Annotated in this window: 48 protein-coding genes (1 of these 48 running past the window's edge); 29 read left to right on the forward strand and 19 right to left on the reverse strand. The window is 67.7% G+C overall.

Features of this window, described 5'->3' with window-relative positions:
- Window positions 1-397 precede the first annotated feature (397 nt).
- From AC5JLE_RS09520 to AC5JLE_RS09545, 6 genes are all read left to right on the forward strand, one after another.
- Window positions 398-2863: a GH92 family glycosyl hydrolase gene (locus AC5JLE_RS09520; protein ID WP_049418917.1), complete on the forward strand. Its 2466-nt coding sequence runs from the start codon at window positions 398-400 to the stop codon at window positions 2861-2863.
- Between the two features lie 96 nt (window positions 2864-2959).
- The gene (locus tag AC5JLE_RS09525; RefSeq protein WP_014646964.1) at window positions 2960-4009 is read left to right on the forward strand and encodes a LacI family DNA-binding transcriptional regulator; all 1050 of its coding nucleotides are present in this window, start codon (window positions 2960-2962) and stop codon (window positions 4007-4009) included.
- A 60-nt stretch (window positions 4010-4069) separates the two neighbouring features.
- Complete coding sequence (gene fucP, locus AC5JLE_RS09530) at window positions 4070-5383, forward strand: L-fucose:H+ symporter permease (RefSeq protein ID WP_014646965.1); 1314 nt, start codon at window positions 4070-4072, stop codon at window positions 5381-5383.
- 7 nt (window positions 5384-5390) lie between these two features.
- Window positions 5391-6386, forward strand: a complete 996-nt coding sequence (locus AC5JLE_RS09535; protein ID WP_049418919.1) for a carbohydrate kinase family protein — start codon at window positions 5391-5393, stop codon at window positions 6384-6386.
- A complete protein-coding gene (locus AC5JLE_RS09540; protein ID WP_049408762.1) occupies window positions 6383-7609 on the forward strand; it encodes an AGE family epimerase/isomerase in 1227 nt (408 codons plus the stop codon). Before AC5JLE_RS09535 ends, AC5JLE_RS09540 begins: the two co-directional genes overlap by 4 nt.
- Window positions 7610-7686: 77 nt before the next feature.
- Window positions 7687-10305, forward strand: a complete 2619-nt coding sequence (locus AC5JLE_RS09545) for a beta-mannosidase (RefSeq protein WP_099476084.1) — start codon at window positions 7687-7689, stop codon at window positions 10303-10305.
- 81 nt (window positions 10306-10386) lie between these two features.
- On the opposite strand, the gene mtnC is transcribed toward AC5JLE_RS09545, so the two are convergent.
- From mtnC to AC5JLE_RS09570, 5 genes are all read right to left on the reverse strand, one after another.
- Window positions 10387-11082 (reverse strand): acireductone synthase, encoded by a 696-nt coding sequence (mtnC, locus tag AC5JLE_RS09550; protein ID WP_049408764.1) that lies wholly within the window; start codon window positions 11080-11082, stop codon window positions 10387-10389.
- A 3-nt stretch (window positions 11083-11085) separates the two neighbouring features.
- Complete coding sequence (locus AC5JLE_RS09555; RefSeq protein ID WP_005409451.1) at window positions 11086-11643, reverse strand: 1,2-dihydroxy-3-keto-5-methylthiopentene dioxygenase; 558 nt, start codon at window positions 11641-11643, stop codon at window positions 11086-11088.
- Between the two features lie 92 nt (window positions 11644-11735).
- The gene (locus AC5JLE_RS09560; RefSeq protein WP_041863375.1) at window positions 11736-12377 is read right to left on the reverse strand and encodes a methylthioribulose 1-phosphate dehydratase; all 642 of its coding nucleotides are present in this window, start codon (window positions 12375-12377) and stop codon (window positions 11736-11738) included.
- A 204-nt stretch (window positions 12378-12581) separates the two neighbouring features.
- A complete protein-coding gene (locus AC5JLE_RS09565) occupies window positions 12582-14009 on the reverse strand; it encodes an amino acid permease (RefSeq protein ID WP_032957969.1) in 1428 nt (475 codons plus the stop codon).
- Between the two features lie 81 nt (window positions 14010-14090).
- Window positions 14091-15566 carry an amino acid permease gene (locus tag AC5JLE_RS09570; RefSeq protein ID WP_014646972.1) on the reverse strand — a complete coding sequence of 492 codons (1476 nt, stop codon included), beginning with the start codon at window positions 15564-15566 and terminating at the stop codon, window positions 14091-14093.
- A 132-nt stretch (window positions 15567-15698) separates the two neighbouring features.
- Here AC5JLE_RS09570 and AC5JLE_RS09575 point away from each other — a divergent pair, with 132 nt between their 5' ends.
- Window positions 15699-16313 (forward strand): NUDIX hydrolase, encoded by a 615-nt coding sequence (locus tag AC5JLE_RS09575; protein WP_080354567.1) that lies wholly within the window; start codon window positions 15699-15701, stop codon window positions 16311-16313.
- A 68-nt stretch (window positions 16314-16381) separates the two neighbouring features.
- Here the strand turns inward: AC5JLE_RS09575 and serA are convergent, their stop codons facing one another.
- Window positions 16382-17623, reverse strand: a complete 1242-nt coding sequence (gene serA / locus AC5JLE_RS09580; RefSeq protein WP_005416356.1) for a phosphoglycerate dehydrogenase — start codon at window positions 17621-17623, stop codon at window positions 16382-16384.
- 168 nt (window positions 17624-17791) lie between these two features.
- Here serA and AC5JLE_RS09585 point away from each other — a divergent pair, with 168 nt between their 5' ends.
- From AC5JLE_RS09585 to AC5JLE_RS09595, 3 genes are all read left to right on the forward strand, one after another.
- A complete protein-coding gene (locus AC5JLE_RS09585; RefSeq protein WP_164167367.1) occupies window positions 17792-19180 on the forward strand; it encodes a D-2-hydroxyglutarate dehydrogenase in 1389 nt (462 codons plus the stop codon).
- Window positions 19181-19242: 62 nt separating this feature from the next.
- Window positions 19243-19542 carry a DUF2388 domain-containing protein gene (locus tag AC5JLE_RS09590; RefSeq protein ID WP_049408767.1) on the forward strand — a complete coding sequence of 100 codons (300 nt, stop codon included), beginning with the start codon at window positions 19243-19245 and terminating at the stop codon, window positions 19540-19542.
- Window positions 19543-19552: 10 nt separating this feature from the next.
- Window positions 19553-21448: a DUF7844 domain-containing protein gene (locus AC5JLE_RS09595; RefSeq protein WP_440579850.1), complete on the forward strand. Its 1896-nt coding sequence runs from the start codon at window positions 19553-19555 to the stop codon at window positions 21446-21448.
- Here the strand turns inward: AC5JLE_RS09595 and AC5JLE_RS09600 are convergent.
- On the reverse strand, window positions 21426-22502 hold the full coding sequence (locus AC5JLE_RS09600) for an ATP-binding protein (protein ID WP_014646977.1): 1077 nt from the start codon (window positions 22500-22502) through the stop codon (window positions 21426-21428). The two genes, AC5JLE_RS09595 and AC5JLE_RS09600, sit on opposite strands and share 23 nt — an antisense overlap.
- Window positions 22502-23218: a response regulator gene (locus tag AC5JLE_RS09605; protein ID WP_014646978.1), complete on the reverse strand. Its 717-nt coding sequence runs from the start codon at window positions 23216-23218 to the stop codon at window positions 22502-22504. Before AC5JLE_RS09605 ends, AC5JLE_RS09600 begins: the two co-directional genes overlap by 1 nt.
- A 129-nt stretch (window positions 23219-23347) precedes the next feature.
- Here AC5JLE_RS09605 and AC5JLE_RS09610 point away from each other — a divergent pair, with 129 nt between their 5' ends.
- From AC5JLE_RS09610 to AC5JLE_RS09625, 4 genes are all read left to right on the forward strand, one after another.
- Window positions 23348-24496, forward strand: coding sequence for an efflux RND transporter periplasmic adaptor subunit (locus AC5JLE_RS09610; protein ID WP_032959482.1), 1149 nt, complete (start codon window positions 23348-23350; stop codon window positions 24494-24496).
- Between the two features lie 36 nt (window positions 24497-24532).
- A complete protein-coding gene (locus AC5JLE_RS09615; protein WP_197557043.1) occupies window positions 24533-27682 on the forward strand; it encodes a multidrug efflux RND transporter permease subunit in 3150 nt (1049 codons plus the stop codon).
- Entirely contained in the window at window positions 27663-28055 is a 393-nt protein-coding gene (locus tag AC5JLE_RS09620; protein ID WP_049408771.1) for a nuclear transport factor 2 family protein, read from the forward strand. The genes AC5JLE_RS09615 and AC5JLE_RS09620 overlap by 20 nt, the downstream gene beginning before the upstream one ends.
- A 94-nt stretch (window positions 28056-28149) precedes the next feature.
- Window positions 28150-28851 carry a COG3650 family protein gene (locus AC5JLE_RS09625; RefSeq protein ID WP_481453726.1) on the forward strand — a complete coding sequence of 234 codons (702 nt, stop codon included), beginning with the start codon at window positions 28150-28152 and terminating at the stop codon, window positions 28849-28851.
- Window positions 28852-28970: 119 nt separating this feature from the next.
- Here the strand turns inward: AC5JLE_RS09625 and yeiP are convergent, their stop codons facing one another.
- The 5 genes from yeiP to AC5JLE_RS09650 all read right to left on the reverse strand — a co-directional run bounded on the left by yeiP (window position 28971) and on the right by AC5JLE_RS09650 (window position 32544).
- A complete protein-coding gene (gene yeiP, locus AC5JLE_RS09630) occupies window positions 28971-29537 on the reverse strand; it encodes an elongation factor P-like protein YeiP (RefSeq protein WP_005409468.1) in 567 nt (188 codons plus the stop codon).
- Window positions 29538-29586: 49 nt separating this feature from the next.
- The gene (locus AC5JLE_RS09635) at window positions 29587-30357 is read right to left on the reverse strand and encodes an SDR family NAD(P)-dependent oxidoreductase (protein ID WP_496065246.1); all 771 of its coding nucleotides are present in this window, start codon (window positions 30355-30357) and stop codon (window positions 29587-29589) included.
- 101 nt (window positions 30358-30458) lie between these two features.
- Window positions 30459-31355, reverse strand: a complete 897-nt coding sequence (locus AC5JLE_RS09640) for a hydroxymethylglutaryl-CoA lyase (RefSeq protein ID WP_496065247.1) — start codon at window positions 31353-31355, stop codon at window positions 30459-30461.
- A complete protein-coding gene (locus AC5JLE_RS09645; RefSeq protein WP_496065248.1) occupies window positions 31352-31753 on the reverse strand; it encodes a VOC family protein in 402 nt (133 codons plus the stop codon). Before AC5JLE_RS09645 ends, AC5JLE_RS09640 begins: the two co-directional genes overlap by 4 nt.
- 2 nt (window positions 31754-31755) lie before the next feature.
- A complete protein-coding gene (locus AC5JLE_RS09650; protein ID WP_014037048.1) occupies window positions 31756-32544 on the reverse strand; it encodes an enoyl-CoA hydratase/isomerase family protein in 789 nt (262 codons plus the stop codon).
- Between the two features lie 119 nt (window positions 32545-32663).
- Here AC5JLE_RS09650 and AC5JLE_RS09655 point away from each other — a divergent pair, with 119 nt between their 5' ends.
- Genes AC5JLE_RS09655 through AC5JLE_RS09665 form a run of 3 tightly spaced genes read left to right on the forward strand, consistent with a single transcriptional unit; the run spans window position 32664 to window position 35025 of the window.
- Window positions 32664-32918, forward strand: coding sequence for a FeoA family protein (locus AC5JLE_RS09655; RefSeq protein WP_496065249.1), 255 nt, complete (start codon window positions 32664-32666; stop codon window positions 32916-32918).
- Complete coding sequence (gene feoB, locus AC5JLE_RS09660; RefSeq protein ID WP_496065250.1) at window positions 32915-34780, forward strand: ferrous iron transporter B; 1866 nt, start codon at window positions 32915-32917, stop codon at window positions 34778-34780. The genes AC5JLE_RS09655 and feoB overlap by 4 nt, the downstream gene beginning before the upstream one ends.
- Window positions 34780-35025 (forward strand): DUF6587 family protein, encoded by a 246-nt coding sequence (locus tag AC5JLE_RS09665; protein WP_049440085.1) that lies wholly within the window; start codon window positions 34780-34782, stop codon window positions 35023-35025. Before feoB ends, AC5JLE_RS09665 begins: the two co-directional genes overlap by 1 nt.
- A 132-nt stretch (window positions 35026-35157) precedes the next feature.
- Here the strand turns inward: AC5JLE_RS09665 and AC5JLE_RS09670 are convergent, their stop codons facing one another.
- The 4 genes from AC5JLE_RS09670 to AC5JLE_RS09685 form a co-directional block, all read right to left on the reverse strand.
- Window positions 35158-35619, reverse strand: a complete 462-nt coding sequence (locus AC5JLE_RS09670) for a DUF4304 domain-containing protein (RefSeq protein WP_241883827.1) — start codon at window positions 35617-35619, stop codon at window positions 35158-35160.
- A 147-nt stretch (window positions 35620-35766) separates the two neighbouring features.
- Window positions 35767-36348: an NAD(P)H-dependent oxidoreductase gene (locus AC5JLE_RS09675; RefSeq protein ID WP_241883828.1), complete on the reverse strand. Its 582-nt coding sequence runs from the start codon at window positions 36346-36348 to the stop codon at window positions 35767-35769.
- Between the two features lie 55 nt (window positions 36349-36403).
- Window positions 36404-36799 carry a MerR family transcriptional regulator gene (locus AC5JLE_RS09680; RefSeq protein ID WP_014646990.1) on the reverse strand — a complete coding sequence of 132 codons (396 nt, stop codon included), beginning with the start codon at window positions 36797-36799 and terminating at the stop codon, window positions 36404-36406.
- Between the two features lie 4 nt (window positions 36800-36803).
- On the reverse strand, window positions 36804-37565 hold the full coding sequence (locus AC5JLE_RS09685; RefSeq protein ID WP_496065251.1) for a 3-oxoacyl-ACP reductase: 762 nt from the start codon (window positions 37563-37565) through the stop codon (window positions 36804-36806).
- A gap of 90 nt (window positions 37566-37655) precedes the next feature.
- On the opposite strand from AC5JLE_RS09685, the gene dapB reads away from it, so the two are divergent.
- The 5 genes from dapB to AC5JLE_RS09710 all read left to right on the forward strand — a co-directional run bounded on the left by dapB (window position 37656) and on the right by AC5JLE_RS09710 (window position 44625).
- Window positions 37656-38375, forward strand: a complete 720-nt coding sequence (dapB, locus tag AC5JLE_RS09690; protein ID WP_414614089.1) for a 4-hydroxy-tetrahydrodipicolinate reductase — start codon at window positions 37656-37658, stop codon at window positions 38373-38375.
- A 335-nt stretch (window positions 38376-38710) separates the two neighbouring features.
- Window positions 38711-39838 carry a glutamine-hydrolyzing carbamoyl-phosphate synthase small subunit gene (carA, locus tag AC5JLE_RS09695; protein WP_014646993.1) on the forward strand — a complete coding sequence of 376 codons (1128 nt, stop codon included), beginning with the start codon at window positions 38711-38713 and terminating at the stop codon, window positions 39836-39838.
- 149 nt (window positions 39839-39987) lie between these two features.
- Window positions 39988-43230, forward strand: a complete 3243-nt coding sequence (carB, locus tag AC5JLE_RS09700; protein WP_496065252.1) for a carbamoyl-phosphate synthase large subunit — start codon at window positions 39988-39990, stop codon at window positions 43228-43230.
- An 8-nt stretch (window positions 43231-43238) separates the two neighbouring features.
- A complete protein-coding gene (greA, locus tag AC5JLE_RS09705; RefSeq protein WP_026347191.1) occupies window positions 43239-43703 on the forward strand; it encodes a transcription elongation factor GreA in 465 nt (154 codons plus the stop codon).
- Window positions 43704-43707: 4 nt separating this feature from the next.
- Window positions 43708-44625 carry a Regulatory protein, RpfE type gene (locus AC5JLE_RS09710; RefSeq protein ID WP_014646995.1) on the forward strand — a complete coding sequence of 306 codons (918 nt, stop codon included), beginning with the start codon at window positions 43708-43710 and terminating at the stop codon, window positions 44623-44625.
- 112 nt (window positions 44626-44737) lie between these two features.
- On the opposite strand, the gene AC5JLE_RS09715 is transcribed toward AC5JLE_RS09710, so the two are convergent.
- Complete coding sequence (locus AC5JLE_RS09715) at window positions 44738-45778, reverse strand: DUF1176 domain-containing protein (protein WP_134966490.1); 1041 nt, start codon at window positions 45776-45778, stop codon at window positions 44738-44740.
- Between the two features lie 147 nt (window positions 45779-45925).
- On the opposite strand from AC5JLE_RS09715, the gene recJ reads away from it, so the two are divergent.
- A complete protein-coding gene (recJ, locus tag AC5JLE_RS09720; protein ID WP_496065253.1) occupies window positions 45926-47683 on the forward strand; it encodes a single-stranded-DNA-specific exonuclease RecJ in 1758 nt (585 codons plus the stop codon).
- Between the two features lie 142 nt (window positions 47684-47825).
- Window positions 47826-50738: a DUF2135 domain-containing protein gene (locus tag AC5JLE_RS09725; RefSeq protein WP_496065254.1), complete on the forward strand. Its 2913-nt coding sequence runs from the start codon at window positions 47826-47828 to the stop codon at window positions 50736-50738.
- A gap of 102 nt (window positions 50739-50840) precedes the next feature.
- Here the strand turns inward: AC5JLE_RS09725 and AC5JLE_RS09730 are convergent, their stop codons facing one another.
- Window positions 50841-52040, reverse strand: a complete 1200-nt coding sequence (locus AC5JLE_RS09730; RefSeq protein WP_496065255.1) for an acyltransferase family protein — start codon at window positions 52038-52040, stop codon at window positions 50841-50843.
- Window positions 52041-52215: 175 nt separating this feature from the next.
- On the opposite strand from AC5JLE_RS09730, the gene AC5JLE_RS09735 reads away from it, so the two are divergent.
- The 5 genes from AC5JLE_RS09735 to AC5JLE_RS09755 form a co-directional block, all read left to right on the forward strand.
- Window positions 52216-53076, forward strand: coding sequence for a LytTR family DNA-binding domain-containing protein (locus AC5JLE_RS09735; RefSeq protein WP_032959458.1), 861 nt, complete (start codon window positions 52216-52218; stop codon window positions 53074-53076).
- A 70-nt stretch (window positions 53077-53146) separates the two neighbouring features.
- Window positions 53147-54272, forward strand: a protein-coding gene (gene prfB / locus AC5JLE_RS09740) for a peptide chain release factor 2 (RefSeq protein WP_099479803.1) whose coding sequence is annotated in 2 segments (ribosomal slippage) — window positions 53147-53221 and window positions 53223-54272 — 1125 coding nt in all. Because the reading frame shifts where the segments join, the coding sequence is not laid out codon by codon here.
- A 156-nt stretch (window positions 54273-54428) separates the two neighbouring features.
- Window positions 54429-55211, forward strand: coding sequence for a helix-turn-helix transcriptional regulator (locus AC5JLE_RS09745; protein WP_032959457.1), 783 nt, complete (start codon window positions 54429-54431; stop codon window positions 55209-55211).
- 674 nt (window positions 55212-55885) lie between these two features.
- Window positions 55886-57271, forward strand: a complete 1386-nt coding sequence (locus AC5JLE_RS09750; RefSeq protein WP_049407398.1) for an NAD-dependent succinate-semialdehyde dehydrogenase — start codon at window positions 55886-55888, stop codon at window positions 57269-57271.
- Between the two features lie 62 nt (window positions 57272-57333).
- Window positions 57334-57671 carry the 5' end (the start) of an acetolactate synthase large subunit gene (locus AC5JLE_RS09755; RefSeq protein WP_014647004.1) on the forward strand. Its footprint extends 1303 nt past the window's final position, so only the first 338 of its 1641 coding nucleotides appear in the window; its start codon is at window positions 57334-57336; its stop codon lies off the right edge, out of view.

Raw genomic sequence — 57671 nt, forward strand, 5'->3', positions numbered from 1 at the left:
GGGGGTGGGCGGGGTTGGGGGGGTGTCGGGGGCTTGTAGGCGGCTCCCACCCCCCAATGGTGGGTTTTCGGGCGTCCCTCGCACCCGTACCCACCCCGCCATTCCACGGATCGCCGGCTTTTGCTGTTGCTTTGGCTGTTGCGTCTGAGGTTGCCGGCCAGCGGCCGGCACTACCCGCGGGTGCAGGGCGCAGCCCTGCCGAATACCCCCTCATGCTGCGCCGCAGAATGCATTCGGCTGAACCTGCATGCTCTACTTGAATCGATCTAAATCCACGGTCACGTGGGTCGGGCGTCATTCCAGGGGGAGCCTTCTGCCGGTCCAGGCAGAGCTCAGCGGAAGGGTGCCGGAAGGCCCGGGCCGTCTGTCTCTGCGTCATCGACTACAGGAACCCGACATGCGTCCAGTGCCGTCCGCTCCCGCCGTCCCATCATCCTCGCGCCCGCTGGTGCGCCTGGCCTGCCTGATCGCGCTGTCGGCGGTGCCGATGCTGCTGCAGGCCGCACCGGCAGCGCTGGAGCGGGAGGTCAATACCTTCATCGGCAGCAAGGACGACGGCAACACGTTCCCGGGTGCGTCGGCACCGTTCGGCCTGATCCAGGTCAGCCCGATCGGCAGCCACTATTCGGGTTGGCGCTATGACGACGAGAAGATCCGTGGCTTCGGCCACTCCTTCATCTCCGGTGCCGGCTGCTGGGAGCAGGGCGGCCAGGTGTCGGTGCTGCCGGTGACGGGCTCGATCGGTCCGGGCGGCGATTTCGATACCGGCAACGCCAAGCAGTTCGACCACAAGGCCTACGCTGCGTCCTACACCCACGATGGCGAGGTCGGCCAGGCCGGCTACTACAAGGTGCGGCTGACCAGCTACGGCGGCATCGATGCCGAGGCGACCGCGCGTACCCGTGCCGCGGCCGAGCGCTACACCTTCAGCCAGCGCAGTGGCGATGGCCACGTGCTGGTCAATGTCGGCCAGGCCAACGAGCGCCATTCGGTGATCGGCAGCGTGGTCGATGTGGTCGGCGACCGCGTGGTCGAGGGCAAGCTGGTTACCAAGAGTTTCTGCGGCGGCCATCAGTACACCACCTGGTTCCGCATCGAGTTCGACCGTCCGTTCAAGGCGCATGGCACCTGGGGTGAGGGCGGCGGCCTGCCGGGCGCGCGCCACAGCATGGAAGGCGAGCAGAAGCCGAACGGTGCCTGGCTCAGCTTCGACCTGGCCAAGGGCCAGTCGGTGACGGCGGTCAGCGCGATCTCGCACGTGGATGCCGAAGGCGCGCGCACCAACCTGCGTGCCGAGGGCATGCAGGGTGGGTCGCTGCTCGGTTTCGACCGCATGCGCGCGCTGTCGCAGCAGGCCTGGCGTGAGCAGCTGGGCCGTGTACGCGTGCAGGGCGGCACCGCCGATGACCGCACCGTGTTCTACAGCGCGGTCTACCACGCGCTGCTGCAGCCGATGACCGGCAACGATGCCGATGGCCGCTACCGCGGCTATGACGATGGCATCCACCGTGCCGATGGCTGGACCTATTACGAGTACTTCTCGCTGTGGGATACCTATCGCGCGCAGAACCAGTGGCTGGCACTGACCCGTCCGGACGTGGCGCGCGACATCGGCCGCACCCTGCTGGCGATCGATGAGCAGGGCGGTTGGCTGCCGCGCTGGGGCTATGCCAACTTCGAAACCAACATCATGACCGGCGATCCGGTCACCCCGTTCATGGTCGACCTGTGGCGCTTCGGTGCACTCAAGGGCCGTGAATCGCAGGCCTGGGATGCGCTGCGCCGCAATGCCTTCGGCACGCCGCCGCTGAACTCGCGCATGGCCGGCCGCTCCGGCAACCCGACCTACCTGGACAAGGGCTACGTGGTCTACGACCGCGCGTTCCCGTCCAAGGGCATGGACGTCGATCCGCACCACGGTGGTTCGGCCACGCTGGAGTACGCGCTGGCCGACTGCGCGCTCTCGCAGATGGCCGACGGCCTGGGCCATGCCCAGGATGCGGCGACGCTGCGCGAGCGCGGCCGCAACTGGCGCAAGGTGTGGGACCCGCAGGTGCGCGACGCCGAGACCGGCTTCACCGGGTTCCCGCGCCCGCGTACCGAGGACGGCCAGTGGTACACCCCGTCCGACGGCCATTACAGCCCGCGTTCGCACCACGGTTTCCACGAGGGCACGGCGTGGCAGTACCAGTGGCTGGCGCAGCAGGACGTGCCGGGCCTGGTCGAAGCGATGGACGGCCGCGAGCAGGCGGGCCGCCGCCTCGATGCGTTCTTCGCGATGGACGCGCTGCAGGCCGATCCGCTCAATGCCGCCCGCAAGGCGTGGGTGGTCGGGCCGTACAGCTACTACAACCAGTTCCGCTACAACCCGAACAACGAGCCGGACCTGCACTCGCCGTGGCTGTACACGCTGATCGGCCAGCCGTGGAAGACCGCGGCCGTGGTGCGTGCGGCGCAGCAGCTGTTCACCAATGCCCCCAACGGTGTGACCGGCAACGATGACCTCGGCACGATGTCGGCCTGGTACCTGTTCAGTGCCATCGGCGTGTACCCGGCGGTGCCGGGCAGCGGCCAGTTCCTGCTGCACACCCCGCGCTTCAGCAAGGTGGAAGTGGACATGGGCAATGGCCGCACCCTGCGCATCGACGCGCCGGGCGCCGATGGCCGCCGCCTGCAGTATGTGCAGGGCGTGCAGGTCGATGGCCAGGCGCATGCACCGGTGTGGCTGGACTGGAACCGCCTGCAGCAGGGCCCACGCGTGCGCTTTGCGCTGGATGCGAAGGTGCCGGAGCAGGGCTGGGGCACGGCGGTGAAGGACCTGCCGGTATCCTGGTGCGCGGCACCGGGCAGCCAGCTGCGCTGAGCCGGACTGTGCCGTTCGCGGTGACCCAGCGAACGGCACGGCACGACACGGCCCTGATCCATTAGGCTTGAGCCTCCAGCGGAGTCCGGGAAGACGATGAACGACAACGGCAGCAGTCCCAGCAAGCGCGCCGGCAAGGCGGTGACGGTGACCGACATCGCGCGTGCGATCGGCGTGTCACGGGCAACCGTGTCGCTGGTGCTGCGCGGCAGCCCGCTGGTCAATGTCGATACCCGCGCCAAGGTCGAGGCCGAGCTGCGCCGCCAGCGCTATGTCTACAACCGCGCGGCGGCCAACCTGCGCCGGCGCACCTCGTCGAGCATCGCGCTGGTGATCAACGACCTGTCCAACCCGTTCTTCGCCGAATTCGCGTCCGGCGTGGACGAGGCACTGGGCGGGCGCGGTTACGTGACGTTGCTGGGCAGCACCGGGGAATCGCCGGAGCGCCAGCAGGCCGTGCTGTCCACGCTGATGGAGCACACCCCGGCCGGCCTGATCCTGTCGCCGGCCGAGGGCAGCGACACCGCGCAGTTGCGGCAGGCGCTGGGCGCCAATGCCAACGTGCTGCTGTTCAACCGTGAACTGGCCGGGGCTGACTGGGACTTCCTGACCCTGGACAACCAGCACGGCGCCTATCTGGCCACGCGCCACCTGATCGAGCGCGGCCATCGCCAGATCGCCTTCTTCGGCGGCCACGCCGCATCCAGTTCCTGCCACCAGCGCCGCGCCGGTTTCCAGCAGGCGCTGGCCGAGGCCGGGCTGTCGCTGCCGCCGGGTTGGATGATCGAGTCGGCGCCGAACCGCCTGGAAGCAGCAGCGCGCACCGATGAACTGTTTGCCGATGGCCATCGTCCGAGTGCGGCGGTCTGCTACAACGACACCGTCGCGCTGGGCCTGATGCTGGGCTTGAACTCGCGTGGCATCCGTCCCGGTGGCGACTTTGCCGTTACTGGTTTCGACGACATTTCCGAGGCTGCGGTGGCGGTGCCACCGTTGACCACGCTCACTGCCGACCCGCGCGAGCGTGGCCGGCAAGCGGCCGCGCTGCTGCTGCAACGGCTGGACGAACCGGATGCGCCGCCACGGCGCACGGTCGCGCCGGTGCAGCTGCGCATCCGCGAAAGCAGTGCTGCGCGACCGAACTGATTCCTTTCATACACCCCTTCCACGCAACAACGACCTTCCGCGCATCGAGGCGCGTACCGCATGCCGATCTCCGCAACGCCCCGTCCATCGGGTTCCTCGGGCAACGCACCCGCCGTCACCAACGGCAAGGCGTTGGCTGTCGTCACCACGATCTTCTTCATGTGGGGCTTCCTGACCTGCCTCAATGACATCCTGATCCCGCACCTGAAGGCGGTGTTCGAACTGAACTACGCCAAGGCGATGCTGGTGCAGTTCACCTTCTTCGGCACCTATTTCCTGATGTCGCTGCCGGCGGGGCGGTTGGTGGCGGCGCTGGGCTACAAGAAAGGCATCGTCGCCGGCCTGGTGATCGCCGGCATCGGCGCGCTGGGCTTCTGGCCGGCGGCCGAACTGCGCGTCTATGGCGCCTTCCTCGGCGCACTGTTCGTGCTGGCCACCGGCATTACCGTGCTGCAGGTGGCCGCCAACCCCTATGTCGCGCTGCTGGGCCCGGAGCAGACCAGCTCCAGCCGCCTGACCCTGGCGCAGGCGCTGAACTCGCTGGGCACGGCCATCGCCCCGATCTTCGGCGGCATGCTGATCCTGTCCAACACGGTCAAGAGCGCTGACGACATCGCGGCGCTGCCGGCCGCCGAGCAGCTGGCCTACCGTGCCGCCGAGGCGCAGGCTGTGCAGGGTCCGTACGTGGGCCTGGCGGTGGCGTTGGTGCTGCTGGCGCTGTTCGTATTCCTGTTCCGCCTTCCGGCGCTGAGCGACGCCACCGAGCAGGCCGACCAGGGCCACCACCACAGCTACCTGGATGCGCTGCGCAAGCGCCACCTGCTGCTGGGCGTGCTGGGCATCTTCTTCTACGTCGGCGCCGAAGTGTCGATTGGCAGCTTCCTGGTCAACTACCTGTCGATGCCGAACATCGGTGGCTTCAGCGAGCAGCAGGCCACGCATTACGTGTCTGCCTACTGGACGATGGCGATGATCGGCCGCTTCGCCGGTTCGGCGCTGCTGGCGCGCTTCTCGCCCAGCCGTCTGCTGGCGATCTTCGCGCTGGTCAACGTGGCGCTGCTGGTCACCACCATGCTGACCTCCGGCAACGTCGCGCTGTACTCGGTGGTGGCCATCGGCCTGTTCAACTCGATCATGTTCCCGACCATCTTCGCGCTGAGCATCGAGCGCCTCGGCCCGCTGACCAACAAGGGGTCCAGCCTGCTGATCATGGCCATCGTCGGCGGTGCCGTGGTGCCGTACCTGCAGGGCGTGCTGGCCGACCACATCGGCGTGCAGGCCAGCTTCATCCTGCCGCTGCTGTGCTACGGCTACATCATTTTCTACGGACTGGTCGGCGCGCGTACGCCGGCCTCCGCAACGCAGGGAGGCTGAGTCCGGAATGGGTGCCATCGTTTGCTTCGGCGAAATTTTGATCGATCTACTAGCACAGCCGCCGGCCTCGGCCGACACCCCGCGTGCGTTCCTGCAGTACGCCGGTGGGGCGCCGGCCAACGTCGCGGTGGCGGCTGCGCGGCTGGGTGCGAAGACCCAGTTCGTCGGCATGCTGGGCCGCGACATGTTCGGTGACTTCCTGGCCGACAGCCTGGTCGAGCATGGCGTGGGTACCGACTACATCGTGCGTACCGACGCGGCCAAGACTGCACTGGCCTTCGTGGCCCTGGATGCCAATGGCGAGCGCAGCTTCAGTTTCTACCGCCCGCCGGCGGCTGACCTGCTGTTCCGTGACAGCGACTTCCAGGCGGCGTGCCTCGACAGCGCGCAATGCTTCCACGTCTGTTCCAACAGCCTGACCGAGCCGGCCATCGCCGAGGCGACCTTTGCCGGCATGGACCGTGCCCGCGCTGCTGGTGCGGTGGTCAGCCTGGACCTCAACCTGCGTCCTGCCCTGTGGCCGGCGAACGAGGACCCGACGCCGCGCCTGTGGCAGGCGCTGGAACGCGCCGACCTGGTCAAGCTGTCGCGCGAGGAGCTGGACTACCTGGCCGCGCCGCTGGGCGCCGATGGCGAGGCGGCGGTGCTGCGGCGCCTGCTGGCCGCGCGGGCGCGCTGGGTGATCGTCACCGATGGTGCAGCCACGCTGCACTGGTACACCCGCGACAACCACGGCACCGTCACCAGCTTCCGCGTGGCCACGGTCGACACCACGGCGGCCGGTGATGCCTTCGTCGGTGGCGTGCTGGTCGGCCTGCTGGAGCGCGGCGGGGCCGGTGCCGGTTTTACCGCCTTCTGCCAGGACCCCGAGGCGATCACCGCCACGCTGCGCTTCGGCGCTGCGGTCGGCGCGCTGGCTGTTACCCGCAAGGGCGCGTTCGCCGCGATGCCCTCGCTCGATGAAGTGCAGCAGCTGCTGCAGGCACAGGACATTACCGCATGAGCACCTCGCCCGATTTCCGTTCGCCCGCGTTCCTGCGCGCCCACATCGCCGATACCATGGCGTTCTACCACCCGCGCTGCATCGATCCCAACGGTGGCTTCTTCCACTACTTCCGTGATGACGGCAGCATCTACGATGCCAGCCATCGCCACCTGGTGAGCAGCACCCGTTTCGTCTTCAACTACGCGATGGCCTACCGCGAGTTCGGCAATGCCGAGTACCGCGACGCGGTCGAGCACGGTGTGCGCTACCTGCGCGAGGTGCACCGCAACCCGGCCACCGGTGGCTACGCCTGGACCCTGCGTGATGGCAAGGTCGAGGACGACATGAACCACTGCTACGGCGTGGCCTTCGTGCTGCTGGCCTACAGCTGCGCGCTGAAGGCAGGCATCGAGCAGGCCCGCGCGTGGATGGACGAGACTTGGCAGCTGCTGGAAGCGCGCTTCTGGGAGCCGCAGCACGGGCTCTACAAGGATGAAGCGGACGGCCAGTGGAACTTCACCGGCTACCGTGGACAGAACGCCAACATGCACATGTGCGAGGCGATGCTGGCCGCGTTCGAGGCCAGTGGCGAGCAGCGCTATGTGGAGCGCGCGCTGCAGCTGGCCGACAACATGACCCGCCGCCAAGCGGCCAAGGCCGGCGGGCTGGTCTGGGAACACTACGATGAGAACTGGGAGATCGACTGGGACTACAACCTGGACGACCCCAAGCACCTGTTCCGCCCGTGGGGCTTCCAACCGGGGCACCAGACCGAGTGGGCCAAGCTGCTGCTGATCCTCGATCGCCACGTGCAGGCCGACTGGCTGGTGCCGACCGCGCAGCACCTGTTCGACGTGGCCGTGGCGCGCAGCTGGGACGACGCGCGAGGCGGCCTGTACTACGGCTTCGCACCCGAATCGCGCCGGCAGCCGGGCATGGATGGCGCGCCGATTGGCGGCGACAGCTTCGTCTGCGACGACGACAAGTACTTCTGGGTGCAGGCCGAAACGCTGGCTACTGCCGCGCTGATGGCCAAGCGCACCGGTGATGACCGCTACTGGCAGTGGTACGAGCGCATCTGGGCGTACGCGTGGGAGCACTTCGTCGACCATCAGTTCGGCGCCTGGTTCCGCATCCTCGATGCCGACAACCGCAAGTACAGCGACGAGAAGAGCCCGGCCGGCAAGGTGGATTACCACACCATGGGCGCGTGCTACGAAGTGTTGAACGTGGTGCGTTGAGGCGCGTGTCGCCATACGCATGATGAATCGGAATCAGTAGCGCCGGGCCACGCCCGGCGGAAGAACAGGAGCTCCGCGTGCATCGTCTTTCCCTCGTTGTCCGTCTGCTCCTGCTGCTGGTCGCAACGTCGGCCTTCCCGGCAACTGCAGCGCCCCTGCAGGCACAGTGGGAGTTCCGCATGCTGCCCGGCGACGCGCAGGGCGCAGCTCATCCAGGCCTGCAGCAATGGCGTGCGGCGACGGTGCCGGGCAGCGTGCACACCGACCTGCTGGCGCATGCGCTGATCCGCGACCCGTACGTGGGTGCGCCCGAAGCGGAGCTGCAATGGATCGGCCTGGCGGCCTGGGAGTACCGCGCGCGCTTCGACGTGGACGCGGCGATGCTGGCCAAGCCCAATGCCGAACTGCGCTTCGACGGGCTGGACACTTATGCCGAAGTCAGCCTCAACGGCAAGCCGCTGCTGCGCGCGGACAACGCGCACCGGACCTGGCGCGCGCGCGTGGAAGGGCATCTGCGCGCCAGGGGCAATGAACTGCAGATCGTGTTCCGTTCGCCAATCCGCAGCCTGTTGCCGGGCGTGGAGGCAATGCCACACAAGATCGCTGGCAACTATCCTTCGCCCTATGGGGACGAGCCGAAGGACGCGATGGTCGGAAACTTCGCGCGCAAGCCGGCCTACCACTTCGGCTGGGACTGGGGCCCGCGTTATGTCACCGCCGGGGTCTGGCGCGGGGTCGACCTGCAGGCCTGGGATACGCACCGCCTGACCAGTCTTGCCGTGCGCACCGATGCATTGAGCGCGGAGCAGGCGAAGCTGGCGGTGCTGCTGCAGGTGGAGCAGGGCGCAGCGGCCGGCTCCGCGGTGGTGAACGTGGATGTGCGCGATCCGCAGGGCCGCAACGTGGCCCAGGTACAGCGCACGGTGCTGCTGAAGCCCGGCCAGAACACGGTTGAACTACCGATTGAACTGGCGGAACCGAAGCGGTGGTGGCCGGTCGGCCATGGTGCGCAGGATCGCTATACCGTGCAGGCGCGCCTGGATGGCGGTGCCGACGCAACGCTGGTGCGCGAGCAGCGCATCGGCCTGCGCACGGTCGAACTGCGCCGCGAAGAGGACGGCAAGGGCGGGCAGGGCTTCGCCTTCGTCATCAATGGCGTGCCGATCTTCGCCAAGGGCGCCAACGTCATTCCGTTCGATGCCTTCCCCGCACGCGTCGACGCAGCACGTCTGCGCCAGGTGCTGACCGCCGCGCGCGACGCCAACATGAACATGCTGCGCAACTGGGGCGGTGGCTACTACGAGGACGACGCTTTCTTCGACATCGCCGACGAACTGGGCCTGCTGGTCTGGCAGGACTTCATGTTCGGCGGCGGCATGCAGCCGGGCTACGATCCGGCCTTCCGTGCCAGCGTGGTGGCCGAGGCGCGCGACAACGTGCGCCGGCTGCGCCATCACCCCAGCATCGTGCTGTGGTGTGGCAACAACGAGGAAGAAACCGCCTGGAAGGACTGGGGTCACGGCCGTGACCTGAAGGCGGCCGACCCGGCATTTGCGGTGAAGGTCTGGCAGGGCTATGTCGACCTGTTCGGCAACGACCTGCGCCAGGTAGTGGGCGAGGAAGGACTGGGCGTACCGTACTGGTCCAGTTCGCCCAGCAACGATCTGGACGAGAAGGCCAACGATTCCACCCGCGGCGACAAGCACTACTGGCAGGTCTGGGGCAATCCGGCGCTGCCGGTGCAGGCCTACCTGCGTGAGACGCCGCGCTTCATGTCCGAGTACGGGCTGCAGGCGTGGCCGTCGGTGGCGACGGTGGACCAGATCGCCACCCGCGCCGAACAGCGCATCGACAGCCCGGTGATCCGCGCGCACCAGAAATTCATGGCCGGCGAGGGCAACAGCCGCCTGCTGCACTACATCGAACTGGGTTACGGCACGCCGAAGGACTTCGAGGACTTCGTCTACCTCAGCCAGGTCATGCAGGCCGATGGCATCGCACTGGCGGCGCTGCATCATCGCGCCTCCCGGCCATACACGATGGGTTCGCTGTACTGGCAGCTCAACGATGTCTGGCCGGGCGCCTCGTGGTCCAGCGTGGATTATTTCGGCCGCTGGAAGGCGCTGCACTTCGCCGCGCGGCGTTTCTTCGCGCCGGTCACGGTAGCCGCGCTGCGCGATGAGGGCAGCACGCGGGTGCGCCTGATCAATGACGGTGCGGCGCTGGATGCACGTTGGCGGCTGCGGGTGATCGACATGGACGGCAAGGTGCTGCGTCGTCGCGAGGACGCGGTGACGTTGACGGCGGAGGGCGTCACCTCGATCGGTGATTTTCGCGATGCCGAGTTGCTGGCCGGTGCCGATCCGAAGCGCACGGTGGCGGTGTTTGAGCTGCTGCAGAACGGGGCGGTGAGCGCACGGCAGGTGGTCGGATTCGTCGAAGCCAAGGACCAGGTATTGCCGCGGCAGAAGCTCAAGGCCACCTTGTCCATCGAAGGCGACCACTATCGACTGCGGCTGGAAAGCGCGGCGTACGTGCGCGCGGCGTGGATCGACTTCGGCGCGCTGGACGTGCAGGTCGAAGACAACCTGCTGGACCTGTTGCCGGGCGAAACCCGCGATATCGCGGTGCGCGGCCCGGTGGATCTGGTTACCCTGCGCGAGGCGCTGAGGGTGAAGACCCTCAACGACCGTTGAGGGATATCCCGCTTTGGTAGGTGCCAACCTTGGTTGGCACACCAGGAGCCTGCCAACCAAGGTTGGCCTCTACCATTTTGCTTACAGCTGGATCTGCTGGAAGTTCTCGACCCGCTCGTGGCCGTTGGCGGCCTGGCCGGTACGCGGCATCGGGTAGTCATCCAGGCGGTCGATCAGCCGGGTCTGCAGGCCGGCTTCGCGGGCAGCATCCAGTTCTTCGACCACATCGGACAGGAACAGGATCTCGCCGGCCGGCACGCCGATGGCCTGCACGATGCGGCGGTAGCTGTCGGCCTCACGCTTGCCACCCATCTCGGTATCGAACCAGCCCGACACCAGCGGGCTGAGGTCACCGGCATCGCTGAAGCCGAAGAACAGCTTCTGCGCCGGCACCGAGCCGGAGGAGTACACGTACAGCGGCAGGCCGGAGGCATGCCAGCCCTTCAGCACCGGTGCCACTTCCGGGTAGAAGTGCGCGGTGTAGTCGCCGCGACGGTAGCCCTCATCCCAGATCAGGCCCTGCAGCGCCTTCAGTGCGGTGTGCTTGCGGTCCTGGTCAATCCAGCCCTGCAGCGTCTCGGCCACCAGGCTGTCCTGGCAGGCGCCGCCGATCTCGGTAGCCACCGCGTCCAGCCAGCGGCGGACCTCCGGCTGCTGGCCATGTTCGGCGACGAACGCGGGCAAGGCCTTGCGGGCATAGGGGAACAGCACGTTCTTGACGAACGAGATGCTGCTGGTGGTGCCTTCGATGTCGGTCAGGATGACGCGGGGCTGCATGGATCAGGACGCCTGGGTAGGTACGTAACGGGGGAACTTCTGCGCGATGTCGGTGCCGGTGAAATGACCCACCCAGCCGTCCGGCTCGGTGAAGAAGCGGATCGCCACGAAGCTCGGTTCATCGCCCATATCGAACCAGTGGGTGGTGCCATCGGGCACGGCGATCAGGTCGTCCTTCACGCACTCGATCTCATAGACCTTGTCACCCACGTGCAGGGTGAACAGGCCCGAGCCTGCGACGAAGAAGCGCACCTCGTCTTCCTTGTGGAAGTGCTCGTCGAGGAACTTCTTGCGCAGCTCGGCGCGGTTCGGGTTGTCCGGGGCGATCGAGGCCACGTCCACGCTCTTGAAGCCGCGCTCGGCGACCAGGCGGTCGATGTCCGCACGGTAGGCGGCGAACACTTCCTCCTGGCTGGCGCCCGGCGCGACTGGCGCGGTGGCCTGCCAGCGCTCGAAGGTGACGCCGATCTTCTGCAGCTCGGCAGCGATGACCGCGCCGTCCTGGGTGTCCAGCAGCGGCGATTCGGGGCGGGTGTCGTCGTAGATGCGCAGTCGGCTCATGGCGGCAGCTTGAACGTCTCGGGGGGAAGACAGGGTAGCAGGGTGGGGGCGAGGCGCAGATTCCGGATCGGCATCTGCACCTGCGCGCAGGCTCAGCCGCGCAGCTTGCGCAGCTCGAGCTCGCAGTGGAACAGGAATTCGAAGGCTTCCAGGTGGCGGCGCGCCTCGGCCATGTCACGGCCCCAGGCATACAGACCGTGGCCGTCGATCAGGTAACCCCACAGGTTCTGCCGGTCGAGCAGGTCGTCGACCTGCGCCGAGAGCACGTTCATGTCCTGGGTGTTGGCGAACACCGGTACGTCGATGGCCATTTCATGGGTGCTGTTGCCGGCGAAGGCCTTCAGCAGCTCGTAGCCTTCCAGGCGGATATGACCCTGCGGCGCGTACAGGCGCGAAGCGATGGTCTGCACCGGCGAATGCGTATGCAGCACACAGCCGATTTCCGGGAAGCGGCGGTACAGCTGGGTGTGCAGCAGGGTCTCGGCGGACGGGCGCAGCGGGCGACCGACGGCCAGGCCGTCGAAGTCCACCACCATGATGTCGTCCTCGATCAGCCGGCCCTTGTCCTTGCCGGACACGGTGATCGCGGCGTGGCGGTCATCCAGGCGGTGGGAGAAATTGCTGCTGGTGGCCGGGGTCCAGCCGGCGTGCGCCAGTTCGCGGACGTTGTCGATCAGCAGCTGGGCCAGTTCGCTCAGGCGCGCGGTGTCGTACGGGAAGGTGGGGGCGTTCATGCCGGCGATTTTACTGGATTCGGCCAGCGGCTGAGCCCCTCGTGGCGGGTCGTGTAGAGCGGTTCATGGGCGGGGCGGGGCGGGTGGGCCGTGCAGCGCCCCCCGCAATCTCGCCCCTTCCCGCCAAACCCTCAGACCCGCTGTTGCCGTTGCCGTTGCTCCGGCTTCAAAGCCGGGTGCAGGGCCGCAGGCCCTGCAATCCCTTTATTTCGCGCGCAGGCGGCTGTGCCGGAACCCGTAGCAGAAATAGATCACGAAGCCGACGAACGTCCATACCCCCATCAGCATCCAGTTGTGCATCGTCATCGCCGACAGCAGCGCCAGGCAGCTCAGCACGCCCAGGCTGCAGATCAGCCACGCCATCGGCATGCGGAACGGGCGCGGCAGGTCCGGCTGGGTGCGGCGCAGGATCAGCACGCCGGCGCAGACTGCGGCGAACGCGATCAGCGTGCCCATCGAGGTCAGCTCGCCGAGGATGTCCAGCGGGAACAGCGCCGCCAGCAGCGCGATGCCAATGCCGGTGATCACGGTGTTGATGTGCGGCGTGCGGTACTTCGGGTGGATCCTGGTGAACACCGGTGGCAGCAGGCCGTCGCGGCCCATGATCATGAAGATGCGCGGCTGGCCGATGATCATCACCAGCACTACCGATGACAGGCCGACCAGCGCGCCGACCTCGACCACCCAGCGCAGCCAGCCCAGCTGCGGGTGCGCGGCCACGGCAGTCACCACCGGCTCGTCGGTGCCCAGCAGCTGGAACGGCACCAGGCCGGTCATCACTGCCGCCATCGCGATGTACAGCACGGTGCAGATCACCAGCGACAGCATCATGCCGATCGGCATGTCACGCTGCGGGTTCTTCGATTCCTGCGCCGCCACCGATACCGCCTCGAAACCGATGTAGGCGAAGAACACCATCGCCGCGCCACGCAGCACGCCTTCCATGCCGTACTTGCCGGGGCCTTCGTTGGCCGGGATGAACGGGGTCCAGTTGCTGGTGTCCACGTATTTCCAACCGACCACGATGACCAGCACGATCAGGCCGGTCTTGAGCACGACCATCGCCATGTTCATCGCCGAGGACTTGCTGATGCCGACGTAGCACAGCCAGGTCAGCAGCAGCACCAGTGCGGCGGCGGGCAGGTTGGCGATCGCGCCGGTGGGGCGCAGCTGCGCGTCCAGTGGCGCGCTGACCAGTGCCGCCGGTAGATGGATGTCGAACTGGCTGAGCAGGCTGAGGAAATAACCGGTCCAGCTGACCGCCACCGCCGAGGCGGAGACGCCGTACTCGAGCACCAGCATCCAGCCGATGAACCAGGCCGAGAGCTCGCCGAAGGTGGCGTAGGTGTAGGTGTAGGCGCTGCCGGAGACCGGCACCATCGAGGCGAATTCGGCGTAGGCCAGCGCGCAGAAGGCGCAGCAGATGGCGGCCAGCACGAAGGACAGCATGATCGCCGGGCCGGCGTGGTTGGCGGCGGCCTGGCCGGTGATGACGAAGATGCCGCCGCCGATCACCGCGCCGATGCCCAGGGCGGTCAGCCCCCAGGGGCCAAGGTGGCGACGCAGGCTCAGGCCGTTGGCGTCTTCATGGGCGGCATGCGGATGCTTGGTGGCCCACAGTTGCTTGAACATGTGTGGTGGTCTTGTCGAAGCGCGCCATGGGCGGCGCGCGGGAAAACGGACGGGCCGGCGCGAGGCCGGCCCGAAGGCGGATCAGGGCGACTTGGCCAGCTTGCTGTTGCGGATGCCGTAGCCCAGGTAGATCAGCAGGCCCAGCAGCGTCCAGCCAACGAACAGGTGCCAATGCACCACGAACGCCTGCCAGAACAGGAACAGGCAGGTGGCCGCACCGAGCGGGCAGATGATCCACACCATCGGCACGCGGAACGGGCGGTGCAGGTCCGGCTTGGAATAGCGCAGTACCAGCACGCCGATGCAGACCGTGGCAAACGCCAGCAGGGTGCCCATCGAGACCAGCTCGCCCAGCACGTTCAGCGGCACCAGGCCGGCCAGCGCGGCGGCGATCACGCCGACCACGATGGTGGCGACGTACGGGGTGCGGAAACGGGCATGGACCTTGCCGAAGAACTTCGGCAGCAGGCCGTCGCGGGAGATGGTATAGGCGATGCGGGTCTGGCCCATCATCATCACCAGCACCACCGAGGACAGGCCGGCGATGGCGCCGACTTCCACGAACGTCTTCAGCCAGGACAGGGTCGGGTAGGGCTCCAGGGCGGTGGCCACCGGCTTGTCGGTGCCCAGCAGGTGGTACGGCATCATGCCGGTCAGCACCGCACAGACGATGATGTAGACGATCGTGCACACGGCCAGCGAGCCGAGCAGGCCGATCGGCATGTTGCGTTGCGGGTCCTTGGTCTCGCCAGCAGCGGTGGAGACCGCATCGAAGCCGATGTACGCGAAGAACACGATGGTGGCGGCGCGGAAGATGCCGCTCCAGCCGAACTCACCCGGCACGCCGGTGTTTTCCGGAATAAACGGGTGCCAGTTGGCCGGGTCAATGTGGGCCGCGCCGATGCCGATGAACAGGCAGATGACAGTGACCTTGATCGCCACGATGATGGCGTTGACGAACGCCGACTGGGTCACGCCCACGTACAGCAGGCCGGACACCGCCGCCACGATCAGCACCGCCGGCAGGTTGAACAGCTTGCCGGAGGAGACGAACTCGCTGCCGGTCCAGGCGATGGGCGCGGCGCTGAGCATGTCCGGGAAGGGCATGTGCAGCGTGGTGGTGATGAAGCTGATCAGGTAGGCCGACCAGCCCACCGCGACCGAGGCCGAGGCGAACAGGTACTCCAGCACCAGGCACCAGCCGATGAACCAGGCCATGCCTTCGCCGAGGGTGGCGTAGGAATAGGAGTAGGCACTGCCGGAGACCGGCATCATCGCCGCGAACTCGGCATAGCACAGGCCTGCCAGCGCACAGGCGAAACCGGCCAGCACGAACGACAGCATGACCGCCGGGCCCGCGTGGTTGGCTGCGGCCTGGCCGGTCAGCACGAAGATGCCTGCGCCGATCACCGCACCCACGCCCAGCAGGATGAGGTGTTTAGCCGTGAGGGTCCGTTTCAACGTGGCTTCGCCGTCCAGGCTGCCTTCGATGGGTTCGCCGGCATCGACGTGCCCGGCCGGCTCGACCGGCTTGACCCTCAACAGAGCTTTCAGCATGCAGTACTTCCTAGTGATCGGATGGGGTGGGCGGCCGATACGTTGCCGGCTGCCTTGAATGGTGAAGGCCGTGCGAACGGCCCGCTGTACCTTAGCCAAAGCTGAAGCCAACGCACAAGCGCAATCGCAACAATGAACGGCGATAATGAGCAGTATTTTTCCGAACCGCCCCCATTCATGAGCCAGACCGCCGAAACCCTTGCCGCGCTTGACGATCGCCTGCGCGGCCTGCTCCGGGACTACGCGCGCCGCGAACCCGCCCACGACGCCCTGGCTGCCGAATTCGGCACATTGCTGGATGATCCGGAAGATCCGTTCCGCCGCGAGCGCCTGGCCGGCCACTTCACCGCCAGCTGCTGGCTGGTCAGCGCCGATGGCCAGCGCCTGCTGCTGACCCACCACCGCAAGCTGCAGCGCTGGCTGCAGCTGGGCGGCCACGCCGACGGCGACCGTGACCTGGCCCGGGTGGCGCTGAAGGAAGCCGAGGAGGAGTCGGGCCTGAGCGGCCTGGTACTGGAAGACCCGGCCATCTTCGATCTGGACAAGCACTGGATTCCGGAGCGCAAGGACGTGCCGGGGCACTGGCACTACGACGTGCGTTTCGTGATACGGGCGCTGGGGGGCGAGGCCTTCGTGCTCAGCGAGGAATCGCTCGACCTGGCCTGGCGGCCGGTGACCGAGGTCGCGGCCGACCCCGAATCGGATGAATCCATGCAGCGCATGGCGCGCCGTTGGCTGGCGCGTTGAAAAAAGGGGACGGAGGGGATTAAGTCGTTAATGCATAAACGACTTAATCCCCTCCGTCCCCTTTTTACCTAGTACAGGATGCGCGTCCGCAGCGTGCCTGGAATCGCGGCCAGTTCGTCGCGGACGGCGGCGGCCTGCGCCTCGCTGGCGGTGATGTCAATCACCACGTAACCCACCTTCGGGTCGGTGCGCAGGAACTGGCCGTCGATGTTGACGTTGTGGCGCGAGAAGATCTCGTTGACCCTGGACAGCACGCCCGGCACGTTCTGGTGAATGTGCAGCAGGCGCAGGCTGTCTTCGTGTTCGGGCAGGGTCACTTCCGGGAAATTGACCGCCGACAGCGTGCTGCCGTTGTCGCTGTAGCGCACCAGCTTGGCCGCCACTTCCACGCCGATGTTGTCCTGCGCTTCCAGCGTGCTGCCGCCCACGTGCGGGGTCAGGATCACGTTGTCGTGGCGGGTCAGCGGCGACTCGAAGATATCGCCGTTGCCCTTCGGTTCGACCGGGAATACGTCCAGCGCGGCACCGCCGACGTGGCCGCTGGCTAGCGCTGCGTCCAGCGCGTCGATGTCGACCACGGTGCCGCGCGCGGCGTTGATCAGGTGCGCGCCCTTGCGCATCTTCGCCAGCTCGGTGCTGCCGATCATCCACTGCGTGGCCGGGGTCTCCGGCACGTGCAGGGTGACGATGTCGGCGCGGGCCAGCAGATCGTCCAGGCTCGCCGCAGCACGGGCATTGCCCAGCGCCAGCTTGGTTTCCACGTCGTGGAAGATCACCTGCATGCCCAGCGATTCGGCCAGCACGCCGACCTGGGTGCCGATGTGGCCGTAACCGATGATGCCCAGCGTCTTGCCGCGTACTTCATGGCTGCCGCTGGCCGACTTCGACCAGCCGCCGCGATGGCACTCGGCGTTCTTCTGCGGAATGCCACGGGTCAGCATGATCGCCTCGGCGATCACCAGCTCGGCCACGCTGCGGGTGTTGGAGTAGGGCGCATTGAACACCGGGATGCCGGCCAGCTCGGCCGCGTCCAGGTCGACCTGGTTGGTGCCGATGCAGAAGCAGCCCACCGCGATCAGGCGCTTGGCCTCGGCCAGCACCTCGGCGCTGAGCTGGGTGCGCGAACGGATGCCGACGATGTGCGCCTCGGCGATGCGCGCCTTCAGTTCGTCCTCGGGCAGTGCCTTGGTGTGCGCCTCGATCTGGCTGTAGCCGGCGGCGCTGAACACCTCCACGGCGGTCTGGCTGACCCCCTCCAGCAACAGTACGCGGATATCCTGCTTGGGGAACGAGGTCTTCTTCGGCGACATGGGGCAACACGGCCAGTGGGACAGGGGCTGATCACTATGCCAGATCGAAGCGCCCATGGTGCAGTGCGCAATTGGTTGCATCCGTAGCTATCTGTATCGCTGCGGGGCTGGACGCTGGCGCGTACCGCTGGCACGCTTGCCCGTCTTCACGCACCGCGTTGGACCGTCATGACCGATTCCCGCATTGCCTCGCTGCAGCAGGCCTGTCCCGGCCTGAAGCTGAAGATCGACCCGGCTGACCTGGAGCATTACGGGCGCGACTGGACCCGGCGCTGGACGCCAGCGCCGCTGGCGATCGCACTGCCGGCCACGGTCGAGGAAGTGCAGGCGGTGATGCGCTGGAGTGCGGGCGAGGACGTGGCCGTGGTGCCGTCCGGCGGACGTACCGGCCTTTCCGGTGGCGCGGTGGCCGCCAACGGCGAGCTGGTGCTCAGCCTGGAACGGATGAACAAGGCACTGGCCTACGACGCGGTCGATCGCACCCTGGTGGTGCAGGCCGGCATGCCGCTGGAGGCCGTGCACAACGCCGCGCTGGACCACGGCCTGATCTACCCGGTGGACTTCGCTGCGCGCGGGTCGTGCACGATCGGTGGCAACATCGCCACCAATGCCGGCGGCATCCGCGTGATCCGCTATGGCAATACCCGCGAGTGGATCGCCGGGCTGAAGGTGGTTACCGCCAGCGGCGAACTGCTGGAACTCAACAAGGGACTGATCAAGAACTCCAGCGGCTATGACTTCCGCCAGCTGCTGATCGGTTCGGAAGGCACGTTGGGCGTGATCGTCGAGGCGACAGTGAAACTCACCGATCCGCCGCCAGCCAGCAACGTGATGCTGCTGGCCGTGCCCAGCTTCGAGGTGCTGATGCAGGTGTTCGCCGCGTTCCGCGCGCGCCTGCAGCTGCAGGCCTTCGAGTTCTTCACCGACCGGGCGCTGGAGCACGTGCTGGCGCATGGCGCGCAGGCACCGTTCGGCGAGGTGCATCCGTACTACGTCGTCACCGAGTTCGCGGCCAACGACGAGGCACAGGAAGCGGCGGCGATGGCGGCCTTCGAAGACTGCATGGGCAACGGCTGGGTCAGCGACGGTGTGATCAGCGCCAGCGATGCCCAGGCCGCCCAGCTGTGGCGCCTGCGCGAAGGCATCACCGAATCGCTGGCGCGCTACAAGCCCTACAAGAATGACGTCTCGGTGCGGATCTCGGCGATGCCGGCGTTCCTGGCCGAGACCCAGGCACTGATCGGGCAGGCCTACCCGCACTTCGACGTGGTCTGGTTCGGCCATATCGGCGATGGCAACCTGCACATCAACGTGCTCAAGCCGGACGACACCAGCGACGCCGACTTCGTGGCGCAGTGCGAGCACGTGACCAAGCTGCTGGCGCAGGTGCTGGCCCGCTTCGATGGCAGCATCTCGGCCGAGCACGGCATCGGACTGGTCAAGAAGGGCTACCTGGACAGCACCCGCGGCCGCGCCGAGATCGCGCTCATGAAGGCGGTCAAACGCGCGTTCGATCCCCAAGCGCGGCTGAATCCCGGCAAGCTGTTCGACGCCTGAGCCGGGCAAATCCTTCACGTACCCGTTACGCTCCACGCACCTTCACAACCGGCTTCGAACCGATGACCCGTCCGCTTCTGCTGCTCGCCCTGCTGTCCCTGCCGCTGGCCGGCTTCGCTTCCAGCTTCGCTGGCACCTCGGCCGGTTCGGCGACCGGTGCCTCCTCCGGTTCCTCGGGCAGCAGCTCGGGCGACGACAAGGTGGTGCAGGCCGCGCGCGACGATGCCGCTGCGTTCGTCGCCAGCGACGGCCAGATCCGTGGCGCCCGCCTGCAGGCCGCGCTGGTCCACCTGCGTGAGCAGAGCGCTGCCGCACAGCAGCAGAGCGACCTGGAACTGGCCCGCGCGCTGCTGGCACGTTGATGCGGGCTGCATGACCTCGGCGTCATCGCTTTCTGCAGAGCCGAGCCATGCCCGGCTGGATGCCCGGCGCACCCGGATCGCAACAGCAGCCGAGCAAGGCTCGGCTCTACGGAAGCACAACGGGCGGTGCGGGTGGATCGCCGCATTGGCATGGCTGCTCATCCCTTCCGTCCACGCGGCTGATCGGCTGCAGCTCGATCCCTCCGGTCTCGATCCGGCGCAGCAGCAGCTCGCCAGCCAGACCCTGGCCGACGTGCAGTCCCTGCTGCCGGAAGGCCTGCTGCGCGCTTTGCCGGCTCAGGTGCAGGTGCGCTGGAGTGATGACCTTCCCGCCGAGGTGCACGGGCGCGCTTTCGCCGGCCGCATTACGTTGCGCCGCACCCTGCTGGATGACGGCATGCCCGGCAACCGCCGTGCGCGCCGCAGTGCGCTGGTGCATGAACTGACCCACGTCGCCGACCGTGGCGGTGCGAACTGGTCGCAGAGCGTGCGATGGCGTGACCTTGCGGGCTGGCAGCGCAGGCCCTGGCACCTCGGCCGGGGCGATAACGATTTCCGTGATCGCAGCCCGGATGTCTATGAACTGGCGAACCCGGCCGAGTACCTGGCCGTGAATGCCGAGCATTTCGTGCTCGACGGCGAGTTCGCCTGCCGGCGGCCCGCGTTGGCGCAGTGGTACCAGGCGCATTTCGGAACACCACCGTCGCTGCCACGGCCGCGGTGCGCCACGACGCTGCCCCTGCTCCAGGCCGAATCGGAGGAGGGCGCTGCATCGCTGCTGCAGCTCGACCCGGCGCGCGTCTACGCGGTGGACTACCTGTTCGCCGAAGGCAGTGCGCAGCCGATGAGTCGCTGGGGCCACAGCATGCTGCGGCTGGTGGTCTGCAAGCCGGGCCGCGTACCTGGGCCGGACTGCCGCCTGGACCTGGAGTACCACCGCGTGCTGTCGTTCCGCGCGTTCGTGGGCGACGTGCAGATATCCAACTGGCGTGGCCTGACCGGCGGCTATCCGTCGCGGCTGTTCGTGCTGCCCCTGCAGCAGGTGGTGGACGAGTACACCAAGGTCGAGCTGCGCGGGCTGCAGTCGCTGCCGCTGCAGCTGGGCCGCAGCGAAATCGCCAGCCTGCTCGAGCGCACCGCGCAGGTGCACTGGAGCTATGACGGGCGCTATTACTTCGTCAGCAACAACTGCGCGGTGGAAACCGCCAAGCTGCTGCAGGCCGGGGTGCCGCGCCTTGGCGAGGCGGGCCTGGCCCAACTGAGTCCGCGCGGCCTGAAGCGGCGACTGGTGCGGCTGGATGTGCTCGACGAGAGGGTACTGGCGGACCGCACTGCAGCGCAGGCGCAGGGCTACTACTTCGCCTCGGCGCGCGACCACTACCAGCAGTTGTTCGCAGTGGCCGCGGCCCAGCTGGCCTTGCCCGCTCGTGATGTGCGCGGCTGGTTGAAGCTGCCTGCACAGCAACGCGCACCGTGGCTGCTGCAGGGTGACCTGCGTGCCAGCGCCGGCCTGTTGCTGCTGGAACAGGCCGCGCAGCGGCGCGCCGAGCTGCGCGCACGCGATGTGCTCAAGCGGCAGCTGCTGGCCGCACCGGACAGCGCTGAAACGCGCAGCCTGCGCGGGTTGCTGGAGCAGAGCGGGCAGTGGCTGCGCCCGGGGACGCTGCTGCAGGACGACGGCTATGGATTGCCTCTGGGCGACGAGCAGGCGCTGCTGTCCGCGGCCGTGGCCACTGCCAGTGCGCAGGCGGTCCCGGCGTGGCAGGCATTGCGCGTCCAGCTGCGCCAGCAGCTGCCGATCCGCCAACGCGAGGAAATGGATGCGATCGACGCCAATCTGGCCGCACTCGGTGCACACCTGCGTACGCAGGCAGCCCGCCCGGCTACTGGCGCGGCAGTTCGATGACGAAGCGGCTGCCGCCGGCGCTGCCCGGGATGCAGTAGACGCGGCCACCGTGCGCGTCGGCGATGGCCTTGACCACCGCCAGGCCGAGCCCGCTGCCGCCGCCCTGGCGCGAGCGCGAACCGTCGCCACGCATGAACGGGGTGAAGATATCCGCGTGCAGTTCCGGGTCGATGCCCGGGCCCTCGTCTTCGATCGCCACCTGCACATGGCCGGGCGTGTCATGCACTGCAATCCGCACCTTGCCCGGACTGGCATAGCGCCGCGCGTTCTCCAGCAGCGCCAGCAATGCCTGGCGCAGGCGGGTCGGGTCGCAGTGCGCGTTGTGTTCCTCGCGGCTGGTTTCCAGCTCAAGCACGAAGCCGGCGGCGCGGAACTGTGGATCGACCAGGGTCATCACCGAATGCACCTCGGCCACCACGTCGGTGCGCGCGCGACGCACGTCCAGCCGCGCGTTGTCGGACAGGCTCAGCACGCGCAGGTCCTCGATCAGCCGTGACAGCCCTTCGACCTGGGCCAGCAGGCTGCGGAACTGCGACTCGTCTGGCTGGAACACACCCTCTGCCAGCCCCTGCAGGCGGCCACGCAGGATCGTCACCGGTGTGCGCAGCTCATGGGCGATGGCCGCGTGCCACATCGCGCGCTCGCTCTCCATGTGCTGCAGGCGGCGCGCCATCGCATTGAAGTCCTCGACCAGGGTCGCCACTTCGCCCGGCGAATTTTCCTCGACGCTGGCGCGTGCACCCAGGTCGCCGCCCGCGAGCGCACGCACGCTGTCCACCAGCGAATTCAGCGGCGACAGGATGCGGTGGGCGAGGCGGAACGAGGCGGCGATGGCCAGCGCCAGCCCGGTCAGGATCACGCCCACCATCCATGCCAGTTCCGGGCCGGTCGGCAGCCAGCTTTCCGGCTCCTCGGCACTGCCGGGGAAGAACTCGACCAGCACCGCGTACAGCAGCCACGATGACAGGATCATCATCACGATGACGCCGATCACCATCAGCGACATCGAAACGATGATGTGGCGGCTCAGCCCGGAGCGGCGCAGGGAGGGCATCAGCGATCGGCCATCAGCCGGTAGCCGACGCCACGCACGCTGGCTGGGACGTTGACCATGCCCACTTCATCCAGCTTGCGGCGCAGCTTGCTGACATGGCTGTCGACGGTGCGCTCCAGTGCTTCGCTTTCCGGCAGGCATTCGTGCATCAGCTCGCTGCGGCTGAAGATGCGCGTCGGCGCCAGCGCCATGCAGTGCAGCAGCTTGAACTCGGTGAGGGTGAGCAGCACTTCGTGGCTGTAGCCTTCGCCCTCCACGTGCACCGCGTGGGTGGCCGAGTCGATCAGCAGCGGGCCGACGCGCAACGCGGTGGGTGCGTCCACGCGCGCGGCGCGCAGCGTGCGCCGCAGTACGGCGCGCACGCGCGCGGCCACCTCGGCCGGGTTGAAGGGCTTGACCACGTAGTCATCAGCGCCCATCCGCAGCGCGGTCAGCTTGTCCAGGTCCTGGTCCAGTGCGGTCAGCATGATCACCGGCGTCTCGCCGCGCTGGCGCAGCTGGGTCAGCACGCTCCAGCCGTCCAGGCGCGGCAGCTGCACATCGAGCAGGACCAGGTCGGGCCGGGCGCTGCGGTGCAGGTCCAGTGCGCTGTGGCCATCGGCGGCGCGCAGCGTGCGCAGTCCTTCGCGTTCCAGGTAGGCGCAGAGAATGTCAGCGATCTCGGCCTCATCCTCGACGATCAGGACGAGGGCGGCGAGGGCAGGGGAGGCATGCATGCAGGGGCGGGGCCGTAAGGTGCTTGCCTCCATCGTATCTCCACAGTTCCTCCATCGAAACCCCATCATCGCCACGCAGACTGCGCGCTTCAGAACCTATCCGCCGCCTGCGCGGCATTGTGCACAGCAATGAGAACCTTCAGGACTCCGGTCGCGTTGATCGCGGCCCTCGCCTTGGCCATGACGGCCTGCTCCACTCCCGAAGCCACCCCCGAGGCGGCGCCGCGCGTCAGCGTGATCAGCGTCGGCCCGCAGGTGGTGCAGCGTGACGACGAACTGCCAGGCCGCGTCGCGGCGGTGCGCACCGCGCAGATCCGCGCACAGGTGGGCGGCATCGTGCAGCGGCGCCTGTTCGACCAAGGGGCGGAAGTCAGTGCAGGCCAGGCCTTGTTCCAGATTGACCCGGCAGCGTTCCGGGCCGACGTCGATTCGGCGCTGGCCGCACTGCAGCGCAGTGAGGCGGCGTTGGGCCGCAGTCGCGTGCAGTCGCAGCGCCTGCACGCCCTGGCTGCCGCGCAGGCGGTCAGCCAGCAGCATCGGGACGACGCCAGCGCCGAGTACGAGCAGGCACGCGCGGCAGTGAATGAAGCGCGCGCGATCCTGTCCCGTCGCCAGCTCGACCTGCGCTATGCCACGGTCAGCGCACCGATTGCCGGCCGTATCGATCAGGCATTGGTGACCGAAGGTGCGCTGGTCGGCGTGGCCGATGCCGAGCCGATGGCCGTGGTACAGCAGATCGACCAGGTCTACGTGGATGTGCGCCAGCCGGCGGCGCAGCTGGAGTCGCTGCAGCGCAGTGCGGCCGGCGGCGACAAGCTGCCGGTGACCATCATCGGTGCCGCCGGCAAGCCGCTGCCCGAGCGTGGCCAGCTGCTGTTCTCCGGTATCAATGTCGATGCACGGACGGGTGATGTGATCCTGCGCATCCTGGTGGACAACCCGCGGCGGCAGCTGCTGCCCGGCATGTATGTGCGCGCGAGGGTGCCGCGGGGTGCCCCGGCCAGTGCGTTGACCGTGCCACAGCAGGCCGTGCTGCGCAGCGCCGGTGGCCAGGCCTATGCCTGGGTGATAGGCGCCGACGGCAGGGCGGTGATCCGCACGCTGGAGGTGGACGGCAGCGTCGATCGCCAGTGGCTGGTGCGCGCGGGCCTGAAGGCCGGCGAGAAAGTGGTGGTCGAGGGCCAGGAGCGCCTGCAGGAAGGCGTGGTGGTCGATGCGCGCGACTGGCAGAAGCCGGTCGCCAGCGCCGGTGCGGTGCAGGCCGGCAGCAAGGGCTGAGCCTTTCCCGGGACAGCCCCTCCAGGAAAATCCAACATGGCACGTTTCTTCATCGATCGCCCGGTGTTCGCCTGGGTGCTGGCGATCTTCATCATCCTGGCCGGCGCGCTGGCGATTCCGCGCCTGGCCGTGGAGCGCTATCCGGCGGTCGCGCCGCCCAGCGTCAGCATCTATGCCAGCTACCCGGGTGCGAGCCCGCAGACGTTGAACGATGCGGTGGTCGGCCTGATCGAGCGCGAGCTGTCCAGCGTCAAGCATCTGCTTTACTTCGAATCGTCGGTGGACACCTCCGGCGAAGCCTCGATCACCGCCACCTTCAAGCCCGGCACCAATCCGGAACTGGCGCAGGTGGACGTGCAGAACCGGATCAAGGCGATCGAGCCGCGCCTGCCGCGCAGCGTGCGGCAGAACGGCCTGTTCGTGGAGGCCGCCGATTCCGGCTTCCTGATGCTGGTCGGCCTGCGTTCGCCGGATGCCAGCGTCAGCGAGGCCGCGCTGGGCGATTTCATGGCGCGCAACATCATCGAAGAGCTGCGCCGCATCGATGGCGTCGGTCGCGTGCAGTTGTTCGGTGCCGAGCAGGCGATGCGCGTGTGGCTGGACCCGACCCGGTTGACCGGCTACGGCCTGACCATGGGCGATGTGGCCACTGCCATCGAGCAGCAGAACCTGGAGATCTCGCCGGGGCGCATCGGTGATTCGCCGGGTGTTCCAGGCCAGCGCATCACCGTGCCGCTCAGCGCCGACGGCCAGTTGTCCACGCCGGAACAGTTCGCGGCGATCGTACTGCGCGCCGGGGCCGACGGTTCACGGGTGGTGCTGGGTGATGTCGCCCGCGTCGAACTGGGCGCGCAGAGCTATGCCTGGGGCACCCGCGAGGATGGCCATCCGGCCACCGCCGCCGGGGTGCAGCTGCGGCCGGGCGCGAATGCGGTGCGCACGGCGTCGGCGGTCCGTGAGCGCATGGCGGAACTGGCGCCGCTGTTGCCGCGCGGCGTGGAGGCGAGCATCCCGTTCGACACCGCGCCGTTCGTGAAGATCTCGATCCAGAAGGTGGTGCAGACGCTGCTGGAGGCGATGCTGCTGGTGTTCGCGGTGATGTACCTGTTCCTGCAGAACTGGCGCTACACGCTGATTCCTGCGCTGGTCGCACCGATCGCGCTGCTCGGTACCTTCGCGGTGATGCTGGCGCTGGGCTTCTCGATCAACGTGCTGACCATGTTCGGCATGGTGCTGGCGATCGGCATCATCGTCGACGACGCGATCGTGGTGGTCGAGGGCGTGGAGCGGATCATGGCCGAGGAGGGCCTGCCGCCGCGCGAGGCGACCATCAAGGCGATGCGCGAGCTGACCGGCGCGGTGATCGGCATCACCCTGGTGCTGACCGCGGTGTTCATTCCGATGGCCTTGGCCAGCGGCTCGGTGGGCGCGATCTACCGCCAGTTCACCGTGGCGATGGCGGTGTCGATCCTGTTCTCGGCGCTGCTGGCACTGAGCCTGACACCGGCGCTGTGCGCGACCCTGCTGCGCCCGAACACCCACGGCCATCATGGTCGTGGCGGGCTGTTCGGCGCCTTCAATCGTGGCTTCGAGGCGTTGACCGGGCGCTACCAGCGTGGCGTGGCCTCCGTGCTGCAGCGAAGCGGCCGGGTGATGGGCGTGTTCGCCGCGCTGGTGGCGGCGCTGCTGCTGGGCCTGCACTGGCTGCCGGGCGCGTTCCTGCCGGAAGAGGACCAGGGCTATTTCATGACCTCGATCCAGCTGCCGGCCGAAGCCACCGCCGAACGCACGCTGGCGGTGGTCGAAGCCTACGAACGGCACGTGGCCTCGCGCCCGGGCATCGGCTCCAACCAGTCGATCCTCGGTTACAGCTTCTCCGGTTCCGGCCCGAGCGCGGCGCTGACCTACACCATGCTGAAGGACTGGGGTGAGCGTGCTGGCGCCACCGCGGCCAGCGAGGTGGAGGCCGCGCAGCAGGCGATGGCCACGGTTGCCGAGGGTGAGGTGATGAGCGTGATGCCGCCGGCGATCGACAGCCTGGGCCGTTCGTCCGGGTTCTCGCTGGCCCTGCAGGCGCGTACCGGGCAGAGCCAGGCCGAGCTGCGCGCGGCCCTGCAGCAGCTGCTGAAGCTGGCCGAGGCCAGTCCGCTGCTGTCGGAGGTGCATGCCGATGGCCTGCCGGCAGGTACCAGCGTGCGGCTGGACATTGATCGCGCCAAGGCCGAGGCGATGGGCGTGGGCTTCGAGCACATCAGCAGCACGCTGTCAGCGGCGATGGGCTCGCAGTACGTCAATGATTTCCCCAACAAGGGCCGGTTGCAGCAGGTGATCCTGCAGGCCGACGCGCCGCATCGCATGGAACTGGAGGACGTGCTGAAACTGTACGTGCGCAACAGCGAGGGCGGCATGGTGGCGTTGTCGGAACTGGTGACCCCGAACTGGACCGAGGCGCCGCTGCAGCTGCAGCGCTACCTCGGCTTCCCGGCGTTGAATCTGTCCGGCGCACCGGCCTCCGGCGTGTCGACCGGCCAGGCCATGGCGGAGATGGAGCGGTTGGCCGGGAAGCTGCCGTCCGGTTTTGCCCTGCAGTGGACCAGCCAGTCGCTGCAGGAGCGTGAGTCGGGGGCGCAGGCGCCGTGGCTGCTGTTATTGTCGATGCTGGTGGTGTTCCTGGTGCTGGCGGCGCTGTACGAGAGCTGGTCGATTCCGCTGGCGGTGATGCTGGTGGTGCCACTCGGCCTGCTCGGTGCGGTCGCCGCGGTGCTGTTGCGTGGCATGCCCAACGATGTGTTCTTCAAGGTCGGCATGATCACCGTGATCGGGCTGTCTGCGAAGAACGCGATCCTCATTGTCGAGTTCGCGCGGCAGCTGCAGCAGCAGGGGCGCGGCCTGGTCGAGGCGGCATTGGAGGCAGCCAGGCTGCGCCTGCGCCCGATCGTGATGACCTCGCTGGCATTCGCGCTGGGCGTGGTGCCGCTGATGCTGGCGCAGGGCGCGTCGAAGGAAACCCAGCAGGCGATTGGAACCGGTGTGTTCGGCGGGATGGTCAGTGCGACCGTGCTGGCCGTGTTCTTCGTGCCGGTCTTCTATGTAGTGGTGCAGGGCGCGCGGCAGTGGATCGCGCAGCGCCTGCGCAGGCGCCGGCCGATGCCGGGAGGAACCGTGGATGGAACGGAACATCGTTGAAGATCTGCATGAGCAACAGTTGATGGCGCTGGAGCAGCGCCTGTGCGCTGCGCTGCTGGAAAATGACCACGATGCGTTGAACGCGCTGGTATCGCCGGCCTTGTTCATGATGGAAGGCCACGGCGGCCGCATGCTCGATCTGCCATGGCTGGGCGATTGGCTGGCCGGCAGCTTGCAGGTGCGAAGCCTGCAGCTGCACGCGGTGGAGACGCTGCTGTGTGGCCGCCTGGCGTTGCTGTCCAGCGACGTGCGGTTGTCCGTGTGGCGGCAGGGCCGGGAGCGTGAAGTGAAGCTGCGCCTGCTGCGGGTCTGGACCTGCAGTTCCGGCGGCAGCGGTGCGCAGCTGTTGTCGATGGCGGTACTGGCCGCGTGAGTACGGTCAGGCCGCTTTCAGGCCGCTTTCAGGCCGCGCTCACCGGCAGGTGGTAGGGTCGAAGGTCTCTGTAGTGTCGACAAGGAGTCGAGCCATGCGTGTAGTTCCCAGTCTGTTGGCAGCCTCGCTCGGGTTGGTGCTGGCCGCGTGCCAGCCGGCCCAGGTACCCGCTGCGGGCGGCACCGATGCCGCGCCGCCGGCGGCGCCCGAACCGGCTGCCAGCACCAGCGCCGGTACCGGCAGCGAGACCACGTACCAGTGTGGTGATCTGAGCGTGCGCGCGACTTTCAATGGCGAGGATGCGGCCACGGTGGTGATCGGCGAACGTACCTTCGCCATGACCTCCGAACGTGCGGCGTCGGGTGCCAAGTACGGTGATGGCCAGGGCAACAGCTTCTGGACCAAGGGCAGCGATGACGGCCTGTTGAGCCTGAAGGGCGAGGCGGACCGCGAGTGCCATGCGGTCGAAGCGACCGAAGGCGATGGCAGCGCGGGCACGGCCGCGTTCCGCGCCACGGGCAACGAGCCGGGCTGGTTGGCGGTCGTCGATGGCGACGCGCCGGGCCTGCGGGTGGAAGTTGACTATGGCGAGCGTCGCTTCGACGTCGCCACGCCCACCGAAGGTGCTGACGGTTGGAGTGGCAAGGCGTCCGACGGTACCGACGTCAAGCTCAGCTTCCAGCGCACCACCTGCCAGGACGACATGAGCGGCGAGGCGTTCGATGCCAAGGTGAACCTGACCATCGGCACCCGCCAGTACCACGGCTGCGGCAACTTCGGTGCGAAGCAGCCGTGAGCCTTCTGTAGAGCCGAGCCCACGCTCGGCTCTACACGATCGCTACATCCGATGCGCTGCCCGCTGCCTGCGGCGAGCACGCCGCAAGCAGGGACAGGCAGCCGATCAGCGCAAGGCGCTTAGTCGGCGCGGCCGGCGAATTCGCCGGTGGCGGTGTTCACCAGCACGCGTTCGCCGTTGACGATGTACTCCGGCACCATGATCTCGATGCCGGTGTTGAGTTTGGCCGGCTTCGGGCGCTTCGTGGCAGTGCCGCCCTTCAGTTCCGGCGGCGTCTCGATCACTTCCAGCACCACCGAGGCCGGCAGCTGGATCGCCACCGGCTGCTCGTCGATCACCTGCACGTAGATGCCGGTCAGGCCGTCGGTGATGTAGCCGGCGTCATCGCCGATCACGTCCGCGTCCAGGGTGTAGGGGGTGTAGTCCTCGTCATCGAGGAACACGAAGGCATCGCCGTCCTTGTACGAATAGGTGGACTGGCGGCGCAGCAGTTCGACCTCGACCAGGTTGTCGTCGGCATCGAAGCTGGCATCGAGCTTGTTGCCGCCCGGCACGCTGTACATGATGAAGCGGAAGCGGACGTTGCCGCCGCGACCCTGCGGCGAGCTGCGCTCGATGTCGCGGATCTGGTACACGCCGTTGTTGTACTCGACGACGTTGCCCTTCTTGATGTCGTTGGCTTTCATGGTGATCTAGGTCGTTGGGGGAGGGCGCCGTCCCGGCGCCCGGGGGGAATCACTTCGGAGCGAGGCGGGTAGCGCCGTCCAGGCGGATGGTCTCGCCGTTGAGGTAGGTGTTGCCGAGGATGAAGCCGACCAGGCTGGCGAAGTCTTCCGGCTTGCCCAGGCGCGACGGGAACGGGATCGAGGCGGCCAGCGACTGCTGCACGGCTTCGGGCATGCCATCGACCATCGGCGTCCAGAACACGCCAGGAGCAATCGTATTGACGCGGATGCCGAAGCGCGACAGTTCGCGCGCCATCGGCAGCGTCATCGACACCACGCCGCCCTTGCTGGCGGCATACGCGGCCTGGCCGATCTGTCCTTCATAGGCAGCGATGCTGGCGGTGTTGATGATCACGCCGCGCTCGCCGTCTTCGCCGGCGTCGTTGTGCTGCATGCGGTTGGCCGCGGCCTTGGCCACGTTGAAGCTGCCGACCAGGTTGACCATCACCGTGCCCTGGAAAGCGGCCAGCGGCATCGGGCCTTCCTTGCCCAGCACGCGGCCGGCGCCGAGGATGCCGGCACAGTTCGTCGCCACGTTCAGGCCGCCGAGGAAATCGTGGGCCTGGTCGATGGCTGCAGCCACGGCCGCCTCATCGCTGACGTTGACATTGAAATAGCGGGCCTTGTCGGCACCCAGCCCGGCAACGGCAGCTGCACCCTTGTCGTCGTTGAGGTCGAACAGAGCCACCTTGCCGCCCTGGGCGACGAGGTGCTGGGCCACGGCCAGGCCGAGGCCGGAGACGCCGCCAGTGATCACGGCACGTACGGAAGACAGCTGCATTGCACGGTCCTGCAGGTTCGAGAACCGCCGATTCTAACGGAAGCGGCGACCGTCGCCGTTGTGCGCTGCGCCGCCCGAGCGGGAGCGGCGCAGCGGGGTGCTCAGCCGGCCGCTGCGAGCGCCTGGCCGGTGCGGCTGGCGGTGGCGCGGCCGAGCAGGCCGGCCAGCCAGCGGCCGGTCTCGGCCAGTGCCGGCAGGTCCACGCCACTGTCCAGGCCCAGGCCCTGCAGCAGGTAGACCACGTCCTCGCTGGCGACGTTGCCGCTGGCCCCCTTCGCGTACGGGCAGCCACCGGCGCCTGAGACTGCACTGTCGACCACGCGCACGCCTGCTTCCAGGCAGGTGGCGATGTTGGCGATGGCCTGGCCGTAGGTGTCGTGGAAGTGCACGGCCAAGGCGTCCATCGGGATCTCGGCAGCGACCGCCTGCAGCATCGCCCGTGCCTTGCGTGGGGTGCCGACGCCGATGGTGTCGCCCAGCGAGATTTCGTAACAGCCCATCTGGTGCAGCGCGCGCGCCACCCGCACCACGTCGGCCAGCGGCACCTCGCCCTGGTAGGGGCAGCCGAGCACGGTGGAGACGTAGCCGCGCACGCGCACGCCATCGGCGGCGGCGCGGCGCAGGATCGGCTCGAACCGGGCCAGCGATTCGTCGATGCCGGCATTGGTGTTGGTGCGGTTGAAGGCCTCGGACGCAGCGGTGAACACCGCCACTTCCTCCACGCCCACCGCGCGGGCGCGGTCGTAGCCCTGTTCGTTCGGCACCAGTACCGGGTAGTGGATGCCCGGCCGGCGCTGGATGCCGGCGTAGACCTCGGCGGCATCGGCCAGCTGCGGAATCCACTTCGGGCTGACGAAACTGGTCGCCTCGATGCTGCGCAGGCCGGTGGCCGACAAGCGGTTGATCAGTTCGATCTTGTCGGCGGTGGACACCGACTGCTTTTCGTTCTGAAGGCCGTCACGCGGGCCGACCTCGACGATGCGGACGTAGTCGCTCATGCAGCCACCTCGCCGATGGGGCGATGGCAGACCGCTTCGATGTTGTTGCCGTCCGGGTCGAGCACGAAGGCGGCGTAGTAATCCGGGTGGTACCACGGGCGCAGGCCCGGCGCGCCGTTGTCGCGGCCACCGGCGGCGAGGGCGGCGGCGTGGAAGGCGTCCACCTGCGCGCGGCGGGCGCAGGCGAAGGCCACGTGCACGCCGTGGCTGGCGGTGCCGCCATTGCCGAGCCAGAAGAACGGCTTGCCGTCGCTGCCGAAGCCGATGTGGTCGTGGTCGCCGGTCTGTTCGGCGCTCACTTCCATCACCACGCCGATCTGCAGCGGCGCCAGCGCCTGCAGGAAGAAGGTCTTGCTGCGCGCCAGGTCGGCGCTGGTCAAACCAAGATGATCGAGCATGTTCAGGCTTCCGTGACCCAATGGGGGGCGCGCTTGTCGAGGAAGGCGCCCAGGCCTTCCTGGCCCTCGGCGGACACCCGCAGGCGCGCGATCAGGGCGGCATTATCCCGATCCAGGGCGTCGCGGTCATGGCTGTCGCGGACCTGCCGGACCAGCTGCTTGGCGGTGGACGAGGCGATCGGGCCGGCCTTGTCGAGCAGGGCCAGCTGGCGCTCCAGCGCTTCGTCCAGGCGCTCGGGCTCGACCAGCTGGTGGACCAGGCCGATGCGCAGTGCGGTATCGGCGTCGAAGTGCTCGCCGGTGGCGAACCAGCGCCGCGCCTGGCGCGGGCCGATGGCCTCGATCACGTAAGGCGAGATCACCGCCGGCAGCAGGCCAAGGCGGCTTTCGGTCAGGCCGAAGCGGGCCGAGGTGCTGGCGATGGCAATGTCGCAGCAGGCAACCAGGCCGACGCCGCCACCGAAGGCCGCGCCGTGGACCCGGGCCAGGGTCGGCTTGGGCAGCTCGTCCAGGGTGCGCATCAGCCGTGCCAGTGCCAGCGAGTCCTCGCGGTTGTCGGCCTCGCTGGCCGCCGCCATGCCGCGCATCCACTGCATGTCGGCACCGGCCGAGAAGGAGGCGCCGTGGCCGGCGACCACCACGGCCCGGACCGAATCATCGCGGCCGGCGGCTTCCAGCGCGGCGGTCAGCCGGGCGATCAGGCTGGCGTCAAAGGCGTTGTGCAGCTCCGGCCGGTTCAGCCAGAGGGTGAGGACGGCGCCACGGCGCTCGATCTGCAAAGCATCGTTCATGGGATTCCAGGGTCACTCCATACCTGTATGGATCATAGCGGGCCATTGGTCATGGGCCATGACGCGACGCGGGAATGTTAGAATCGAGAACCATTTACATCCAGCAGAGAACACGCTAGATGACGCTGTCCGAACTGCCGCTGCACACCTCGGCCGTGGTCGAGTCCGTGCAGGACCTGCATGCCAACGATGCCATTGCCCGTCGCCTGCGCGAGCTGGGTTTCGTGAATGGCGAGGAAGTGCGCTTGGTGGCCAAGGGCCCGGTGGGCGGCGAGCCGCTGCTGGTGCAGGTCGGGTTCACCCGGTTCGCGCTGCGGATCAGTGAAGCCAAGCGGGTCGTGGTCGACGCCGCCAGCCGGGAACGACGTGCATGACCGCAATCGCCGCCACCGCCGCCCTGCGCATCGCGCTGGTCGGTAACCCCAACAGCGGCAAGACCGCGCTGTTCAACCAGCTGACCGGCAGCCGGCAGAAGGTCGCCAACTACACCGGCGTCACCGTCGAGCGCAAGGAGGGCCGCCTGCGCGCGCCGTCCGGCCGTGAATTCGCCGTGCTTGACCTGCCGGGCGCCTACAGCCTGCATCCGGCCAGCCTGGACGAGGCGATCACTCGTGACCTGTGCCGGGGCTTCTACCCGGGCGAGGCCGCGCCGGACGTGCTGCTGTGCGTGATCGACGCCACCAACCTGCGCCTGCACCTGCGCTTCGCGCTGGAACTGCGCGAGCTGGGCAAGCCGATGGTGGTGGCCCTGAACATGGTCGACGCGGCCCAGCGCCGCGGCATCCAGGTGGATGTGGCCGCGCTGGAGCGCGAGCTGGGCGTGCCGGTGGTGGAGACCGTGGCGGTGCGCAAGCAGGGCGCCAAGGCCCTGGTCGAGCGCCTGGACGCCATGGTGCCGCACCTGGATGCACCGGTGCCGGGCCCGGAAAGTGGCATCGATTACCACGCCAAGGTGCGCGGGATCCTGTCAGTCGCCGTGCGCATGCCGGCACGGACCGCGAAGATCGACGACGCGCTGGACCGCTGGCTGCTGCACCCGGTGTTCGGCCTGGTCAGCCTGGCGGTGGTGATGTTCCTGATCTTCCAGGCGGTGTACGCCTGGGCGACGCCGCTGATGGACGGCATCGAGGCTGGCTTCGCCTGGCTCGGCACCTTTGTTGGCAGCCTGCTGCCGGAAGGCCCGCTGGCCAGCCTGCTGACCGACGGCATCATCGCAGGCGTCGGCGGTGTGGTGGTGTTCCTGCCGCAGATCCTGATCCTGTTCTTCTTCATCCTGGTGCTGGAGGAGTCCGGCTACCTGCCGCGTGCGGCGTTCCTGCTCGACCGCATGATGGCGGCCGCCGGCCTGTCCGGCCGCTCGTTCATCCCGCTGCTGTCCAGCTTCGCCTGCGCGGTGCCGGGCATCATGTCCACGCGCAGCATCCAGGACCCGCGTGACCGCCTGGCCACGATCCTGGTGGCGCCGCTGATGACCTGCTCGGCGCGCCTGCCGGTGTACGCGCTGCTGATCGGTGCGTTCATTCCGCAGAAGACGGTGTGGGGCGTGTTCAACCAGCAGGGCCTGGTGCTGTTCGGCCTGTATGCGGCGGGCATTCTCAGCGCGCTGGCGATGTCGTGGATCATGAAGAAGTGGCGTCGCGACAAGAGCGAGCACCCGCTGATGCTGGAGCTGCCGTCGTACCGCCTGCCGCATGTACGCGACCTGGCGGTGGGGCTGTACGAGCGCGGCATGATCTTCCTCAAGCGCGTCGGCGGCATCATCCTGGCGCTGACCATCCTGCTGTGGGTGCTGCTGTCGTTCCCGGCGGCACCTGCCGACGCCACGATGCCAGCCATCGACTACAGCTACGCCGGCCAGATCGGCCATGCGATGGCGGTGTTCTTCGCGCCGCTGGGCTTCAACTGGCAGATCTGCATCGCGCTGATCCCGGGCCTGGCCGCGCGCGAGGTGGCGGTGTCTTCGCTGGCCACCGTGTATGCGCTGTCGGCCGCCGATGACGATGCCGCCAGCCAGGCGCTGACCCCGCTGATCAGCGATGGCTGGTCGCTGGCGACCGCGCTGTCGCTGCTGGTCTGGTACATCTACGCCCCGATGTGCATCTCGACGCTGGCCACCATCAAGCGCGAGACCAATTCGTGGAAGCAGATGGGCTTTGCCGCGTTCTACCTGTTCGCAGCGGCTTATGTGGCCGCACTGATCACCTACCAGGTGACCAGGGCGCTGGGAGGCGGCTGATGGATACCGGCCTGCTGATCCAGTACCTGATCATCGCGGTGGCCGTGCTGGTCAGTGCCTGGGTGGTGCTGAAGAAGCAGTTCCCCGGCACCGTGCGCACGCTGCGCGGGGCGCTGGCGCTGGCCCTGCTGAAGCCGGGCCGCGCCGCCTGGCTGCAGGCGCTGGGGCGGAAGATCGCGCCGCCGGCAACGGGCGGTGGTGGTGCCTGTGGCGGTTGCGACAGCTGCGGGCCGAGCAAGAAGTGAAGTAGCGTCGAGCCTGTTCGGCTGCGGCCGCCTGGTGGGCGCGAACCTTCGGCCGGTGGGTGCGGGCCTTCGCCCTGTGGGTGCGAACCTTGGCCCTGTGGGTGCGAACCTTGGTTCGCACGCTCTCGGGGTTCAGACCTCTCTGCGGATGATCGCCCGGAAGTTCCCGTCCCGGTTCAATCGCCGCACCGATTCCCTGTTCCCATGGGCTGCCGCGAAACCCGCCACGTCGGCCAGGGCATCGAGCAGCAGGGCCTTCAACGCGTCGCGGTTACCGGCCTCCAGCAGATCTTCAAGATCCTGCTGGATGAAGGTCCGGCGCAGGCCCGGCGTTTCTTCGATGCGCCAGTCGACATGGGGCGTGGGGATGCTGGAGCGGTACCGGAAAGCCGTTTCAAGATCGTCAGGCGCGAGGGGATACTCGAGCAGCTCCGGAAAGTAGAGTCCAGCATTCACATAGAAGCCCCGGCTTTCGCTGGCGCGCTGGTGATTCACGACAAGCAGCGCGGCGTCCAGCAAGCGATAGCGGGTCGTCGACGTACCGGCAAAGCCGGTCTTCCTGGCGCACTTGCTGAAGACGGTCGAGGATTTCATGGGCTTTGCCTGGGCCGTAACAAGGGCCCACAGCCTTGAGGCGCAGTGCCTGACGGTCAATTGGCAAACGCGACACCCGCAACGAGCGCCCCAGGTGGGTGCGAACGCTCCAGGTGGGTGCGAACCTTGGTTCGCACGCTCTTCCAGCTAGTTGGCCCGTGAGCCCAGCTCCGCTGCCAACGCCAGCCACCAGTTGCGTTGCTCCGGCGAGCTGCTGCGCACCGCACCGAGTCGGCTGACCCGCACCGGGCGGATGCCGCAGAATTCCAGAATAGTGGCGCGGATCTGGGTGATGCCCGGGTCGCGGTAGATCCAGCGGTAATACCAGGGCGGCGTATCCAGCGTGGTGATCACCCGTGCGCTGCGACCGGCCAGCAGCCGGTCCCACCAGACTGAATCGCGCCGGTCGCGGAAGGCGTACCCCGGCAGCAGCACGCGATCGAAGAAGCCCTTCAGCAGCGCCGGCATCGCGCCCCACCAGGTGGGATAGACCAGCACCAGATGGTCGCAGGCCTCGATCGCATCCGCAGTGTCCTGCAGGTCGGCTTCCAGCGGCTGGATCTGGCGGTAGCCATGGCGCAGCACCGGATCGAACTCGAGTTCGCCCAGTGCGATCAGGCGCACCCGATGGCCAGCATTCTCGGCGGCGGTGGCGTAGCGCTGGGCGAGGGCACCGCACAGGCTGTCGCGGTCGGGATGGCCGAGCAGGATCAGGATGGAACGGGACACGGCAACCTCGGGCAATGGAAAGTGCGCGAGGTTGGGCTATGCCCTTGGGGCAGAGTCAACCACCAGCGGCGCAGCCGCTGGGTTCCAGGATGCAGTCACCGCTGCCGGAGTGCAGCCACTGCCGCAGTTCGTCGCTGACCTGCTGCAGGTCGAGCTCGACCTGCGCCAGCCGTGCCCGCTCGCTGGCGATGCGGCTGCGTTGTTGCTCGAGCAGGGCCAGCACCGCGGGCCAGTCGAGCCGTCCGTCGCGGCCCTGCAGGCGGGAGATCGCGGCCAGGGTGATGCCCAGCGCCAACGCCTGGCGGATCAGCTGCACCCAGGCCACATCCTGTTCGCTGTAGTCGCGATAGCGGTTCAGCCGCGGCACCGGCGGCAGTAGTCCGCGCGCCTCGTACAGGCGGATGGCCTTGGCGCTGGCGCCGGTCAGGCGGCTGACCTCGGAAATGCGCATTGGCTCAGTCCCGCACCAGCCCGCCATCGACCACCAGGTTCTGCCCGGTCACCGCGCGCGACCAGGGGCCGGCGAAGAACAGCGCGGCATCGGCGAATTCTGCTGGCGTGGTAACGCTGCGCAGTGGCGTGTTGGCGGCGATGTAGTCGAACACTGCCTCCGGCGTGGCAGCGCTGGCATCGGTGGTGCGCAGCAGGCCGCCGGACAGCATGTTCACGGTGATGCCATGTGGGCCGAGGTCGCCGGCCAGCGTGCGCGTGAGGGACAGTAGCGCGGCCTTGGCGGCGGTGTAGTCGTGGTAGGGCACGACCGGGTTCTGGAACAGGTTGGTGCCGATGTTGATGATGCGGCCGAAGCGGCGGGCCTGCATGCCGGGCAGGGCGGCCTGCACGGTGTTCAGCGCGCCGCGCACGCTGCCCTCGAACTGCGCCTGGAAGGCCGGCCAGCCGATGGTGGCGGCACCATCGCGGGCATCACCATTGAACGAGAACGCGGCGAGCGCGTTGTTGACCACGGTGGTGACGCCCTGGCCGAAGTGGGCCAGGGCGTGCTGCAGCATTGCATCGACCTGGCTGCGGTCGGTGACGTCGGCCGGCAGCGCGATCGCCTGTCCGCCCAGCTCGGCGGCCAGCGCCCGTGCGGGGCCTTCGCTGCGGTGGTAGTTGACGATGACGCGCGCACCCTGCGCCGCGAACGCGCGGGCGATGTGCTGGCCAAGGCCGCGGCCGGCGCCGGTGATCAGCACCAGCTGTTCGCTGATCTGCATGAAGGGGCTGCCATCCATTGCATGAAAGGGCATGCAGCGTAGCAGTGATGGCGCTTGCCGGAGCAGGCGTGCTGCCGCTAGCCTGCAGGCATGAACCAGACTCCCCTGCGATTGCTCATTCACGGCGCCTCCGGGCGCATGGGCCAGGCCCTGCTGCGGCTGGCCGCCGAACATCCCGAAACCCTGCAGATCGTGGCTGCAGTGACCGGCCGTGCGCCGGCACAGCGCGTGGTCGACGGCGTGCCGTTCTTCGGCGCCAGTGAGCTGCCCGGCGCGCCGGTGTTCGATGTGGCGATCGACTTCAGCCTGCCGGAGGGTTTCGACCCGATGCTGGCGTTGTGCGTGGAACGCCGCGCGGGGCTGGTGTCGGGCACCACCGGTATCTCCAGCACGCAGCGCCAGGCGCTGGAGGCCGCGGCGGCGAAGATCCCGCTGGTGTGGGCCTCGAACTTCAGCCTGGGCGTGGCGGTACTGGACGAGCTGGTGGAGCGCGCGGCGCAGGCGCTGGCCGGCTGGGACTGCGACATCGTCGAATCGCACCACACCCAGAAGAAGGATGCGCCATCGGGCACCGCGCTGACCCTGGGCGCGGCCGCGCAACGGGGCGGGGCGGAGCCGCACTACGCCAGCCTGCGTGCCGGTGACATCGTGGGCGAGCATCTGGTGCAGTTCACCGGTCTGGGCGAGCGCATCGAGCTGGTGCATCGGGCCACCAACCGCGACATCTTCGCCCGCGGCGCCCTGTTCGCCGCCCGCCAGCTGCAGGGGCGGGCGCCGGGCAGCTACCGGGTGCGGGACCTGCTGCAGTAGGGCGGGCTGATTCGTGGGGTCGGATCCCTTTCCTGCGGAAAGGGCTCTGACCCCATCCGAGGGCGCCTGGGGTCAGAGCCTTTCCCATTCGGGAAAGGATCCGACCCCGCCTCCGGCCCGCATACGCCGCCGGATTGAAATGAATGCGCAATCGCCTGTTCATGAAGCGCGATAACCGCTGGCGCGAGCGCCCCGGCAGCGCTACAATTCGCACTCGCCGAATCACGAAAGCCGGACCGGTCCCAGACCGTACGTCCGCGCTTTTTTGCAACCGGATTTCCGTGAAGCGCAGGCGTGACTTCGGCAGCCCCCTCGGTAGCCAAAGTGAGATTCCCGTGACCCAAGCCGCAATCCTCGTCCTCGAAGACGGCACCGTATTCGAGGGCGAATCCGTAGGCGCGCCCGGCCTGTCCGTCGGTGAGGTGGTGTTCAACACCGCCATGACCGGCTACCAGGAAGTGCTGACCGACCCGTCCTACGCCCGGCAGATGGTCACGCTGACCTATCCGCATATCGGTAACACCGGCATGACCGACCAGGACAACGAAGCGTCCAAGGTGTGGTCGGCCGGCCTGATCGTGCGCGACGTTCCGCGCCGCCCCAGCAACTGGCGCAGCCAGGTGTCGCTGCAGGACTGGCTGATCCAGCGTGGCGTGGTTGCCATCGCCGGCATCGACACCCGCAAGCTGACCCGCATCCTGCGCGAGAAGGGCGCGCAGAACGGTGCGCTGATGGCCGGCGACATCGACGTGGAAAAGGCACTGGAAGCCGCCCGCAAGTTCCCGGGGTTGAAGGGCATGGATCTGGCCAAGGTCGTCACTACCGAGAAGACCTACACCTGGACCGAGGGCCAGCTGGACCTGGATGCCAACGCTTTCGTCAGCGTGCCGGCCCGGTTCAAGGTCGTGGCCTACGACTTCGGTGTGAAGACCAACATCCTGCGCATGCTGGCCGAGCGTGGCTGCGAAGTGACCGTGGTACCGGCGCAGACCCCGGCCGCCGAAGTGCTGGCCCTGAAGCCGGACGGCGTGTTCCTGTCCAACGGCCCGGGTGACCCGGAGCCGTGTGACTACGCCATCGAAGCGATCAAGACCTTCATCGATGTGAAGATCCCGACCTTCGGCATCTGCCTGGGCCACCAGCTGCTGGGCCTGGCCTCGGGCGCGCAGACCATGAAGATGGGCCATGGCCACCACGGTGCCAATCACCCGGTGCAGGACCTGGACAGCGGCCGGGTGATGATCACCTCGCAGAACCACGGTTTCGCGATCGATGAAGCGACCCTGCCGCCGACCCTGCGCGTGACCCACCGCTCGCTGTTCGACGGCACCAACCAGGGTGTCGCCCGCACCGACGTGCCGGCGTTCTCGTTCCAGGGCCACCCGGAAGCGTCGCCGGGCCCGACCGATGTCGGTCCGCTGTTCGACCGCTTCGTGGTGCTGATGGAGCAGGCCAAGGCGTGATCAGTACGCCGCCGGCCCCCCGGTGGCGTCGCGATGGACCGTAAACCCCGCATCGCTGCTGCCCCCGGCGCGGCGCTGCGGATCAAGATTCCTGATCGACAGCGTGCGATCACTCCCCCTTGTCACGCTGTACTGACTTAGAGAAGAAAATGCCCAAGCGCACTGACCTCAAGACCATCCTCATCATCGGTGCTGGCCCGATCGTCATCGGCCAGGCCTGCGAGTTCGACTACTCCGGCGCCCAGGCCTGCAAGGCCCTGCGTGACGAGGGTTACCGCGTGGTGCTGGTCAACAGCAACCCGGCCACGATCATGACCGACCCGGAGATGGCCGACGCCGTCTACATCGAGCCGATCAACTGGCAGACGGTCGAGAAGATCATCGCCAAGGAAAAGCCCGATGCGCTGCTGCCGACCATGGGTGGCCAGACCGCGCTGAACTGCGCGCTGGACCTGGCCGACAACGGCGTGCTGGAGAAGTACAACGTCGAGCTGATCGGCGCCAAGCGCGAAGCGATCCGCATGGCCGAAGACCGCGAGCTGTTCCGCGTGGCCATGGGTGAGATCGGCCTGGAATGCCCGACCGCCGCCGTCGCCCACACCCTGGACGAAGCGCTGGAGATCCAGACCCGCGTCGGCTACCCGACCATCATCCGCCCCAGCTTCACTCTGGGCGGCAGCGGTGGCGGCATCGCCTACAACCGCGAAGAGCTGGTCGAGATCGTCAGCCGCGGCCTGGAGCTGTCGCCGACCACCGAAGTACTGGTGGAAGAGTCGGTGCTGGGCTGGAAGGAATTCGAGATGGAAGTGGTCCGCGACACTGCGGACAACTGCATCATCGTCTGCTCGATCGAAAACCTGGACCCGATGGGCGTGCACACCGGTGACTCGATCACCGTGGCGCCGGCGCAGACCCTGACGGACAAGGAATACCAGCGCCTGCGCGATGCCTCCATCGCCGTGCTGCGCAAGATCGGCGTCGATACCGGTGGCTCGAACGTGCAGTTCGGCATCAACCCGAAGACCGGTCGCGTGGTCGTCATCGAGATGAACCCGCGCGTGTCGCGTTCCTCGGCGCTGGCCTCCAAGGCCACCGGCTTCCCGATCGCCAAGGTCGCCGCCAAGCTGGCCGTGGGTTACACCCTGGACGAACTGAAGAACGAGATCACCGGCGGCCTGACCCCGGCCTCGTTCGAGCCGTCCATCGACTACGTCGTCACCAAGATCCCGCGCTTCGCCTTCGAGAAGTTCCCGGCTGCCGACGCCCGCCTGACCACCCAGATGAAGTCGGTGGGCGAGGTGATGGCGATGGGCCGCACCTTCCAGGAGTCGGTGCAGAAGGCCCTGCGTGGCCTGGAGACCGGCAAGGTCGGCTTCGATCCGACCGGGCTGGACCTGGCCAACGAAGACGACCTGCAGACCCTGCGCCGCGAGCTGAAGGCGCCTGGCCCGGAGCGCCTGTTCTTCGTCGCCGATGCGTTCCGCGCCGGCATGAGCGTGGAAGAGATCTACGCACTGTCGTTCATCGATCACTGGTTCCTGGACCAGATCGAGGAAATCATCGCTGCCGAAGCTGAAGTCGCTGCCGGTGGCATCGACGCGCTGGACGCTGCACGCCTGCGCAAGCTGAAGCGCGCTGGCTTCTCCGACGCACGCCTGGCGCAGCTGACCGGTACCAACGAAGCCGCCATCCGCGCGCTGCGTCGTGCGCACAAGGTACGCCCGGTCTACAAGCGCGTGGATTCCTGTGCCGGTGAATTCTCCACCGGTACCGCCTACCTGTACTCGACCTACGAGGACGAGTGCGAGGCCGCGCCGAGCAACCGCGACAAGATCATGATCCTGGGCGGTGGCCCGAACCGCATCGGCCAGGGCATCGAGTTCGACTACTGCTGCGTGCACGCGGCACTGGCGCTGCGCGAGGATGGCTATGAAACCATCATGGTCAACTGCAATCCGGAAACCGTGTCGACCGACTACGACACCTCCGACCGCCTGTACTTCGAACCGCTGACCCTGGAAGACGTGCTGGAGATCGTCGAGCTGGAACAGCCGAAGGGCGTGATCGTGCAGTACGGCGGCCAGACCCCGCTGAAGCTGGCGCGCGCGCTGGAAGCCAACGGCGTGCCGGTGATCGGCACCAGCCCGGACTCGATCGACCTGGCCGAAGACCGTGAGCGCTTCCAGCAGCTGGTCGACACGCTGGGCCTGAAGCAGCCGCCGAACCGTATCGCCCGCAACGACCAGGAAGCCCTGCTGCTGGCCCGCGAGATCGGCTACCCGCTGGTGGTGCGCCCGAGCTACGTGCTGGGCGGCCGTGCGATGGAAATCGTCTACGGCGAAGCCGACCTGGCCCGCTACGTGCGCGACGCGGTGAAGGTGTCCAACGATTCGCCGGTGCTGCTGGACCGCTTCCTCGACAATGCTGTCGAGTGCGACGTCGACATCATCGCCGACAAGGATGGCAACGTCCTGATCGGTGGCGTGATGGAGCACATCGAAGAAGCTGGCGTGCACTCGGGCGATTCCTCCTGCTCGCTGCCGCCGTACTCGCTGTCGGCTGAAACCCAGGCCGAACTGCGCCGCCAGGTGGTGGAGCTGGCCAAGGCCCTGAACGTGGTCGGCCTGATGAACACCCAGTTCGCGATCCAGACCAGCGACGACGGTGCCGACACCATCTACCTGCTGGAAGTGAACCCGCGTGCCTCGCGCACCGTGCCGTTCGTGTCCAAGGCCACCGGCATGCCGCTGGCCAAGATCGCCGCCCGTTGCATGGCTGGCAAGAGCCTGGCCGAGCAGGGCGCAACCAAGGAAATCGTGCCGGACTACTACTCGGTGAAGGAAGCGATCTTCCCGTTCGCCAAGTTCCAGGGCGTCGATCCGATCCTTGGGCCGGAGATGCGCTCCACCGGTGAAGTGATGGGCGTCGGCCGCACCTTCAACGCCGCCTTCGCGCGGGCGCAGGAAGCCGGCGGCATCAAGGCCCCGCCGGTTGGCAAGGCCTTCGTTTCGGTCCGCGATCCGGACAAGAAGCGCGTGCTGCCGGTGGCCAAGGCGCTGCTGGCGCGTGGCTACAGCCTGGTCGCCACCCGTGGCACCGCCGCCTGGCTGCAGCAGCACGGCATGGACTGCGAGATCATCAACAAGGTGGTCGAAGGCCGTCCGCACATCGTCGACTCGATCAAGAACGGCGAGATCGTCTACATCGTCAACACGACCGAAGGTCGTTCGGCGATCAACGACTCGTTCTCGATCCGTCGCGAGGCGCTGCAGCATCGCGTCACCTACTCGACCACCATTGCCGGCGCCAAGGCGCTGGTGGATTCACTGGAATTCCGCGGCACCGGTCCCGTCTGGTCGCTGCAGGAGCTGCACAAGGAGTTGAATGCATGAGAGCCCCCATCACCATGAAGGGCGCGCAGAAGCTGCGCGACGAACTGGATCACCTGAAGTCGGTCAAGCGCCCGAAGGTGATCGCCGCTATCGCCGAAGCGCGTGAGCATGGCGACCTGAAGGAGAACGCCGAGTACCACGCCGCGCGCGAGGAACAGGGCTTCATCGAAGGCCGCATCAAGCAGCTGGAAGGCGAGCTGTCGCACGCCGAGATCATCGACGTGAGCAAGCTCAACGCCGGCTCCAAGGTGGTGTTCGGCGCCAGCGTGACGCTGGCCGACGTGGAAACCGACGAAGAGAAGAAGTACCAGATCGTCGGTGACCTGGAAGCGGACATCAAGCTGGGCCTGATCGCGATTTCCTCGCCGGTGGCGCGCGCGATGATCGGCAAGCTGGAAGGCGATTCGATCGTGATCGACGCCCCGGCCGGCCAGCGCGAGTACGAGATCGTCAGCGTCAGCTACGTGGACTGACACGGTGGCAACGGCGACCCTGCTGTTGCCGGCCCGCAGCCGCTTTGCCGCGGCTGCGTTGCCGGACGATGTGGCACGTGCGCTCGGCCGTGCCACGACCGTGCAGGTCGCGCCGGGCGAACGCGCGCAGCTGACGCGCCATTTCGCGGTTGCCGCGCCGCACTGGCCGGTGGCCGCGTTGACCCGCCAGCGCGACGTCGGCGATGCGGCCGGCGCCAGCTGGCTGCGTGCCGATCCGGCCTGCATGGTGCCGGACATGCATGGCGCGCGGATGATGGCCTACGGCGAAACGCTGCGGCCGACGCTGGCCGACAGCCTGGCCCTGCTGCCGGTGCTGCAGCCCTTGTTTGCCGATGCCGGGTTCGTGCTTGACGCACCTGACCCGTCGCGCTGGTACCTGCGGCTTCCAATCGACCTGGTGCTGCCGGACTTCAATAGTCCGGACGAGGTGCTGGGCGATGACCTGTTCTCGCATCTGCCGGAGGGCGAGGGCGGCCGTCGCTGGCGGGCGCTGATGACCGAAGCGCAGGTACTGCTGCACAACCATTCCTGGAACCAGCAGCGCGCCGCGCAGGGACAACAGCCGATCAATTCGCTGTGGTTCTGGGGCGGTGGCGTGATGCCGGTGTCGGTCAGCACGCCGCACGCACAGGTGCGCAGCCGCGATGCCCTGCTGCAGGGCCTGGCCCTGGCGGCTGGCGTAGCCGTGGATGGCGAGCAGGCGGTGGATGCACTGGTCGACCTGCGCCAGCTGCGTTCGCTGCAGCAGCTCGGCAATGATGCAATCCGGCCGCTGCTGGCCGCGCTCAAGCGTGGCGAGCTGCAGCGGCTGGTGCTCGATTTCGAGGACGGCCTGCAGTTCCAGCTGGACCGCGGCCAGCGCTGGCAGTTCTGGAAGAAGCCGCGGCAGCTTCACGATTGATCGGGGTCGACCGATCGGGGTCGGATCCGTTTTCCATCGGAAAACGGCTCTGACCCCCAGGGTTTGTCGGGGTTGCCGACCAGCGGCCGGCACTACCGCAGGTAGCGGCGCCTCAACGGACCTCGCTGACCACCGTCGGCAGTGTCCAGTGCCCGCCGAGCATATTGCGACACTGGCCCGTCGTGAAATCGCTGCTCTTCACGAAGCGCTCCCCGTCCCACACCCAGTCATTGGCGGAGATGCAATCGCCGACACCGCGGCCTCGGGAGCGGCCTCGCAGCGTAGCGTCATCGCGGTCAAAATCTTCGGCCAGGTTGGTGACAAAGGTCGCCTGGTACGGCGATCTGTCTCGCACCACCCAGTAGGCGTTGCTCATGTTGTAGGCACCCACGAAGCAACTGGTGCTTGCCAGTACATGCTGGGCGTCCAGTCGCTGGATCTCGATCTCATCTGTCCCGCCATCGCTCAGGCGGCCGCACTCATCCGGCTTCGGCAGGCTGGCGATCAGCGCCTTGCGCAGGCCCGGTGCCTTGGCCAGCGCCGCGTCCGAGGCGCGCGGTGCCATCAGCGTGCCGCGCACGATCACTGGTACCGGCAACGCCGCAGGCACGCTCGCTTCGGGCTTGTCGCCACGCCGCACCAGCGCACCGGGCGTGCCCAGCCGGCCCTGGGCCTCGTCCATCTTCAGCAGTACGGCCGCTGCGCCGCTGTCGGAGATCGGCCACGCCTTGCCCTTGCCGTCGATGATCTCGATGCGTGCCTGGCGCGGCAGTGCGGCGACCAGTGCATCGGTCTGTGCCTGCTGCAACAACACGTTGTCCCCGTCGCCGGTGTCGTGCACCGGGCCCAGGTCCTTGCCGTTCAGGCGCAGGCGCAGCGCCCCGGTCGGCGTCGGGCTTTCGCCATCCTCGCCATTGCGCAGCCGCGCGAGCACCTTCGTAGCCGGGCCGCCCGCGCGTTCCAGCATCAGGCTGAGCAGATTGCCGGGTTCTTCCGGGCTGTAGCCGGCGGCGCGGCAGGTGCGGGTGTTGTCACAGGCCAGCGACCAGTCGTTGTGCTGGAACTGCACGCCGGCCTTCGGTTCGGGTGTGGCGGCGTGGGCGGCCGGGGCCAGGGCGAGGCCCAGCAGCGCGGGAAGCAGCGTGCGATGCATGCGTTGAAGTCCATTTCAGGGCCGACAAGCATGGAAGATATGCTGGCAGATTCCAAATGCTCGCGATCAGGGGGGGGAGCCTCCTGCGGGCAGAGAGATCCGACCCCGCGCTATCATGGGGATGTCTTCCGCAACCCGGCGATGCCGATGTCCCTTGCCGCCGATGCTGTGCAGCCATTCCCTGATACGCCGACGATCCGCCGCCGCGATGCGGTTGCGCCCGGCAGCTGGCCGGAGGGCACGCTGCCGCTGCTGGCGCGTCTCTATGCCAACCGGGGCGCGGGTACACCGGAGTTGGCGCAGCCGAAACTGGGCAATCTGCACGCCCCCGAGCTGCTGACCGGCATCGATGATGCGGTGGGCCTGCTGATCGAGGCCATGGCCAATGACAAGCGCATCCTGGTGGTCGGCGATTTCGATTGCGATGGCGCCACCGCCTGTGCGGTCGGCGTGCGTGGCCTGCGCATGCTCGGCGCGCAGCATGTCTTCCACGCGGTGCCGAACCGAATGGTGCACGGCTACGGCCTGTCGCCGTCGCTGGTGGAGGAGCTGGCCGAGCTGCAGCCGGACCTGCTGGTCACGGTCGACCACGGCATCGCCTGCCATGCGGGTGTGACCGCGGCCAAGGCGCGGGGCTGGCAGGTGCTGGTCACCGACCATCACCTACCCGGGCCGCAGCTGCCGCCGGCCGATGTCATCGTCGATCCCAATCTCGACGGTGATGCCTTCCCCAGCAAGTCGCTGGCCGGCGTCGGCGTGATCTTCTACGTGCTGATGGCGCTGCGCCGGCACATGCGCGAGGCCGGCGTCTTCGCCGATGGCAAGGGGCCGGACCTGACCACGCTGCTAGACCTGGTGGCGGTCGGCACCGTCGCCGACCTGGTGGCGCTGGATCCGAACAACCGGGCACTGGTCAGCGCGGGCCTGCGGCGTCTGCGCGCGGGGCAGGGCTGTGTCGGCCTGCGTGCGCTGATCGAAGCCAGCGGCCGTGATGCCGCGCGGCTCACAGCCACCGACATCGGCTTCGCGCTCGGCCCGCGCCTGAATGCCGCGGGCCGGCTGGAAGACATGGCGCTGGGCATCGCGCTGCTGCTGACCGAAGACCCGCGCCAGGCGCGCGAGATCGCGCAGACGCTGGAGCAGATCAATTCGGAACGGCGCGCCGTGCAGCAATCGATGACCGATGACGCCGAGCAGGCGTTGACCCGGGTGGTGCTGGACATGGCCGGTCAGCGACCGGTGGCGGCCTGCCTGTTCGATGCCGACTGGCATCCGGGCGTGGTCGGCCTGGTCGCGTCGAAGATGAAGGACCGCCTGCATCGCCCGGTGATCGCCTTCGCGCCGGCCGAACCTGGCGCCGACACCCTGCGAGGCTCGGCGCGCTCCATTCCCGGCCTGCACATCCGTGACGCCCTGGCGCTGGTCGATGCGCGCCACCCGGGCCTGATCGAACGCTTCGGTGGCCACGCCATGGCGGCCGGCCTCAGCCTGCGGCGTGACCACATCGATGACTTCAAGGCCGCCTTCGTCGCGGTGGTGCTGGAGATGCTCGATCCGGCGGCACTGCAGCAGCAGGTGCTCAGTGACGGCGAACTGGCGGCGGACGAGCTGGACCATCGCCACGCCGATGCGTTGCGCCTGGCCGGGCCGTGGGGCCAGGGTTTTCCCGAGCCACTGTTCGACGGCCACTTCGAAGTGGCCAACTGGCGCGTGCTGAAGGAGCGTCACCTGAAGCTGGAACTGCGCCTGCCCGGCGTACCCGGCACGATCAACGCCATCCATTTCGGCGGCTGGCACGGCAACGCGCCCGGTCGCCATGTGCATCTCGCCTATCGCCTCGCCTGCGACGACTATCGCGGCGGCAGCGCCATCCAGCTGATCGTGGAGCACTGCCTGCCCGCATGAAAAAAGGGGACGGAGGGGATTAAGTCGCTTGTGCCTTGTTTGCCACTTGCGACTTAATCCCCTCCGTCCCCTTTTTGGGGGCGCCAACCCCATTACGGTTGCTGGTGCGTTCAAAGGTTCACGATCCCACTGGAGTCCGCTCATGGTCTTCGTCCGTTGCTGCACTGTGTTGTTGCTGGCCCTCGCGGCCTGGCCCGCTGGCGCGCAGTCGCCGCCGATCTCCCGGCCGCAGGCCAGCATGCCTTTGCTGATTGCCCCGGCCGCCGAGCAGGCGGTGCAGCTGCGACACGCCCACATCGAAGGCGAAGTCCAGGCCGGCATCGCCCAGACCCGGATCACACTGGAATTCCACAACCCGAACCGGCGCGTGCTGGAGGGCGAGCTGCAGTTCCCGCTGGCCGACGGTCAGCAGGTCAGCGGCTTCGCGCTGGATATCAACGGCGAGATGCGTGACGCGGTGCCGGTGCCCAAGGATCGCGGCCGCCAGGTGTTCGAGGAGATCGCCCGTCGCGGGGTCGACCCGGGCCTGCTGGAACAGACCGCTGGCAACCAGTTCCGGTTGCGCATCTACCCGCTGCCGGCCGGCGGTAGCCGGCGCGTGGAGCTGGTGATTCGCGAGCCGTTGGCCTTCGCCGGCCAAGGCTGGCAGTGGACACTGCCGCTGCAGTTCGCCGCCGGTGCAGCCTCGGTTGAGCTGAAACTGCAGGCCCCCGACACGGCCACCGCGGGTACGGCGCCATTCCGCATCAGCGCGGGCCAGCTGCAGTGGCAGGGCAGGGGCGCGCAGCTGCCGCAGCAGCTGCAGTGGAGCCTGCCGGCAGCCCGACAGGCACAGGTGCAGGTGGCGCCCTGGCAGGACGGCCATTACCTGTTGGCGCAGCTGCCGGTGGTGGCCAGCAGCACGCCGCGCACGTTGCCCAGCGAGATCGGCCTGCTGTGGGACGGCTCCGGTTCGGCGGGACAGCGCGATCGCTCGCGTGAGTTCGCCCTGCTGGATCGCTACTTCGCTGCGATGGGTGACGGCACCGTGGCCTTGACCGTGCTGCGCGATCGCGCCGAGCCGGTGCGTCGATTCCGCATCCGCGCCGGCAACTGGAACGAGCTGCGCGCAGCACTGCAGGCCGTGCGTCCGGACGGCGCCAGCGCACTGGCGCAGTGGCAGCCGCAGCCGGGCGTGAAGGAATACCTGCTGGTCAGCGATGGCCTGCTGACCTATGGGCCGGAACAGCTGCCGGCGATGGCGCCGGACCAACGCCTGTTTGCGGTCAGCAGCGCCGTTGCGCGCACCGATGCCGTGCGACTGCGTGGTTGGAGCGAAGCGCATGGCGGCCGCTTCGTTGCGCTGGGCAAGGATGTCGATTCGGCGGCACGTGAGCTGCTGTCGTCGCCGCTGGATGTGCAGGTCGATGCGGGGCGCGGCGTGCAGGACGTGGTGATCGATCGTCGCAGTGAAGCCCAGGGCTGGCTGTGGCTGCATGCACGACTGGCGGCCGACGGTGTGCCGATGCGGGTGCGCGTGGGTGGCGGCGAATGGCAGGCGCTGCCCGCCACGCAGAAGAGCAAAGACGGTGAACTGCTGGCAGGCTTGTGGGCGCAGGCGCGCCTGCAGCAGCTGGCCGCCGACCGCCGTGGCAACCGTGAGGCGATGCAGCGCCTGTCACAACAGTTCGGCCTGGTCGGGCCGGATACCTCGCTGATCGTGCTGGAGACGCTGGAGGACTACCTGCGCTATGCGATCCGCCCTTCGGGTACGTTGCGCGCCGAATACGACGCCAGGTTTGCAGTGCAGGTAAGTGATCGCGCCGCAGCCGATCGCCAGCGCCTGGATGAAGTGGCCGCTCGCTGGAAGGAGCGCCAGCAGTGGTGGAACCGCAGCTGGCCGAAGGGGGCGCCGCCGCAGGCCAGGGAAACGGCGCTGGAGGTTGCATCCGTGGACTCTGCAGCCGAATCCGCCCCCGTGGCGATGCTGGCAGCCCCTGCGCCTGCCCCGCCGCCTGCGCCTTCACCGATGGCAGCGGCGGCCGAGCAGCGCATGGAAGCCAGCAGCGCGCGTGCGCGTCGCTCAACGCCTGCATCGAACAAGGCCCTGGATTCAATCACGGTCACTGGTGGCCGTGTCGCTGCGCCCGCTGCCGCCAACGACGGCCAACTCGGCATCCAGCTGGCGGCCTGGCAGCCGGACTCGGCCATCGCCCGGCGCCTGCGCCAGGGTCCGCCGTCGCAACTTTACGACCGCTATCTGGCCGAGCGCGATGCCCACGCCGACAGCAGCGCGTTCTTCCTCGATGTGGCCGACCTGCTGCTGGAGCAGGGCCAGCGCGAACTGGCACTGCGGGTACTGTCGAACCTGGCCGAGATGGATCTGGACAACCGGCATCTGCTGCGCGTGCTCGGCTACCGGCTGATGCAGGCTGATGCCCCGGCACTGGCGGTGCCGGTGTTCGAGCAGGTGCTGGCGATGGGCCAGGAAGAACCGCAGAGCTTCCGCGACCTGGGCCTGGCGCTGGCAGCGGCCGGCAAGCCGCAACAGGCGCTGGCGCCGCTGTACCAGGTGGTGGTGCGGCCGTGGGACAGCCGCTTCGATGGCATCGCCCTGATCGCATTGGATGAGCTGACCAACCTGGTGGCGCGCAGCACGCCACGGCTGGATACCTCGGCCATCGACCCGCGCCTGCTGCAGGCAATGCCGCTGGACCTGCGCGTGGTGCTGTCCTGGGATGCCGACAACAGCGACATGGACCTGTGGGTGACCGACCCGAATGGCGAGCGTGCCTACTACGGCAACCGCCAGACCTACCAGGGCGGGCGGATGTCGGAGGACTTCACCGGCGGCTATGGCCCCGAGCAGTTCTCGCTGCGCAACGCCAAGCCGGGCAAGTACAAGGTGGAAGCGAACTATTTCGGCAGTCGCCAGCAACTGGTGACCGGTGCGACGACGCTGATGCTGCGCCTGACCACCCATTGGGGCACGGCCAAGCAGAAGGACCAGATGGTGACGATGCGGCTGAAGGATCGCGCCGAAACCGTGCTGGTGGGCGAGTTCGAGGTGCGTTGATCGCTCGGGCACCCGTGTAGAGTCGAGCTGGCTCGACTGCCTTGATGTAGCGCCGGGCACATGCGCGGCTCATGGCAGAGGCAGCCGAGCGCGGGCTCGGCTCTACACTACTGCGGTGCGCGCCATTGGCGCCGCCGGCGGATTCGCACGCAGGCCGAACACGGGCCGCAGCCAACGCACGCGACGGATCAGCAGTTCGTGGATCAGCAGGCAGCCGCCGACAGTACCGGCCAGCAGCAGGGCCGGTTCCATCCACGGGCCCAACTGAAGTGGCTTGAGCCAGAACAACAGCACGATGATCAGGCTCTGGTGCAGCATGTACCAGGGATAGATCGCCTCGGTGCAGTACGGCAGCCAGCGGAACGGGCGATCGAGGAAGACCTTTCCCCAGCCGAGGATGGCCAGCAGCGCGGTCCATACGTAAAGCGACTGGCTGGCCCGGCCCTGCAGGTCCCAGAACGGTTCGGGCCATTGCCGCAGCGAGGAGTCAGCCGGCAGTACCTGGCCAAGGATGCGCAACCCCAGATACCAGCCGACGGCAGCCAGCGCCAGCCATAGCGTGGTGCGGCGCAGGGCGACCACGCGCTCCCAGAACACCGGTTCACGACCCAGCAGGTAGCCGGCCAGGAACACCGTCGCGTACTTCGCGTGCTGGTACCAGTCGCCGAGCAGGGCATTGGTGGACGGGTAGATCGGCTCCAGCCAGGTCACCCAGGCCAGCAGCAGGGCGGACGGAAGGCCGATCAGCAGCATCGGCGATGCTGCGCAGAGCGCCATCGCGCGGCGAACCACCGCCGTTCCCAGCAATGGCATCAACAGGGCCAAGGCCAGCGTGTAGTTCCACAGATAGGCCAGGTACCACAGGTGGTTCCAGGTAATGCCGTACTGCCAGCCGGCGAAGCTGCCTTCCGGCCACGGCCGCACCTGCCAGTAGCGCAGCAGGAACTGGCCGAAGCCGGGTGCCACGTGGCCGTTGGCCACGCCTTCGCAATAGGGCTGGATCGGCACGATCACGAACATGCCGAACAGCAGCGGCAGCAGCAGCCGCCAGGTGCGCAGGCCGGCGAAGCGCAGCAACCTGCCTTCCGGCCGCATCAGCGCGATGGCGATACCCGAGATCAGGAACAGCAGCGACATCCGCCAGCGGTTGACGAACAGCATCGGCCACTGCAGCCATTCGGCGGTATGCACGCTCTTGAGGTGAAAGCCCCAGTCGTCCACGTAGGCCATGGCGGTGTGGTAGAGGATCAGCAGGGCGAAGGCGAACACGCGCAGGGCGTCGATGTCGTAGCGTCGGGTCATGGTGGTGGTGTGCCGGAGAATCGAGCCAAGGTGACGCCGCCCGGTCCGTGCGGCGACTGGCAAGGGGCCGCTGGAACCGACGCAGTGACCAATGGCGGGGGTGGTGGGATCAATGGAGCCGCTACCCTTTGTCCCTTGAGGCAGGCTGGAGCACCGCAACGACATGGATGCAGCAATGACCCAAGGCCGACCATCGCGCTGGCGTACTTCAACCCGCCTGCTGGTATGGGCGGCGATCCTGTCGGCCTCGGCAGTGACCAATGCGCTGGTGGAAGTGATGGACGCCAGTCGCCGCGGCGCCGATCTCGGGCTGTGGGAGCCGATGATCTGGGAGTTCAGCAGCCTCGGCCTGGTCCTGTTGACCCTGCCGCTGCTGTGGTGGGGCTGCGAGCGCTGGCCGCTGCATGCCGATACCTGGAAGCGGCGGTTGCCGCTGTATCTGCTGGCCAGCGTCGGCTGGTCGCTGCTGCACGTGGTGGGGATGGTGCTGCTGCGGCACCTGGCCTACGGGTCGCTGGGCCATCGCTACCAGGATGATGCCGGCTGGCTGGAGCGTTTTGCCTACGAATACCTGAAGGATGTACGCACGTTTGCGATGTTCGTGGCACTGGAGCACTTTGCCAGCTGGTTCGGCCGGCGCAGGCAGGGCGAGGCGAGCCTGCTGGCCGAGCCGGACGTCGGCCCGCCGGTGGAGCCGGTCGAGCGCCCCCAGCACTTCCTGGTGCGCAAGCTGGGCAAGGAGTTCCTGGTCGCCACGGCCGACGTGGAGTATGCCCAGGCCGCGGGGAACTATGTGAACCTGCGGGTACGCGGCCACGACTATCCGCTGCGGATCACCATGGCGGTGCTGGAGCAGCGGCTCGACCCGGGCGAGTTCCTGCGCCCGCACCGCAGCTGGCTGATCCATCGGGGCCAGCTGCGCTCGATCGAGCCGCTGGACGGTGGCGAGGCCCTGCTGCACATGGCCGACGGGGCGAAAGTGCCGTGCAGCCGGCGCCAGCTGCCGCTGCTGCGGCAGGCGCTGGGGGCAGGGTGAGGCCCTCATTCCGGGCACCCGCAGCCTGCGGTATCATTACCAGTCATCTTTTGAATGCATAACCGCCGACATGATCGAACTGAATCCTGTCCGCCAGCGCATCACCGATCTGACCGATCGCGTGCTGTCGCTTCGGGGGTATCTTTGACTACGACGCCAAGAAAGAGCGTCTTGAAGAAGTAACGCGGGAGCTGGAAAGCCCCGACGTCTGGAACAACGCCGAGTACGCCCAGAACCTGGGCCGCGAACGTTCCAGCCTGGAAAAGACCGTGGGCGGCATCGCCTCGGTGCTCGATGGCCTGAACGATGCCACCGAGCTGCTGGAGCTGGCCGAGTCCGAGCAGGACGAGGAAACCGCCCTGGCCGTGGTCGCCGACCTGGACAAGCACCAGGCCCACGTGGAGAAGCTGGAGTTCCAGCGCATGTTCTCCGGCGAGATGGACAATGCGGCGGCGTTCGTCGACATCCAGGCCGGTGCCGGTGGTACCGAAGCCCAGGACTGGGCCGAGATCCTGCTGCGCATGTACCTGCGCTGGTGCGAGTCGCGCGGCTGGAAGACCGAACTGATGGAAGTGTCCGGCGGCGACGTTGCTGGCATCAAGTCGGCCACGCTGCGCGTGGAAGGCGACTATGCCTATGGCTGGCTGAAGACCGAGACCGGCGTGCACCGCCTGGTGCGCAAGTCGCCGTTCGACTCGGACAACCGCCGCCATACCAGCTTCACCTCGGTGTTCGTGTCGCCGGAAATCGACGACAACATCGATATCACCATCAACCCGGCCGACCTGCGTACCGACGTGTACCGTTCGTCCGGTGCCGGTGGCCAGCACGTGAACAAGACCGAGTCGGCGGTGCGTATCACCCACATCCCGACCAACATCGTCGTGGCCTGCCAGACCGGCCGCAGCCAGCACCAGAACCGCGACAACGCGATGAAGATGCTGGCCGCCAAGCTGTATGAACTGGAGATCCAGAAGCGCAACGCCGAGAAGGACGCGGTGGAAGCCACCAAGTCCGACATCGGCTGGGGCAGCCAGATCCGCAACTACGTGCTCGACCAGAGCCGCATCAAGGACCTGCGCACCGGCATCGAACGGTCGGACACGCAGAAGGTGCTGGACGGCGACCTGGACGAGTTCGTCGAGGCCAGCCTGAAGGCCGGCCTGGCCGTGGGCTCCAAGCGCGTCGATGCCTGATCGGCGCGCCTGCGCGGATATCGTCACCCTCGTGCGCAACGCCGAGGGTGGCTGATCACGCTTCCGGTGTGGGGCCGAGACCATGCTCGGCTGCTGTTGGCGCAGTAGCAGATGCGTCGAGCATGGCTCGACGCTACAACGGGTACGGCGGTAGCGATGATGCGCAGCGAAAGTGAACGCAAGGAACTCGGCGGCTTTCTCAAGGCCTGCCGCGCCCGTGTCGATCCTGCCACGCTCGGCCTGCCGGCCGGGCGCCGGCGGACCCCGGGCCTGAAGCGCGAGGAAGTCGCGCTGGCGATCGGGGTGAGCGTCAGCTGGTACACCTGGATCGAGCAGGGCCGTGAAGTGCGCGCCTCGCCCGAGGTGCTGGAGCGCCTGGCGCAGGTGCTGCGCATGAGCGACGACGAACGCGCCTACGCGTTCGCGCTGTCCGGCTACGGCGTGCCGCTGGAATCACCGGACGAGAGCGTGACTGACGGCTTGCGCCAGCTGGTGGAGGCGATGCAGCCGATCCCGGCCTATGTGCGCAACACCCGCTTCGACATCCTGGCCTGGAACCCGGCCATCGCCGATCTGTTCGTGGACTACAGCCAACTGGCGCCGCATGAGCGCAACACGCTGCGGCTGATGTTCCTGTACCCGCCGTACCGCACGCTGATCCTCAACTGGGAAGAAATGACCCGCGGCCTGCTGGCAGGCTTCCGTGCGGCGATGGCGCAGGCGCCGGACAAGGCGCCGTTCCTGGCGCTGGTCGAGGACCTCGCCGCGCACAGCGAGGAATTCCGCCAGTGGTGGCCGGAGCACGACGTGCGCCGGTTCGATGAGGGTGCGAAGAAGCTGAACCATCCCACGCGCGGGCTGCTGGACCTGCAGTACGTGGCGCTGGTGCCGGAGAGCCGGCACGATCTTTCCCTGGTGACTTACCTGCCGCGTAGGTAGTGGGTGTTCGGCAGGGCTTGCAGCCCTGCACCTGCTCAATGCAACGGCCAAAGCCAGAGCCAGAGCTAGAGCTGGATTCCGTGGGTTGGCGGGGCGGTGTCGGAGTGCGGGGACGCCATAAACCCGTCCCTGGGGGCTTGGCAGCCGCATCCATGCGGCTGACACCCCGCACTCCGACACCGCCCCACCTTTGAAAGGTTCACGCGGCTGTTGGTAGGTGTCGACCTTGGTCGACACATCTGTCAGATATTGAGTGAATTCATCCACGCATGACGTGGATCTACCGTGTCGACCAAGGTCGACACCTACCGGAGCAGTACGCCGTTCCGACAGATCGCGGAAAACTGTCGAAGGCGGGGTGGGTCCGGTTGCGGGAGTGTCCGCGGCATGGATGCCGCGGCCAAGCCCCCAAGGACGGGTTTACGGCGTCTCCCGCAACCGGACCCACCTCGCCATCCCACGGATAGCCCGCTGTTGCTGCTGCTGTTGCTGTTGCCGTTGCTGTCGCTTCGGCCTCTGCGGGTGCAGGGCGCAGCCCTGCCAAGAGCCCCCATTCAGACAGGTAAGTGCAGGTCACAGGATAAGCAGACGCCTTGTTGCCTCCGCCAATCGGGTCCACATTCCTGTGCAGGAGACGGGCCGCCCGCCCGTCGTCGAGACACCAGGAGACCTGCATGTCCGCTGCCCCCACCACCGCCATTTCCCGCGATCCGGCCACCGGCCAGCAGATCGCCAGCCATCCCTTCGCCACGGATGCCGAGCTGGAAGCGATCCTCGATCGCGGTCAGGCCGGTTTCGCCGCCTGGAGCGCCCGCAGCCTGGAACAGCGAGCGCAGGTGTTGCGTGCGATGGCGGGCGTACTGCGCCGTGACCGCGAGACGCTGGCTGCCCTGGCTACCGCCGAGATGGGCAAGGTGCAGGCCGAAGCACTGGCCGAGATCGAGAAGTGTGCCGTGCTGTGCGACTGGTACGCCGACCACGGTGCGCAGTTCCTGCGCGACGAGCCGACCCAGGTGCCCGACGACAAGGCTTACGTGTCCTACCTGCCGCTGGGCGTGGTGCTGGGCATCATGCCGTGGAATTTCCCGTACTGGCAGGTGATGCGCGCGGCGGTACCGATCCTGATGGGCGGCAACGGCTTCCTGCTGAAGCCGGCCGAGAACATCGTCGGCACCGCGCAGCTGCTCGATGCCGCCTGGCGTGATGCCGGGCTGCCGGAAGGCACCTTCATCGCCGCCAACATCAGCCGCGAGGGTACCAGCCGTGCGATCGCCGATGACCGCATCGCTGCCGTCACCCTGACCGGCAGCGTAGCCGCAGGCCGCAGCATCGCCGCCCAGGCCGGGCAGGCGCTGAAGAAGGTGGTGCTGGAACTGGGCGGCTCGGATCCGTTCATCGTGCTGGCCGACGCTGACCTGGATGCGGCCGTCGATGCGGCGGTGACCTCGCGCTTCCAGAACACCGGGCAGGTCTGCATTGCCGGCAAGCGCATCATCGTTGAAGACGCGGTGTACGACCGCTTCGTGGCGCAGTTCTGCCAGAAAGTGCAGGCGCTGACCATCGGTGATGGCCGTGAAGCGGGCAATCGCATTGGTCCGATGGCACGCCAGGACCTGCTGGAACAGTTGGACGCGCAGGTGCGCGCCTCGGTGGACGCAGGCGCGAAGCTGCTCGTCGGCGGCCATCAGCTCGATCGCCCGGGCGCGTTCTACGCGCCCACCGTACTGGCGGACGTAGAGCCGGGCATGCAGGCCTTTGACACGGAAACGTTCGGGCCGGTGGCCTCGATCAGCCGCGCCCGCGATGCCGACCACGCGGTGGAACTGGCCAACCAGAGCGAGTTCGGCCTCAGCGGCAACCTGTGGACCGGTGACCGCGCGCGGGCCATGCAGCTGGCGCGCCGGCTGCAGACCGGCGGTGTGTTCGTCAACGGCTTCTCCGCTTCCGACCCTCGCGTGCCGATCGGCGGTGTGAAGAAGAGCGGCTTCGGCCGCGAGCTCTCGCACTTCGGCATCCGTGAATTCGTCAACGCGCAGACAGTGTGGTTCGACAAGCATTGACGCGCGGCTCTCATCCTTCCTGCAACGATCCACCATCAGTCCAGCACAAAGGACGGCATCCGATGTCCAAGGGTTCAGATCTGCTCGTCGCCGCACTTGAGAACGAAGGCGTCGAGCGCATTTTCGGCATTCCCGGCGAAGAAAACCTCGACGTGGTCGAGTCGCTCCGCCATTCCAGCATCGAACTGGTCATCACCCGCCACGAACAGGCGGCGGTGTTCATGGCGGCCACTTACGGCCGCCTGACCGGCAAGCCGGGCGTATGCCTGGCCACGCTCGGCCCGGGCGCGCTCAACTTCACCACCGGCGCCGCCTATGCGCTGCTGGGTGCGTGGCCGGTGATCATGATCACCGGCCAGAAGGGCATCGTCGCCAGCAAGCAGGCGCGCTTCCAGATCGT

It is taken from the genome of Stenotrophomonas sp. (assembly GCF_059505245.1).

Coding starts and splice junctions, on each gene's coding strand:
- AC5JLE_RS09520 (WP_049418917.1), top strand. CDS start 398: ATGCGTCCAGTGCCGTCCGCTCCCGCCGTCCCATCATCCTCGCGCCCG.
- AC5JLE_RS09525 (WP_014646964.1), top strand. CDS start 2,960: ATGAACGACAACGGCAGCAGTCCCAGCAAGCGCGCCGGCAAGGCGGTG.
- fucP (WP_014646965.1), top strand. CDS start 4,070: ATGCCGATCTCCGCAACGCCCCGTCCATCGGGTTCCTCGGGCAACGCA.
- AC5JLE_RS09535 (WP_049418919.1), top strand. CDS start 5,391: ATGGGTGCCATCGTTTGCTTCGGCGAAATTTTGATCGATCTACTAGCA.
- AC5JLE_RS09540 (WP_049408762.1), top strand. CDS start 6,383: ATGAGCACCTCGCCCGATTTCCGTTCGCCCGCGTTCCTGCGCGCCCAC.
- mtnC (WP_049408764.1), bottom strand. CDS start 11,082: ATGCAGCCCCGCGTCATCCTGACCGACATCGAAGGCACCACCAGCAGC.
- AC5JLE_RS09555 (WP_005409451.1), bottom strand. CDS start 11,643: ATGAGCCGACTGCGCATCTACGACGACACCCGCCCCGAATCGCCGCTG.
- AC5JLE_RS09560 (WP_041863375.1), bottom strand. CDS start 12,377: ATGAACGCCCCCACCTTCCCGTACGACACCGCGCGCCTGAGCGAACTG.
- AC5JLE_RS09565 (WP_032957969.1), bottom strand. CDS start 14,009: ATGTTCAAGCAACTGTGGGCCACCAAGCATCCGCATGCCGCCCATGAA.
- AC5JLE_RS09570 (WP_014646972.1), bottom strand. CDS start 15,566: ATGCTGAAAGCTCTGTTGAGGGTCAAGCCGGTCGAGCCGGCCGGGCAC.
- AC5JLE_RS09575 (WP_080354567.1), top strand. CDS start 15,699: ATGAACGGCGATAATGAGCAGTATTTTTCCGAACCGCCCCCATTCATG.
- serA (WP_005416356.1), bottom strand. CDS start 17,623: ATGTCGCCGAAGAAGACCTCGTTCCCCAAGCAGGATATCCGCGTACTG.
- AC5JLE_RS09585 (WP_164167367.1), top strand. CDS start 17,792: ATGACCGATTCCCGCATTGCCTCGCTGCAGCAGGCCTGTCCCGGCCTG.
- AC5JLE_RS09590 (WP_049408767.1), top strand. CDS start 19,243: ATGACCCGTCCGCTTCTGCTGCTCGCCCTGCTGTCCCTGCCGCTGGCC.
- AC5JLE_RS09595 (WP_440579850.1), top strand. CDS start 19,553: ATGACCTCGGCGTCATCGCTTTCTGCAGAGCCGAGCCATGCCCGGCTG.
- AC5JLE_RS09600 (WP_014646977.1), bottom strand. CDS start 22,502: ATGCCCTCCCTGCGCCGCTCCGGGCTGAGCCGCCACATCATCGTTTCG.
- AC5JLE_RS09605 (WP_014646978.1), bottom strand. CDS start 23,218: ATGCATGCCTCCCCTGCCCTCGCCGCCCTCGTCCTGATCGTCGAGGAT.
- AC5JLE_RS09610 (WP_032959482.1), top strand. CDS start 23,348: ATGAGAACCTTCAGGACTCCGGTCGCGTTGATCGCGGCCCTCGCCTTG.
- AC5JLE_RS09615 (WP_197557043.1), top strand. CDS start 24,533: ATGGCACGTTTCTTCATCGATCGCCCGGTGTTCGCCTGGGTGCTGGCG.
- AC5JLE_RS09620 (WP_049408771.1), top strand. CDS start 27,663: ATGGAACGGAACATCGTTGAAGATCTGCATGAGCAACAGTTGATGGCG.
- AC5JLE_RS09625 (WP_481453726.1), top strand. CDS start 28,150: ATGCGTGTAGTTCCCAGTCTGTTGGCAGCCTCGCTCGGGTTGGTGCTG.
- yeiP (WP_005409468.1), bottom strand. CDS start 29,537: ATGAAAGCCAACGACATCAAGAAGGGCAACGTCGTCGAGTACAACAAC.
- AC5JLE_RS09635 (WP_496065246.1), bottom strand. CDS start 30,357: ATGCAGCTGTCTTCCGTACGTGCCGTGATCACTGGCGGCGTCTCCGGC.
- AC5JLE_RS09640 (WP_496065247.1), bottom strand. CDS start 31,355: ATGAGCGACTACGTCCGCATCGTCGAGGTCGGCCCGCGTGACGGCCTT.
- AC5JLE_RS09645 (WP_496065248.1), bottom strand. CDS start 31,753: ATGCTCGATCATCTTGGTTTGACCAGCGCCGACCTGGCGCGCAGCAAG.
- AC5JLE_RS09650 (WP_014037048.1), bottom strand. CDS start 32,544: ATGAACGATGCTTTGCAGATCGAGCGCCGTGGCGCCGTCCTCACCCTC.
- AC5JLE_RS09655 (WP_496065249.1), top strand. CDS start 32,664: ATGACGCTGTCCGAACTGCCGCTGCACACCTCGGCCGTGGTCGAGTCC.
- feoB (WP_496065250.1), top strand. CDS start 32,915: ATGACCGCAATCGCCGCCACCGCCGCCCTGCGCATCGCGCTGGTCGGT.
- AC5JLE_RS09665 (WP_049440085.1), top strand. CDS start 34,780: ATGGATACCGGCCTGCTGATCCAGTACCTGATCATCGCGGTGGCCGTG.
- AC5JLE_RS09670 (WP_241883827.1), bottom strand. CDS start 35,619: ATGAAATCCTCGACCGTCTTCAGCAAGTGCGCCAGGAAGACCGGCTTT.
- AC5JLE_RS09680 (WP_014646990.1), bottom strand. CDS start 36,799: ATGCGCATTTCCGAGGTCAGCCGCCTGACCGGCGCCAGCGCCAAGGCC.
- AC5JLE_RS09685 (WP_496065251.1), bottom strand. CDS start 37,565: ATGCAGATCAGCGAACAGCTGGTGCTGATCACCGGCGCCGGCCGCGGC.
- dapB (WP_414614089.1), top strand. CDS start 37,656: ATGAACCAGACTCCCCTGCGATTGCTCATTCACGGCGCCTCCGGGCGC.
- carB (WP_496065252.1), top strand. CDS start 39,988: ATGCCCAAGCGCACTGACCTCAAGACCATCCTCATCATCGGTGCTGGC.
- AC5JLE_RS09715 (WP_134966490.1), bottom strand. CDS start 45,778: ATGCATCGCACGCTGCTTCCCGCGCTGCTGGGCCTCGCCCTGGCCCCG.
- recJ (WP_496065253.1), top strand. CDS start 45,926: ATGTCCCTTGCCGCCGATGCTGTGCAGCCATTCCCTGATACGCCGACG.
- AC5JLE_RS09725 (WP_496065254.1), top strand. CDS start 47,826: ATGGTCTTCGTCCGTTGCTGCACTGTGTTGTTGCTGGCCCTCGCGGCC.
- AC5JLE_RS09730 (WP_496065255.1), bottom strand. CDS start 52,040: ATGACCCGACGCTACGACATCGACGCCCTGCGCGTGTTCGCCTTCGCC.
- AC5JLE_RS09735 (WP_032959458.1), top strand. CDS start 52,216: ATGACCCAAGGCCGACCATCGCGCTGGCGTACTTCAACCCGCCTGCTG.
- AC5JLE_RS09745 (WP_032959457.1), top strand. CDS start 54,429: ATGATGCGCAGCGAAAGTGAACGCAAGGAACTCGGCGGCTTTCTCAAG.
- AC5JLE_RS09750 (WP_049407398.1), top strand. CDS start 55,886: ATGTCCGCTGCCCCCACCACCGCCATTTCCCGCGATCCGGCCACCGGC.